The 40,800-nt window shown below is 65.9% G+C and carries 37 protein-coding genes, 2 tRNA genes and 2 pseudogenes; 24 read left to right on the forward strand and 17 right to left on the reverse strand.

The window, feature by feature from the left end; translation table 11 throughout:
• Positions 1–920 precede the first annotated feature (920 nt).
• The 4 genes from VAE54_RS02580 to VAE54_RS02595 all read left to right on the forward strand — a co-directional run bounded on the left by VAE54_RS02580 (position 921) and on the right by VAE54_RS02595 (position 4,959).
• Positions 921–1,601, forward strand: coding sequence for a hypothetical protein (locus VAE54_RS02580; RefSeq protein ID WP_322800370.1), 681 nt, complete (start codon positions 921–923; stop codon positions 1,599–1,601).
• A 296-nt stretch (positions 1,602–1,897) separates the two neighbouring features.
• Entirely contained in the window at positions 1,898–2,443 is a 546-nt protein-coding gene (locus VAE54_RS02585) for a hypothetical protein (protein WP_322800371.1), read from the forward strand.
• Positions 2,436–3,158 carry a hypothetical protein gene (locus tag VAE54_RS02590; RefSeq protein ID WP_322800372.1) on the forward strand — a complete coding sequence of 241 codons (723 nt, stop codon included), beginning with the start codon at positions 2,436–2,438 and terminating at the stop codon, positions 3,156–3,158. Before VAE54_RS02585 ends, VAE54_RS02590 begins: the two co-directional genes overlap by 8 nt.
• A 145-nt stretch (positions 3,159–3,303) precedes the next feature.
• The gene (locus VAE54_RS02595; RefSeq protein WP_322800373.1) at positions 3,304–4,959 is read left to right on the forward strand and encodes a hypothetical protein; all 1,656 of its coding nucleotides are present in this window, start codon (positions 3,304–3,306) and stop codon (positions 4,957–4,959) included.
• A gap of 173 nt (positions 4,960–5,132) precedes the next feature.
• Here VAE54_RS02595 and mfd read toward each other — a convergent pair whose 3' ends face one another.
• Positions 5,133–8,528: a transcription-repair coupling factor gene (mfd, locus tag VAE54_RS02600; protein WP_322800374.1), complete on the reverse strand. Its 3,396-nt coding sequence runs from the start codon at positions 8,526–8,528 to the stop codon at positions 5,133–5,135.
• Between the two features lie 397 nt (positions 8,529–8,925).
• Between mfd and VAE54_RS02605 the strand changes: the two genes are divergently transcribed.
• A tRNA-Arg gene (locus tag VAE54_RS02605) sits at positions 8,926–8,999 on the forward strand.
• A 175-nt stretch (positions 9,000–9,174) separates the two neighbouring features.
• On the opposite strand, the gene VAE54_RS02610 is transcribed toward VAE54_RS02605, so the two are convergent.
• Complete coding sequence (locus tag VAE54_RS02610; RefSeq protein ID WP_322800375.1) at positions 9,175–9,759, reverse strand: class I SAM-dependent methyltransferase; 585 nt, start codon at positions 9,757–9,759, stop codon at positions 9,175–9,177.
• A 263-nt stretch (positions 9,760–10,022) separates the two neighbouring features.
• On the opposite strand from VAE54_RS02610, the gene VAE54_RS02615 reads away from it, so the two are divergent.
• The 4 genes from VAE54_RS02615 (at position 10,023) to VAE54_RS02630 (ending at position 13,243) form a co-directional block, all read left to right on the forward strand.
• Entirely contained in the window at positions 10,023–10,865 is an 843-nt protein-coding gene (locus tag VAE54_RS02615; protein WP_322800376.1) for a hypothetical protein, read from the forward strand.
• A 224-nt stretch (positions 10,866–11,089) separates the two neighbouring features.
• Positions 11,090–11,242, forward strand: a complete 153-nt coding sequence (locus tag VAE54_RS02620) for a hypothetical protein (protein WP_322800377.1) — start codon at positions 11,090–11,092, stop codon at positions 11,240–11,242.
• Between the two features lie 411 nt (positions 11,243–11,653).
• Complete coding sequence (locus VAE54_RS02625) at positions 11,654–12,523, forward strand: DUF5666 domain-containing protein (RefSeq protein ID WP_322800378.1); 870 nt, start codon at positions 11,654–11,656, stop codon at positions 12,521–12,523.
• A gap of 276 nt (positions 12,524–12,799) precedes the next feature.
• Positions 12,800–13,243, forward strand: coding sequence for a DUF5666 domain-containing protein (locus tag VAE54_RS02630; protein ID WP_322800379.1), 444 nt, complete (start codon positions 12,800–12,802; stop codon positions 13,241–13,243).
• Between the two features lie 103 nt (positions 13,244–13,346).
• On the opposite strand, the gene VAE54_RS02635 is transcribed toward VAE54_RS02630, so the two are convergent.
• On the reverse strand, positions 13,347–14,003 hold the full coding sequence (locus VAE54_RS02635) for an MBL fold metallo-hydrolase (RefSeq protein ID WP_322800380.1): 657 nt from the start codon (positions 14,001–14,003) through the stop codon (positions 13,347–13,349).
• 34 nt (positions 14,004–14,037) lie between these two features.
• A complete protein-coding gene (locus VAE54_RS02640; RefSeq protein WP_322800381.1) occupies positions 14,038–14,835 on the reverse strand; it encodes a DUF2085 domain-containing protein in 798 nt (265 codons plus the stop codon).
• Positions 14,836–14,967: 132 nt separating this feature from the next.
• Between VAE54_RS02640 and VAE54_RS02645 the strand changes: the two genes are divergently transcribed.
• Positions 14,968–16,353, forward strand: coding sequence for a PLP-dependent cysteine synthase family protein (locus VAE54_RS02645; protein WP_322800382.1), 1,386 nt, complete (start codon positions 14,968–14,970; stop codon positions 16,351–16,353).
• A 62-nt stretch (positions 16,354–16,415) separates the two neighbouring features.
• Positions 16,416–17,075 (forward strand): HAD family hydrolase, encoded by a 660-nt coding sequence (locus tag VAE54_RS02650; RefSeq protein ID WP_322800383.1) that lies wholly within the window; start codon positions 16,416–16,418, stop codon positions 17,073–17,075.
• Positions 17,076–17,145: 70 nt separating this feature from the next.
• Here the strand turns inward: VAE54_RS02650 and VAE54_RS02655 are convergent, their stop codons facing one another.
• The 3 genes from VAE54_RS02655 to VAE54_RS02665 form a co-directional block, all read right to left on the reverse strand.
• Entirely contained in the window at positions 17,146–17,496 is a 351-nt protein-coding gene (locus VAE54_RS02655; RefSeq protein ID WP_322800384.1) for a zinc ribbon domain-containing protein, read from the reverse strand.
• Between the two features lie 71 nt (positions 17,497–17,567).
• Complete coding sequence (locus VAE54_RS02660) at positions 17,568–18,473, reverse strand: CoA transferase subunit A (protein WP_322800385.1); 906 nt, start codon at positions 18,471–18,473, stop codon at positions 17,568–17,570.
• Positions 18,474–18,487: 14 nt separating this feature from the next.
• Positions 18,488–19,054: a phosphoribosyltransferase family protein gene (locus VAE54_RS02665; protein ID WP_322800386.1), complete on the reverse strand. Its 567-nt coding sequence runs from the start codon at positions 19,052–19,054 to the stop codon at positions 18,488–18,490.
• Positions 19,055–19,286: 232 nt separating this feature from the next.
• Here VAE54_RS02665 and VAE54_RS02670 point away from each other — a divergent pair, with 232 nt between their 5' ends.
• Positions 19,287–20,273 carry a sugar phosphate nucleotidyltransferase gene (locus tag VAE54_RS02670; RefSeq protein WP_322800387.1) on the forward strand — a complete coding sequence of 329 codons (987 nt, stop codon included), beginning with the start codon at positions 19,287–19,289 and terminating at the stop codon, positions 20,271–20,273.
• Between the two features lie 60 nt (positions 20,274–20,333).
• Here VAE54_RS02670 and hpt read toward each other — a convergent pair whose 3' ends face one another.
• The 9 genes and pseudogenes from hpt to VAE54_RS02715 all read right to left on the reverse strand — a co-directional run bounded on the left by hpt (position 20,334) and on the right by VAE54_RS02715 (position 24,732).
• Entirely contained in the window at positions 20,334–20,960 is a 627-nt protein-coding gene (gene hpt, locus VAE54_RS02675) for a hypoxanthine phosphoribosyltransferase (RefSeq protein ID WP_322800388.1), read from the reverse strand.
• A 33-nt stretch (positions 20,961–20,993) separates the two neighbouring features.
• Positions 20,994–21,584: a thymidine kinase gene (locus VAE54_RS02680; RefSeq protein WP_322800389.1), complete on the reverse strand. Its 591-nt coding sequence runs from the start codon at positions 21,582–21,584 to the stop codon at positions 20,994–20,996.
• A gap of 259 nt (positions 21,585–21,843) precedes the next feature.
• Positions 21,844–22,050: pseudogene (rpmE, locus tag VAE54_RS14515) on the reverse strand (50S ribosomal protein L31); the annotation flags it as partial.
• On the reverse strand, positions 22,047–22,343 hold the full coding sequence (gene rpmA, locus VAE54_RS02690) for a 50S ribosomal protein L27 (protein ID WP_322800391.1): 297 nt from the start codon (positions 22,341–22,343) through the stop codon (positions 22,047–22,049). The pseudogene rpmE and the gene rpmA, both read right to left, overlap by 4 nt.
• A gap of 12 nt (positions 22,344–22,355) precedes the next feature.
• Positions 22,356–22,688 (reverse strand): 50S ribosomal protein L21, encoded by a 333-nt coding sequence (gene rplU, locus VAE54_RS02695; protein WP_322800392.1) that lies wholly within the window; start codon positions 22,686–22,688, stop codon positions 22,356–22,358.
• A gap of 141 nt (positions 22,689–22,829) precedes the next feature.
• Positions 22,830–22,904, reverse strand: a tRNA-Gln gene (locus VAE54_RS02700).
• A gap of 171 nt (positions 22,905–23,075) precedes the next feature.
• Positions 23,076–23,231, reverse strand: coding sequence for a hypothetical protein (locus tag VAE54_RS02705; RefSeq protein WP_322800393.1), 156 nt, complete (start codon positions 23,229–23,231; stop codon positions 23,076–23,078).
• 88 nt (positions 23,232–23,319) lie between these two features.
• Positions 23,320–23,667 carry a hypothetical protein gene (locus tag VAE54_RS02710; RefSeq protein WP_322800394.1) on the reverse strand — a complete coding sequence of 116 codons (348 nt, stop codon included), beginning with the start codon at positions 23,665–23,667 and terminating at the stop codon, positions 23,320–23,322.
• An 81-nt stretch (positions 23,668–23,748) separates the two neighbouring features.
• Positions 23,749–24,732 carry a P1 family peptidase gene (locus tag VAE54_RS02715; protein ID WP_322800395.1) on the reverse strand — a complete coding sequence of 328 codons (984 nt, stop codon included), beginning with the start codon at positions 24,730–24,732 and terminating at the stop codon, positions 23,749–23,751.
• 267 nt (positions 24,733–24,999) lie between these two features.
• On the opposite strand from VAE54_RS02715, the gene VAE54_RS02720 reads away from it, so the two are divergent.
• The 12 genes and pseudogenes from VAE54_RS02720 (at position 25,000) to VAE54_RS02775 (ending at position 40,540) form a co-directional block, all read left to right on the forward strand.
• Positions 25,000–26,484, forward strand: a complete 1,485-nt coding sequence (locus VAE54_RS02720; RefSeq protein ID WP_322800396.1) for a LysM peptidoglycan-binding domain-containing protein — start codon at positions 25,000–25,002, stop codon at positions 26,482–26,484.
• A 423-nt stretch (positions 26,485–26,907) separates the two neighbouring features.
• Positions 26,908–28,263, forward strand: a complete 1,356-nt coding sequence (locus tag VAE54_RS02725; protein ID WP_322800397.1) for an ATP-binding protein — start codon at positions 26,908–26,910, stop codon at positions 28,261–28,263.
• Positions 28,264–28,351: 88 nt separating this feature from the next.
• Positions 28,352–30,652 (forward strand): GAF domain-containing sensor histidine kinase, encoded by a 2,301-nt coding sequence (locus VAE54_RS02730; RefSeq protein ID WP_322800398.1) that lies wholly within the window; start codon positions 28,352–28,354, stop codon positions 30,650–30,652.
• 176 nt (positions 30,653–30,828) lie between these two features.
• The gene (locus VAE54_RS02735; protein ID WP_322800399.1) at positions 30,829–31,785 is read left to right on the forward strand and encodes a sugar-binding transcriptional regulator; all 957 of its coding nucleotides are present in this window, start codon (positions 30,829–30,831) and stop codon (positions 31,783–31,785) included.
• Positions 31,778–33,835 (forward strand): pyruvate dehydrogenase (acetyl-transferring) E1 component subunit alpha, encoded by a 2,058-nt coding sequence (pdhA, locus tag VAE54_RS02740; protein WP_322800400.1) that lies wholly within the window; start codon positions 31,778–31,780, stop codon positions 33,833–33,835. Before VAE54_RS02735 ends, pdhA begins: the two co-directional genes overlap by 8 nt.
• Positions 33,835–35,157 carry a dihydrolipoamide acetyltransferase family protein gene (locus tag VAE54_RS02745; RefSeq protein ID WP_322800401.1) on the forward strand — a complete coding sequence of 441 codons (1,323 nt, stop codon included), beginning with the start codon at positions 33,835–33,837 and terminating at the stop codon, positions 35,155–35,157. Before pdhA ends, VAE54_RS02745 begins: the two co-directional genes overlap by 1 nt.
• 11 nt (positions 35,158–35,168) lie before the next feature.
• On the forward strand, positions 35,169–35,663 hold the full coding sequence (locus VAE54_RS02750) for a PTS sugar transporter subunit IIA (RefSeq protein WP_322800402.1): 495 nt from the start codon (positions 35,169–35,171) through the stop codon (positions 35,661–35,663).
• Positions 35,664–35,678: 15 nt separating this feature from the next.
• Complete coding sequence (locus VAE54_RS02755; protein WP_322800403.1) at positions 35,679–35,972, forward strand: PTS sugar transporter subunit IIB; 294 nt, start codon at positions 35,679–35,681, stop codon at positions 35,970–35,972.
• A gap of 187 nt (positions 35,973–36,159) precedes the next feature.
• Positions 36,160–37,551, forward strand: a complete 1,392-nt coding sequence (locus tag VAE54_RS02760; protein WP_322800404.1) for a PTS galactitol transporter subunit IIC — start codon at positions 36,160–36,162, stop codon at positions 37,549–37,551.
• 203 nt (positions 37,552–37,754) lie between these two features.
• Positions 37,755–39,101 (forward strand): annotated as a pseudogene (locus VAE54_RS02765) (PTS galactitol transporter subunit IIC).
• Positions 39,102–39,125: 24 nt separating this feature from the next.
• The gene (locus tag VAE54_RS02770) at positions 39,126–39,524 is read left to right on the forward strand and encodes a cupin domain-containing protein (protein ID WP_322800405.1); all 399 of its coding nucleotides are present in this window, start codon (positions 39,126–39,128) and stop codon (positions 39,522–39,524) included.
• Positions 39,521–40,540 carry an alcohol dehydrogenase catalytic domain-containing protein gene (locus VAE54_RS02775; protein WP_322800406.1) on the forward strand — a complete coding sequence of 340 codons (1,020 nt, stop codon included), beginning with the start codon at positions 39,521–39,523 and terminating at the stop codon, positions 40,538–40,540. The genes VAE54_RS02770 and VAE54_RS02775 overlap by 4 nt, the downstream gene beginning before the upstream one ends.
• Positions 40,541–40,600: 60 nt before the next feature.
• Here the strand turns inward: VAE54_RS02775 and VAE54_RS02780 are convergent.
• Positions 40,601–40,800, reverse strand: a 200-nt coding sequence (locus VAE54_RS02780; RefSeq protein WP_322800407.1) for a hypothetical protein, incomplete at its 5' end; no start/stop codon positions are given.

A 40,800-nucleotide genomic window follows, 5' to 3' on the forward strand; every position in this document is an offset into this window, starting at 1 on the left:
TTTGGAAAGGCGGCGAGCGTCCCCTTTCCGCCCTCACAAGGGGAGACGAGCTGATGATCCGTCTCCACATTCCTTCAGGAACGGCCCTCCGACTATGGGCCAATCTGACCCGGGTGCAGGGGTGGTGACACGAGTGATCCCGGGAGGCTATGAGCTGCGGACGGGCGGTCTGCACAACGCACCGAGGACTCTCCGATTAGAACTTGGGGAAGAGGTGTCGGTGGCCGATTGGCTTACTGAACGCCCGCGGGATGCATCTCCCCTTCGACTGGAGGAAGGGGATTTCGTGGATGTCATTGGAGAGCGGATCCCGGAGGGGATCCGGGGCACCCGCATCTGGGTGCATCCAGCCCGCCAAGTCGAGAGGAGCCCTTCCCCCACCGATTCCCCACCTGCGGCAGATCGTATCGAGGTCGGCCCGAATGGCTTGTGCTGGTATATCGATACGGGGTATGCAGGCTGGTTTGATTGCCCGACCGGCGCAGGCCGCTGCGGGACATGCAACCTCGCTCGCAGTGATCAGGCTGCCTGGCCTGCGATGGATACCTGTGGCTGTTGCACCTGGAACTGCTGCGATTGCTCTCGGAACTGTAAAAACCAGATTTACCTCGCTTGCGGCAAGGATGTGGTGGTCTATGACCAATGCAGCACTAAGGTGAGGACCGTCTATATCGCCAGCTGCGGACCTTGCCAGCGGGCGAATTGTATTTCAGATTGTGTTCCCAATCATCCAGACACGGATTTGTGTAATCGGTCCTGCGCAGACTGCCGAGGGGGTCGGGCGGCCATCATCGACCTGACCAAGCCCACCTTCGCCTACTTTTACGATCCTGTCCAGCGAGGGTGCTTCTCCTGCGAGGTGCGGGTGCTGGCGCAATGCTCATCGTGAGATCGTAAGATCTTAAGATATGGAGGAGACGATGATAGGAGGGATTCATCGACTTCGAGGGATGATGCGGGCGTGGGCCATCGGCCTGGCGATCCTCGGCGCAGGATGCGGGGAAGCCCACCCGACCCCCTCCTCTCTGGGGTCCCTTTCGTCTTCCCCGCTCCCCACGCCCATCCCGTCCGCTTCGCCTTCGCCCTCCCCTTCCCCCACCTCCGCTGCCACCCCCGGGCCGACCTTGCCCCCTGAGATCTATCCCTCTCCCCTCCCCCTGCGGCCCGGGGTGATCGTCTCCGGTGTCCAGGGATGCCCAAACCCCCAGGGCCTGGAAATCACCCCTCTCTCCAAGGAGGAAGCCCTGGCCGTGCTCCGGGCTGCCACCTCCGGCGACCCGGAGACGGTGCGGCAGGCCCACGATCCCTCCCATTGGGCACAGATCGACTGGGCCCGGCTGGCAACCCCGGCCACGCCTGCCCTGCCGGCGGAGGCACGGATCCCCCCGGAACGGGTGACCGATCCCCGGCCGGCGGGGGAGTCTCCGTATGGGGAATTGATCGCCAATATGTGCGGGCGGGAGGTGCTGGCCCGTTCATGGTGGGTGGTAGTATGCGCAGGGCCGTGTGCGGAGGCGCTGCAGGCGGCCCCCGCCCTGAATGCCCATTTCTTCCTGATCCGGCGGCAGGGTCGCTGGTTGATCTGGTGGGTTTATCCGTGAGGGGGAGCGGGAGGCTTTCGCCATTTGGGCGGCGGGCAGCTGGGGGTGCGATCGCTACGGGACTCCGAGGTCCAGGCGATGCGGAACCAGGCGAAGCCGGGCTGGCACTAAGAGCCGATGCTCCTGGAGATCGAAGGGGAACGGGCGCGGGTCTTCACGGGCCTGGCGATGCGGGCGCGCCGGCCTGCCGCCTGGAGGGGATTGAGGATCCGGAGCATCCCTCTCCGGCGGAGCAGGCCCGGTTCCCAGACCCGGGCCGCTGGCGCTGGAGCCCGCTGACCCTCGCCGGCCGGCCTATGCGGGGGATCCAGGGGCTGGGCCTTCCGGTTCTCCCCTGGCAGGTGCGCGCGGATGGGACCTCCCTGGAGGGAATCGTGTTGCTGAACCCGGAGAACGGGATGAGCCTTCAGGTCCTTATTGACCTGAGGGACGACGCCCACCGTCGGGCCCATCCGGATCAGACCCGGGATTTCCGGCTGCCCCCCGAGCTGATCCTCCGTCCCCACGTGGAAACAGCAGCCCTGGCGATCTGGGCCCCCTGCAGCGCGGCCCGGCTGCAGGAGCGACAGAAGGCGTTCCCCACGGACCACATCGACGGCTACCGGTTGCAGGTGGGCGCCGATGGACGGGTGCGACTGGAGGATGCCGAGCGCGGAAGACTGGATCTTCCAGAGTTGGACATGGGATCGGTCGGAATGGATCGGGCTGGCCATTGGGAGTGTCCTCGGGCAGCCGGCCCACCTCCCTTCCTGGCGGATCCTGGCCCGTCCGGGAACCCCCCTTCAGTCCTTCCCGCCCCTCCCCATCGCCCGTATTCCGGGGGACGGGGAAGCGGTGTGTGAGCTCTTCCCCTGGGGGACCAGCTCCCGATGGGTGCTGTGGTGCCCGGTGGAGATCCAGACGCCGGGGAGCAAACCGCTGTGGCAGTTCGGCGCCCTGATCGATGGAACTTCCGGACAGGTGATGAGCCTGGTGGAGCTGGGATTCCAGGATCCGCCCGCGGAATCCGCTGCGGTGCGGTTCGGACCGAGTCTCTCGCTTTCCCCGGACAGGCAGTGGCTGGCCGTAGGATTTCGGGACCTGGGGCCGGACGGCACGCTCCGGGAGGGCCGCAGCCTATATCTGCTGGATGGGGAGCGGCCGGGGTGGATGCGCCGCTGGGAGGGCCGACGCTGGATCGCATGGGAACCATCGGGAGGCGGCCTCGTGCTTTATCATGTGCAGCGGGGCCAGCTGGAATGGCTGCGGCTCCCACCGGATCCCTCCGCGGAGCCGGTGGCCCTGATGGATGCCGCCCCCACTGGTCCCATCGCCTTCCTCGCCCACGGCCTGGTGGCCGTGTCCCGCGCGAATCCGGCGGCGTTGTCGCTGTGGGATCGAGCGGGGCGCAAGCAAGGGGAGTGGGACCTCTCCGCGGTGGTGGAGCGGATCTACGGCCTGCTGGGGGAGGGGGAACGGGTGTGGATCGGGGCCTTCGAGCGGATGGCATCGGGGACGCCCTGTCGCTTCGCGCTTCTGGAGTTGCCGCTTGCAGGATCCCTCACCGATACCCCGTGAGGGGCTCGCTGGGCCTTTCGGCATTTGAGGTCGGGATGGGGAGGCGATGGATCGAGGCCGGAGCGGGGGATCCTGTCATCGCGCAGCGTGCTCCCCATCCGGTCCTTCCGGCGCTCGATCGAACCCACTGAGTCGGGAGATGGCGATGCGACGGATAGGGCGTTGGATCATCGGGATCGGATGGATGCTGATCCTGGGGTGTCGGGCGGGAACACCCGCGCCGATCCCATCGGGTCCCCCCACCCTTCGTGCTCCCCTCCCGCCTTCCCCGACGTGGACTCTCTGGCCCTCCCCGACGCCGGCCTGTCCGAGCGGGGCCGAGGTGTCCGCCGCGCCCTCATTCCCTGACCCGGCTGGCTGGTCCTGGCAGGCCGAGAGGCGGGCCGGAGGGGTCCTGCGCCGGCTGACGCCGGGGGCCCCGGCGCCTCTTTACCTGCTTCCCTTTGACCGCTCCCCGGACGGCCGCTTCCTGGACGTCTGGGTTGTCCGCTGGATCGGCCAGGGGTGCACCTCGATGCGGATGATCCTGGATCGGAAGGGAGATGCCCATCGGCGCAGCCCCGCGGTTTTCCCCTTCTGCTTCATCCCGGACGTCCGGTGGATCGGGCCGCGGGATCGGCCCACGCGGGCTCCGGATGGGCGGTGGGTGGCAGCGACGGCGGAGGGATCGGTGGTGACGTGGCGCGCAGGAGAGGACCTGAGGAACCTGAACGCGCCGGCGTCGATGGTCTGGGCCGGCTACGCCGGTGGCGGGATGGTGGTGGCCCTGGATGCCGATGGCGGGGTATGGCGGGGATCGCTGGGAGGAGAGCGATGGGAGCCGGTGAGGGACCCGCAGGGGACGCCTCTCCGGGCGGGGTGGCTGGCGGTGGGGACGGAGAGCCCGTGGGCGGTAGCCCTGCAAGCGGAGACGGTGGTGCGGCTTCCCACCCCCACGCCCCGACCGCCCCGGGCCGAGCCCTCGCCGCCTCCCCGGAGGCGGCCTCCCACCCCGGTTCCCGAGGTGCCGGAGGCTTTTGACGAGGTGAGGATCTGGCGGATCCCCCTGGAATGGGGGACGCCGGCGGCAGGGCCGGTTCACTACCGACGGGTGGTGGTCGGGACGGACGCGTTGCTGCCGTATGGCGCGATCGTGGTGGGGCAAGGACGCTGGGTGCTGGAGGGCGCGCCGGTCATTTTAGAGCAGGGGCCGGACGGCAGCATCCGGCTGGCCTCCCTGGGGCAGGTGGTGGAGATCCGCAGCGGGCGGGTTCTGGATGGGACGGCCCTGGGGTGGGGGCCGGAGGAGGTCCCGGTGAATTGGGAGGTGTCCTGGGATGGACGGTGGATCGGGGCGGCGATCTTCGACCGGACCGCGGGGCGGATCACCGGGGTGTGGGTGGCCCCGGCCGCGGAGTTGGATTTAGGGAAAGGATGGCGGTTCCCGGGCTGGACCGAACTCTGGCGGCCAGGCTGGGCGCCGGGGGGAAGCGGGTTTGTGGTGGCGCGGGAAGGGCCGGCCGGCTGGGAGGTGGGCTGGCTGCCGCTGCCGCCGGATGCCGAAGGAGTGCGACCCCTGTCCGGCCTGATCCCTGGCTCGATTGGGATCCGAGGAGCGGAGGTGTGGGGGGCCAGGGAGGTCAACCCGGCGCAGGTGATGGCGGTGGATCGGACGGGACGGGCGCGCGAAGTGGTGACGCTTTCTGGATCCGCCCGCGTGTGGGGAGGCTGGGATGCGGGGGAGGCGATGGTCCTCGTGGTGGAGGAGCGAGGAGGGGAGGGTTGTCGTAACACCCTGATGGAATGGCTTCCTACCCCCTGATCGGAAGGGGGAGCCCTCCGCCTCCGCTCCCTGCAACGGATGGCGGCGCTCCCGCCCGGTTGGGCCTCGATGGCCGCACCGGCGGGGCCGGATCTTCGACCTCCGCTCGGCGATCCGGTTCCCGGCCGAGATCGGGATGAACGAAAGCGGGAGGATCCGAGTCCGCGGCTTCTTCAACGGCTTCCGGCGGCTTCGGGCAGCCCGGCCCAGCGTCGGAGGACGCGTTCCAGATCCTGGGGCCAGGATGGGCGACGGGGGAGGCGCACCGCGCCGTCGGCGACCCAGCCCCCCAGTTCCCGGATGAGCCCATCGGCCCCCGCCGGGGCCGGCCGCAGGACCAGGGTCCGCCCCTCCCCATGGATCCGTTCGATCCCCGCCCGGGCGGCCAGGATCTTGAGGCGCAGTTGCTGAAGGAGGTTGCGGGCTTCCTCCGGGAGGGGGCCGAATCGATCCTCCAGCTCCCGGGCCATCTCGGCCACCCCCTCCAGGGTCTGGATCCCGGCCATCCGGCGGTAGAGCTGCAGCCGCAGGGCGGGATCGGGGACGTAATCCTCCGGCAGGCCGATGGGCCATGGGAGGTTGAGGGTCACCCCCTCCGAGGTCGGCGGTGGCGGCGCTCCTTCCCGCTCCGCCCGAAGCTCGGCGATGGCCCGGTTCAGCATCTTCATGTAGAGGTCGAAGCCTACCGCCGCGATGTGTCCGTGCTGACGGGTGCCCAGGATCTCCCCTGCGCCCCGCACCTCCAGATCCCGCATCGCCAGCTGGAAGCCGCCCCCCAGCCCGGGGATCTCGTAGAGGGCTGCCAGCCGTTCCCGGGCTTCCGCGGCGAGCGGGATCTTCGGATCATAGAGGAAATAGGCGTAGCCCTGCAGCACGCTGCGGCCCACCCGCCCCCGCAGCTGGTAGAGCTGGGCCAGCCCGAAGAGGTCCGCCCGGATTACGATCATCGTGTTGGCGTTGGGGATGTCCAGGCCGCTGCTGATGATGTCGGTGGCCACCAGCACGTCGATCTCCCCCCGCGTGAAGGCCATCATGGTCTTCTCCAGCTGCCGGGGCGGCATCTGGCCGTGGGCCATGCCGAAGCGGGCCCCCGGCACCAGGGCCTCCAGCCGCTCCTTCCAGGCCTCCAGGCCGTGCACCCGGTTGTAGACCACGAAGACCTGCCCCCCGCGATCCAGCTCCCGCATGATCGCCGAGCGCACCAGGCGATCATCGTAGGGCCCCACATAGACCTGCACCGGCAGCCGTTCCTCCGGCGGCGTCTGGATCAGGCTGATGTCCCGCAGCCCGCTCAGGGCCAGATAGAGGGTGCGGGGGATCGGCGTCGCCGTGAGGGTGAGCACATCCACCTCCGCCCGGAGGCGCTTGAAGTGCTCCTTGTGCATCACGCCGAAGCGCTGCTCCTCATCGATGATCACCAACCCCAGGTCCTTGAACACCACGTCCGGCTGGAGCAGACGATGGGTGCCGATGAGGATGTCGATCTCCCCCTCCCGGAGCCGGCGCAGGATCTCCGCCTGCTCCTTCGGCGAGCGGAGCCGGGTGAGGACCTCCACCACCACCGGGAAGGGGGCCAGGCGGGCGCGGAAGGTCTCGTAGTGCTGGTGGGCCAGGATGGTCGTGGGGGCCAGCATGGCCACCTGCTTGCCGTCCATCACCGCCTTGAAGGCCGCCCGCAGGGCCACCTCGGTTTTCCCGAACCCCGCGTCCCCGCACAGCAATCGATCCATGGGCCGCGGCCGCTCCATATCCGCCTTGACCTCCTCAATGGCCCGGAGCTGATCCTCCGTCTCGATGAAGGGGAAGGAAGCCTCCAACTCCCGCTGCCATGGCGTGTCCGGCGAGAAGGCGTGGCCCCGGGCCACCTCGCGTCGGGCGTAAAGCTCCAGCAATTCGCGGGCCACCTCGGCCGCCGCCTGTCGTGCCCGCGCCCGCGCCTGAGCCCAGTCCCCGCTCCCCAGAGGGTGGATCTCCGGGGGCTGATCCGTCGGGCCCACATACCGGCTGACCCGATCCGCCTGATCCACCGGCACATACAGCCGATCGTTGCCGGCATAGCGCACCACCAGATACTCCCGCTCCACGCCGTCCAGGTTCAGGCGGACCAGGCCCTCGAAGATGCCGATGCCGAAATCCTCGTGGACGACATAATCGCCTTCCCGGAGCTCCCGGATCCATTCGGGGGGCGGGCCTCGCCGGGCGCGCCGGCGCCAGGGGAGGGGACGAAACACCCCGAAGAGCTCGGCGTCGGTGAGCAGGGCGAAGCGCCGCCCATCCCGGGATCGGAACAGCAAGCCTCCGCTCAGCGCCCCGTTGAGGAAGTAGATCCGCCGGGGGAGGGGCGGGGCTTCCAGGGCCGGGATGCTGCAGGCCGCTTCTTCCATTCCATGGGCGTGATCGGACCAGACCTGCGCCAGCCGGGCGGCCTGGCGGCTGACCACCACCACGGCCTCGCCCAGATGCAGGCGCCGGCTCAGGTCCTCCAGGATGCGCTGGAGCTGCCCGCCGAAGCGGGGCGGAGCTTCCATGGGCAGAGAGGGGAACCCGCCCCCTTCCGGGATCGCCGTGATCTGAAGCTGCGGGCGCCGATTCCGATGAGCCTCCCAGCTCCTCCGGTCGACAAAAGGATCGGGATAATCCGGGGGGAGGAACCCCGCGCTCTCCGCGCGGGCCCGCAGCGCTGTGGCTTCCTCCATCAGCTCGTTCCACGCCGCCTGGATGTCTGCCTCGTCCAGGAGAAGCACCCATCCGTCCTCGGGAAGATATGCGAGGGGAGTGGTGGAATCGGCATAAAAATAGGGGAGGTAAAACTCCAGCATCGGGAAAGGAACGCCGCGGGCCAGGGCCTGACGTTCCCGCTCGAGGGCTTCCGCCTCCGCGGGGGCCTCCACGGATGGCTGCCAGGCGGCCAGCCGCTCCGCGATCGCCGGGCCGTAGGACGGCAGCGCCTCCCGGGCCGGCAGGATGCGAACCTGCTCGATCGGCCGGAGCGTCCGCTGCGTGACGGGATCGAAGGCGCGCATGGTGGCGATGCGGTCCGCTTCCCACTCGATCCGGATCGGCTCCGAAACCGTCGAGGGGAAGAGATCCACGATCCCCCCGCGGCGGGCGAACTGCCCGGGCTGGGTGACGACGGTGACCGGCTCATACCCGGCCTCCAGGAGATACCGGAGGAAGCCCTCCATCGGAAGCTCCTGGCCGGCCCGCAGGATCCGGCGCAGGCGGTGGAAAAGCCGTGGCGGCAGCGTGCGGAGGAGCAGGGCGCGGATGGAGGCCACCACCACCGGCGCAGGATCCCCGTTCAGACCCGCCAGGGCGGCCAGGGCGGCCAGGCGCTCCGCGCGGATCTCCGGAGGCCACGGCGCCCGCTCGTAAGGGAGCGCCGGGGGCTCCGGCAACCGGTGGATCCGCTCCACCCCCAGCCAGAGGGCCAGGTCCTGGGCCATCCGCTGGGCCCCTTCTGCGGTCCCCGCTACAATCAACATCGGCCGCAAAGCCCGCCGGGCCAGCCCGGCGATCCAGAACGACCACGCCCACCGGGGAAGCGCCATCTGGATGCGCCTTCCCATGGCTAAGGCTTCAACGGTCTGGGAAAGGAGAGGCTCTGCTTCCAGAAATTCCAGCAAACCGCTCAGCGGTCCCATGGTCCCGTGTCGGATCTCTTTCCCTTGACAGGTTTGTTCCATTGTGTTATTGTAGGGCCGGTCCCTGATTCACTTCCTGGCTCATTTTACGACGGGCTGATCCTATGGCAGGTGAGGGGCATTCCTTCTCCATCCCGCCTCAGGAGCGCTCGAGCTCCGGCTGGAGTTCGAGCATATCCTTCCCTCTGCTCTCCACGGTCTCTCTTCTGAGAGCGCTCTGATTTCGATCGAGGCTCCATGAGCGGGCCCGTCCTTTCCCCTGTGACCTTTTTCCTAAATTTGGCGCTTGCCTCTTTCCTTATCATAGGGCATGAGGAAGCTTGCCCCCTTAGCTCAAAGGGAAAGAGCGGCCGCCTTCTAAGCGGCGGGATCCGGGTTCGAATCCCGGAGGGGGCGCTCCGAGGGCCGGCGCGATCGCGCCGGCCCTGTTTGTTTCGGCGTAGGGATCCATCCCCCGTATATATGGTGGTGGGGCATTCACCGGTCGAGGCGGAAACCCAACTGACCGGGTTGTCCGGCCGGGCTGTCGCTTGTAGGTGGGTCTTCAGAAGACTACGCGCCGGGGAGTCCCTTACCGGGCGTTCTCCTCCTTATGCCCGACCACCCAGAGGCGAAAGGATCGCCGATCCACCGATTCCTGCGCTGACAGTCCAGCCGTTTCCATCAGCTCCCGAATGCGCTCCCCGCTCAGGAACCGGCTGCGCAGGCCGATCAGCCGTTCAAGCAGCGCGATTCCCTTAACCGGCCAGCGTCGGATATCCGGCTCTTCGATCACCAGCCGGCCTCCCGGCCGGAGCACCCGGGCGGCCTCCTGGATGGCGGCCGCTGCATCAATAAAATGATGTAGGGCGTCGACGATGACGATCCGGTCGAAGGCTCCATCTGCGAACGGAAGGCGCTCGGCGAGGGCCTGAACCGGGATCAGTTTCGGGCGCTGTCGAGCTACCTGGAGCATTCCCCAGGCTGCGTCGGCCACGATCGTCAAGCCGGCCATCTCCCGAAAGGCGAAGGCCACCCGCCCGGTCCCTCCGCCGAGATCCAGCAGTCGTCCTCCGGTCGGAGGATCCAGATAATCTCGAAGTGGTGCGGGATCCAGGAACCGGGTGGCCGCATCATAGAACGGCGCGATATGCTCGAAAAGCCAGTTGGAGCCCATCGCGATTCCATGCCTCCCCTGTATAGGATAAGGCTTGCGCAGCCGGGCTTTCTACATAGGAGCCCCCGGAAGGAAACCGGCTGCATCACTCCCGCCGGAGTTTCGCTGTGGATTTTCCTCCTGGAGGCTCTGGAAGTCGAGCGGATCGCTGCAGGCGACCCGCTCGACGCCGGGGGCGGGCGACCTTGCCGTCTGCCCTGTCATCCCATCGGTGGCCTTCCTCGGCCGGGCAACGCCCGATCCGTTTTCGAAAGGAGGCTTTTGTGGAGCGCTTCGACTGGGAGGAGGCGTTGAAGGCCTATCAAGAGGATCGGACATCCGGGGCGATGGCGCTGGCAGTTCGGGCGGCTCGGATTGTGGAGGAATGGGCCCGGATCGCTCCGGTGGATCGGGTAGAGGATTTCCGCTCAGCGCTGGAGGGATTGCTACATACCCTCATTCAGGCACATCCTGACATGGCACCTCCCCGGCATCTGGCGGAAGCCGCCCGTCAGGCCATCCGGGAGGCTTCCCGTTTACCAGCGGCTCGAGCGGATCTGATCTCTGCGCTGCAGAAGTTCCGACGCCGGCTGGAAGTCCATGAGCGGGCTGCTGCCCGGCACGCCGCTGCATTGCTTCGCTCCGCCCGGACGATCCTGACCCATTCCCGGAGCGGCCTGGTGGCTCGGGCGCTGGCGTTCACAGCGGAGAAGGGCCGCTATCTTCAGGTGATTTGTCCGGTGGCCGAGCCCGGAGGGGAAGGGCGGCGGATGTCCGAGGAGGTGGCGGCGATGGGCCACACGGCGATCCTCCTTCCGGATCTCGCCGCGATGGGCTGGCTTCCGCACGTGGATCTGGTCATGGTCGGGGCGGATGCATGGGACGAGGATGGGATCGTGAACAAAGTGGGGACCCTGGCTTTGGCGGTCCTGGCCCGGGCGTTCCGACGCCCCTTTTTCGTCGTGGCGATTTCGGAGAAACGATGGCCGGCCGGGATCGGCCCCCATCCTGCCCGGGCCCAGCGCTTTCCTCCGCTCACCGGTGAGGAGACCCCATGGTTCGAATTCGTTCCGCGATCGTATCTCACCGGCTTGATCCTGGAGGACGGATTGTCTCTGACGGCGTAGCTTCCTGGTTGCCGGGGTCTGGGAAGGCTCGCAAGGCCCCTCCGACGATCTCCCCCCATGACCAAAGTCCCAGGGGCGAGCCTGCGCCCCTTCCTTAGCATGGAAGCGACATCCTTCATCTTCTCTGTCCATTTGGTTCACGGCCATCCAGGTTGTATAAGCGGTCCCCTCATCTATGAGAGGATAAAGGAAGGCCCCTCACCTCGGATCGATCGGGAGACCAGATGTCGCGCTTCCGACGTGAAGCGGGTCAAGGACTGGTCGAATACGCATTGCTGGCCTTACTGATTGCGCTGGCCGTCCTCGTTGCCCTCACCGTGTTCGGGCAAGCCGTATCGGGCCTTTATTCGCAGGTCCTTTCCCGCTGGCCATCGTGATTCGCTGGGGAAACCCGGGGCTTCTCGATCCGGGGGATCCCCTGGGAGTGCGGTGCCTAGGCACCGCACTCCTCCTTGTTTTGCAATCCGTTGTTCCCGCTTTCGCCCCGATGGGTGAACCCCTCGGAACCGGTAGGAGCCGCTTTCGCCAAGCCCCAGTCAGAAGAACCCCGCATCTCCCCGCGCTTCTGGGAAAGGTCGAAGGCCCATAACCGAAGAGCGTCCCGCCCGTTATTCATGATGGGATGAGCGCCCTATGGGGATCCTCCTATTCGGGATTCCCTCGAGGTCGATCCAGGGAAGCGATGCGCTTGGATTGCGCAACCCGAGATCGGAGCGGTCTTCCAGAGGAGCATCGCCGCCGGCGGCGCCCATCCTCCTGATGGAAAATACTTCCAGAGGAGGTGGAACATGCGTCGAATAGGACTCTGGCTCCTGATCCTGGGGTGGATGTTGCTTCCGGTGGGAACGGTGTGGGCCCAGGGACCATCCCCTACAGCGACCCCCGCTCTGGGTCGCCCCGTTCTGGTCAGGGGAAGCATCACCGCGGTCGGCGATCATTCTATTACATTGAACACCGAGCGGTGGGGCACCCTGGAGGTTCAGATCCGGGAGGCGACTCGTTTCCACGTCCCCGGCTTTGTGCGGGCGGACCTGAGTGAGGTGCGGGTGGGGGATCGGGCGACTGTCCACGGGCGCTGGCTGGAAGAGGGCCGATCCCTGGAGGCCCATTGGGTGATCATCCGGGGCCCGGTTCAGGTGCGTCATGGGCACGTGGTGCGAATCGACGTCGCGGCACGACGGTTGGAAATGAAGACCCGAGCGGGCGAGACGATCCCGGTGGAGTGGACCGCGCATACGCGCCTGCACGTCACGGGGGTGATCTCGCCGACATGGTCGGATATCGGCGTCGGCTATCCCGTCACGGTCATCGGGCATTTTGTGGAGGGAACGTTCTTGGCGGGCCGGGTGATCGCTCGGCGCCCTCATCGCCTGTTCCACGGCACCCTGCAGGGCGTGGAGGGGAACACTCTGGTGATCCAAACCCGGGAGGGTGAGCAGGTCCGGTTGGTGACCGATGCCCACACTCGGATCCGGATCCCAGGTCATCCCCATGCCACCCTGGCGGATCTTCAGGTGGGGGATATCCTGACCGCCCGGGCAGTGGGCAATCCGGATGGAACCTGGCTGGCCCGCACGGTGATCGCGCGCTCGCCGAAGCTTCCGAAGCCTGGCGCTCAAGGCCCTAAACCCGGTGCCCCGCCCACTCGGCGGCCGTAGGATAATGCATCCGCTTACCCCTTCGGCCGATCGGTTCTAATCCCAATGTGTGGGGCGGCGCGTCTTCCGCGCGTCGCCCCACACGCCATGGGTCGTTGATCATAAGCCCGGATAAGGAGCAACATGCGTCTCCGGCGAATCCTTCTCGGTTTCCTGATCATCGGGATGGCCATCCTCGGGTGCGTCCAGAGGGCTCCGGGTGGGAGGTTGCCTGGACCTTTCCGGACAGCGCCTGCGATCCCATCCCCGGGCATGAGGGGACCCCAGTCCCCATCCATGCCATCTGGATCCCCTCCGGCGGAGGGGAGCGCCTCGTCGGCAGATGAGGTCCTTTCGCTGGAGGGCCCCGTTGAGGCCATCATCCCGGGCGGTTATCAGGTGGCCGGCCATCGGGTTCGGGTTTCCCCTGACCTCGATGCGGAGGGCCCGCTGCCTCCCGGGGTCTACGTGACGGTGATCGGCTCCCGCGCCCCCGATGGGGGGCTGATCGCGGAGTCTTTCGAGGTGCTGCGGCGTCCGGAGGCGGAAGGAGAATGGGAAGGGGTGGTCGAGGAGGCGCTTCCCCATGGCTATCGAGTGGATGGGCGTCAGGTGCTCGTGCTCCCCACCACGGCCCTCATCGGGACTCCTCAGGTGGGCCAGTATGTTTACCTTTCCGGCTTCGAGCAGCCGGACCACACCATCCTTGCGGATAGCCTGATCGTGCTGGAATCTCCGTAATGGGGGATCCAACCCATGACCGGAAGGTTGTGGGGATGAGGAAAGATCGTTCAGAGGTTGGGGGCGTCGGGCGCCCCCAACCCCCTTCCTGGAGTCCTGTCCTTCAGTCCCTCATCAGGAAAGGGTTGGCCACCCGTTCCTCCCCGATGGTCGTCCACGATCCGTGTCCGGGATAGACCCGTGTTGCATCGGGAAGGCGGAGCAATTTCTCCCGGATGCTGCGCATCAGGGTCTCGTAATCCCCTCCCGGCAGGTCGGTGCGGCCGATGCCTCGCGCGAAGAGGACGTCGCCGTCGAACACCACGCCGGCTTCCGGCTCATAAAGCGAGATGTGTCCTGGCGTGTGCCCCGGGGTAAACAGCACATGAAACCGCAACGTTCCCACTTCCAGGACATCCCCATCCTGCAGCTCCAGATCGGGAAGGGGGCTGGGAGGCATCGGGATCGCCCACCAGTCCGCCCCCCCTTTGGCTTGCAGGAGCGGGAGATCGGCGGGGTGCAGGGCCAGCGGAGCGCCAGTGGCTGAAACCACGGCCCCGTTGGCGCCGATGTGATCCCAGTGCGCGTGGGTGTTGATCACATAGCGCACCTTCAGCTCCAGCGCTCGGACCACCGCCAGGATCTGGTCGGGATCCCAACCCGGATCGATGATCACCGCTTCCCGGGTCTCCGGGCAGGCGGCGATATAGCAATTGGTGGCGAGCGGGCCGACGGTCAGGATCCGCAAGTGCATGCGAGCGGAGGAAGGAGGGCGGGACATCCACAGCCTCCCGGAAGTGAGATCTCGAGGGATGTCAGATCCAGGGGCCGCCTTCCCGCTCCTCCAGGGCGGCCCGGACAGCGGCCTCGATGTGAGGCAACGCGAGGCCCCCCAGCCCGGCCCCGAAGAGCACGCCGGTGATCCATCGCATCCACGAGTTAAAGGAGCCCAGGGCATCTCCAACATAAAACCACGAGGGCAGGCGCCCCCCGGTCAGCATCACGAGCCAGGCATTGTCATAGCGAAAGCCGCGCTCCCCGATCCCATAGAGGAGGTCATTGATGAAATGCGTGGTGCCATCCACCGCCATGGGAAGGGCCAGCAGGAAGAAAACCCCTATGGAAAGCGGCCGCCAGCGCCGGCCGCTTAAAGCATAAAGAAGCGCTGCAACCCAGAGGCTGGTATACATGGAGATCATGCGGTCCGACCAGGCGACCTTATACCCGAAGGCCGGATTGCCGGTGAACTCCCGCAGCAAGAGGGGATCCTCATAGGGCCAGACCTGACGGATCTCGCTCAGCGAATACATCGGCTTGGGCCCGAACAGGAAAAGAGATCGCTGGGGCAGCTGATGGCAGAAGAGGCTGTAGAGCGCGTAAAGCCCGCGGGCCGGCATTTCCCAGCCCAAGCGCATGAACACGGGCGCAAGCCACGGAAGGCCAACGAAAAGGCCGTATCCGATCAGGAAGACCCAGATCCATTCGCGCAGAAGCCATCGGCTGAGGCGCTCTGGGATCGAACGGTGGGCTCCCTGTTCTATACCCCGCCAACTGCCGCCCCAGGGCAGGGCTTCGACATTTCCCTGCCTTTCATCAGCCGTCGAAGAGCGCATTTCGGAGATTCCCCCTCATGGATTCACGGATCTATTATATTATACGATTTGTCGGCGGAGCGTCTCTTCCGCCTGGGGAGATGTTAGCGGGCCAGGCGATCCACAAGACCCTGTGTATGCCGGAGGCTCCTGATGCGTCTGCCGTTCTTCGGACCCACTTTTGAGGAGATGCGGGATCCATCGTGTCAGCCGACGGAGATTCGCGCGCGCGCCCTCGAGGCCCGGGCGCGCAATCCCCTGGATCCTTACAACCTGTTTCACATCACCTGGCGCGATCCCGCCGGCCGGATTTATTACGAGGTCCTGCCCTCCGCCCTCACCGGCGTGGAGGCGCCCATCGTGGTCCTGTATTCCAAGGATTTCCCCACCGGCTCCCACAAGGTGGGGGCTGCCTACTCCATCCTGATGGAGAAGGTGCTTCTGGAAGGCCTGCGGCCGGGGCACCACATCCTGGTCTGGCCCTCGACCGGGAACTATGGCATCGGCGGGGCCTGGGTCGGCGGCCGGATGGGGTTTGAGGGGATCGTCATCCTCCCCGAGGGGATGAGCCGGGAGCGGTTCGAGCGCATCGCCGCCTACGGTGCCCGGGTGATCAAAACCCCTGGCTCCGAGAGCAATGTGAAAGAGATCTACGACAAATGCAAGGAGCTGGCGGGGGCGGATCCGCGGGTGCGTATCCTGAACCAGTTCAGCGAGCTCGGGAACTATCGCTTCCATTATTACGTCACCGGGAACACTATCGTCGAGCTGGCGGCTCAGCTTCACCAGCAGGGGATTGGGAACGGCCGCGTGGCCGCTTTCGTCTCGGCCATGGGCTCGGCGGGGACCATTGGTGCGGGCGATCGCCTGAAGCAGGTGTGGCCGGCGTGCCGGATCGTCGGCCTGGAGCCGATCCAGTGCCCCACGCTCTATATGAACGGCTATGGCGTCCACGACATCCAGGGCATCGGCGACAAGCATGTCACCTGGATCCATCACGTGATGAACATGGACGCCCTGATGTGCATCGATGATCTCTCCTGCAAGAAGGGCCTGCAGCTTCTGACAGAGGAGCCGGGCTGGAGGGTGCTCGCCCGCTGGGGGATCCCCGAGGAGCAGATCCAGCGCCTCTCCCAGATCTTCGGCATCAGCGGGGTCGCCAATGTGCTGGGGGCCATCAAGACAGCGAAATTCTATCGTTTCGGCCCGAAGGATCTCATCGTCACCGTCGCCACGGATAACATCGAGCGCTATCGATCGGTGATGGCGGAGCTCACTCGGCAGTGCGGGCCGATGGATGAAACGGAAGCTACCGTGCGTCTGGTTCACATCTTCCACGGCCAGGGGCTGGACTGGATCCAGGAGGGGACGCAGGAGAACCGGCGCCGGTGGCACAATCTCAAATACTTCACCTGGGTGGAGCAGCAGGGAAAGACGGTGGAGGAGCTGGACGCCCAGCTGGATCCGGAGTGGTGGGAGCGGGAGCAGGCCCGCATCCCGGAGCTGGACCGCATGTGGCGCGAGGCGAGGGGGTTTTAATCGGAAATTCCCCACCGGCTTCTCGAATAAGGGCTTCCCAGAGGGGTGGGGGCAGATCCGGAATGGAAGAGGCGGTCGCGGCCTTCTTCGATGTGGACTACACGGTGCTTTCGGTGAGCTCGGGGCGGCAGTGGGTGCGCTATCTGCGCCGAAGCGGCCGGATGACCTGGGCGATGTGGGGGATGTTCCTCTGGCTGGCCCTGCGCTACTACCTGGGGCTGCTGGAATTCCCCCGGGCGAGCGCCAGACTGACCGCGATGATCGCCGGGGCCGATGAGGCGGCTTTCCGGGAGGAAACCCGCCGCTGGTTTGAGGAGTGGGTGCGGCCTTACATCGCCCCGCGAGCCGTAGAGCGGATCGCCTGGCATCGCGCCCGGGGGCATCGGGTCGCCCTGGTCTCCGGGGCCACCGAATATGTGGTGCGTCCCCTGGCCGAGGTCCTCGGGATCCCGGATTACCTGTGCACCCGCCTGGAGGTTATCGATGGGCGCCTCACCGGTCGGGTGGTGGAGCCCCCGTGTTATGGCCCGGGCAAAGTCTACTGGGTGGAACGCTATGCCATGGAGAAGGGGATCGCGCTCGATCAAAGCTATTTTTATTCCGATAGCTACACCGATCGCTATCTGCTGCTGCGCGTGGGCCATCCGGTCGCCGTGAACCCCGATCCCCGCCTGCGCCGGCTGGCGCACCGGCGCGGGTGGCCGGTCGAGCGCTTTTACTGAGCCGGAGGCGGGCATCGCCCGGCGATCGGCTCGCGGCTGGGTCCTGGGCACCCCATGGATCCGCGGCGGCTCACTCCGGATAGGTCGGCCCTGCCGTGAGGGGCCCCACCATGTTTCGGAACTCCGTCCGGCTCCAATCGCAACGGGTGCAGGCGACCCGGACTTCCTCTATGTAAGGGTCATGCTCGTCGGGCTGAAGGATGGACCAGCGGAGCCGGCCGCCGCATTGCGGGCAGGTCGGGGTGATCAGCCAGGAGTAAACCCCGGGAGGGTTAATCCACGCCAGGGCCGTCATCACTAGGGCCAGGACGATGCCGATCAGAGCGGGCCCCTGGGGCCGCGCCCCGATCCCGATCCCGGCCCAGATCAGCATGAGCAGGGCGATGAACCAGCGCACGTAGGGATACCGGATGAACAGCATAGTTTCCTCCGCTCTCATGTCAGATCCGGTGACCGCGAGGGGAGCCCGCGTGGCTCCGATCCGCGCGTCCCCTAATCAAGCACCTCTCCATAATTCACCGGCGCGCTCCACGCCGGGCGGATCGCCACCCGCTGATGGACCTGCGGCCCCAGCTTCTCCCAGTAGGCCGCCCGGTCGGGAACCCCATAGACCCATTCCTCCAGCCATGCGTTCAGGCGCTCCGGATCCCGGGAGATGGCATCCCATTCCACATAAAAGGCATTATCCCGATCATAATAGCCCTGGGCGTAGGAGGGATGCGCGCCGTAGGGCCCATGACAGACGGCCGTCACCAGAAAGCCCGGGATCACCGTCCGGTTCGGATCCTGACGGATCACCTCGGGGGGGACGATCTCCTCAGCGGTGACGATCACCCGTCGGGCGGCGAGGGCAGCTTCCTTCTGTTCCCCGATGATGCCCCAGATCTGGGCGTTTCCCTCCTCATCCGCCCGCTGGACATGCACGATGGCCACATCGGGCTGGAGGGCCGGGACGGCCATCAGGCGCTCGCCGGTGAACGGGCAGGTGATCTCCCGGTAATGGGGGTTGACCCGGGGCAGATCGTGGCCAGAGGGCCGCATCGGCATGAAGGGCAACCCTGCCGCCCCTGCCGTCAATCGCGCCACCATCGCGAAATGGGTGTATTCCTCAATCTCGATCTCCCCGGCCTCCACCGCCCGGCGGATGGCATGGAGCATCCCCACGCCGGGGTTACCGGCCCACGAGAAGATCAGCCGCCGCGCGCATCCGGCCGCCACCATCTGGTCGTAGATCAAATCCGGGGTGGCGCGGGCCAGGATCAGCCCTCGCTTCCGCTGGCGGATGATCTCATGCCCGGCCGCAAAGGGGATCAGATGAGTGAACCCGGCCAGGTAAACCAGATCCCCATCATGGACATAACGGTCGATCGCCTCGGCCAAGGACATGCGCTTGGGCATCGCGTGCGCCCCAGTCATTCCTTCCTGGTGTTGTTCGTGAAAATGGGGAGATGTCCCAGCGAGATAATATGGCGCCACCGGGCCCGCTCGCCTTCCGTGAACACGGCCGCCTCCGCGATCACGATGGCACCGGCCTTGTTCATGAGCAGGCGCATCGCCTGCAGGGTCGATCCGGTGGAGATCACGTCATCCACCAGCACCACCTTCCGACCCCGAACCAGTTCGATATCTTTCTCGTCCAGATACAGCGTCTGGGGCTGCCCTGTCGTAATCGAGAGGGTCTCCGCGCTCAGCGCCTCGCCCATATAGGGTTTATAGCTCTTGCGCAGGATCACATAGGGCAGGCCGGTCTCAATCGAAAGCTGATAAGCCAAGGGGATCGCCTTGGCCTCTGGGGTGACGATGACCTCCGCCTCCTTGGGGATCCGTTTGGCCAGCTCTTTGGCCGCTGCCAGGACCACCTCCGTGTCTCCCAGCATATTGAAGATCGCGATACGCACGCCAGGGGCGATCTCGAATAGCGGAAGATGCCGGACCAGCCCCGCGATCTCCACCGTATAGGTCTCGCGCTTCGGGCGCATGGGGTTCACCTCCCGCCGGGATGCCGGAGCTATTATAACTCAACTCGCCGCCCTGTCTTTCCGATAGCCCGGGAAGGGGAGGCCTGCTTTCCCGGCATCCACCACCCTGGGATTGTCCGCGAGTTACGCGGTGGGTTTCCCTGTGGGGCTTCGGGGATCAAAGGGGGATCCAGGTTATAATGCTACCGGAGATCCTCGTGGGAACGGAATCTCACAGCGGGGAGGCGGCACGATGAAAGCGGTGATCCCGGTGGCCGGGTTTGGAACCCGGCTGCGTCCGCACACCTACAGCAAGCCCAAGCCGCTGATCAATGTCGCCGGCAAACCCTTCCTGGGCTACATCCTGGAGAAGCTGGCGGCCCTGAACCCGGAGGAATACATCTTCATTGTGGGCTATCTGGGCGAGCAGATCCAGCACTATGTGGACAGCACTTACCGGTTGCCGGCCCGCTATGTGGAGCAGAAGGAGCTCCTCGGGCAGGCCCATGCCCTCTGGCTGGCCCGCGACTACATCGATGGCCCCATCGTGATCATCTTCGCAGATACCCTGTTTGAGGCCGATCTTCAGGATCTGGATGCCCTGGATGCGGACGGGATCGCCTTCGTGAAAGAGGTCGAGGACCCCCGTCGTTTCGGGGTGGTGGAGCTGGACGCGCGGGGCTATGTCACCCGGTTTGTGGAGAAGCCGACCAGTCTGGAGAACCGTCTGGCGGTGATTGGGATGTATTACATCCGCAATGGCCCCCTGCTGGTCAGGGCCTGTGAGGAGCTGATGGCCCGCGGCATCCGCACGCGGGGCGAGTATTTCCTCACCGATGCGCTGAACATCTTCCTGGAGTATGGCCAGCGGCTGCGGGTTCGAGAGGTGAACGTATGGGTGGATTGCGGGACGCCGGAGGCCGTGCTGGAGACGAACCGATATCTCCTTTCCCATGGCCACGACAATTCCCGGGAGGCCCAGCGGGAGGGCGTGGTGATCATCCCCCCCGTCTTTATCTCCCCCAGCGCCCATGTGCGACATGCCGTGATCGGCCCTTACGCGACCATCGCGGATGGATGCTTCATCGAGAACGCGATCATCCGGGACTCCATTGTGGATAGCGGGGCGCGGATTGTGAACGCCGTCCTGGAGCAATCCCTGATCGGGCGGGACGCTTATGTGGGGGGGCGGTTCCGGCGGTTCAATGTGGGGGATTCCTCCAGCATCGATTTCACATAATAGAGGAAGACCCGCTCGTCCCGGACAGGTTCGCCCGGCCGCAGGAGCGCTCTAGGATGCTCAGCGCTCATCGGAGGTCTCGAGGGGAGCGTCCCCTATGTCTTCGATCGCCCCCAACCCCTCGGTCCGGAGCACGGCAACGAAGGGGAGATTGCGGAACTTCTCATCCAGATCCAGCCCGTAGCCGAAGACAAAAACATTGGGGATCTCGAAACCCACGTAATCCAGGGGGACGTGGATCTCTCGTCGGGCTTTCTTATCCAGCAATGCGCAGACCCGCAGCGTAGCGGGGTTACGCGTCCAGAGGAGCCGCAGGATATGGTCCAGCGTTCGGCCGCTGTCGACGATGTCCTCCACGATCAGCACATGGCGCCCCTCGATGTTCGTCTGGAGATCCATCAGGATGCGCACGACTCCGGTGGACTGGCGGACGCCGATCCCATAGCTGGTGATCGCCATGAAATCGATTTCATGGGGAATCGTGATATGGCGCATGAGATCGGTCAGAAACATCACCCCACCCTTCAGCACGCAAACCAGCACCAGGTCTTTGCCTGCGTAATCCCGGGAGATCTGGGCTCCCAGTTCGGCGATCCGGCGCTGCAACACCTCTGCAGGGATCAGGATGCGCTCGATGAGATCCTCACATCCCCAGCGGGATGGGGTTTCCACCCGCGTCTCCTTCATTCCGGCCTCCATTCCAGCCCGGTGGCCCTGTCTCTAACGGGGATCGGGTGAATCGCGGGGAACCACGTGACAGCGGCGGCAGCGCGCCTCATACGTTTCACTTCCCCCCACCAGGATCACCGGATCATCGTAGCGGGCGGGCCGCCCGTTGATGAGCCGTTGGGTCCGGGTGGCCGGCGCCCCACATACCACACAGATCGCGTGGAGTTTGTCCACCTGCTCGGCCTGGGCCATTAAAAGCGGCATCGGCCCGAACGGCTCGCCCCGGAAATCCATATCCAGACCAGCCACGATGACCCGGATCCCCCGCTCCGCCAGCTCCTGGACCACGTCGGCGATCTCCCAGTCGAAGAACTGGGCCTCATCGATCCCCACCACCGTGGTCCCGGGGTGAAGGTGCTCCAGGATCGCTCGGGCATGGGGAACCGGGACAGCCTCGATGTCCAGGCCGTTGTGGGAGCGGACTCTTTCGGTTCCATAGCGGGTGTCGAGGAGGGGTTTGAACACCTGAACCTGCTGACGGGCGATCTGGGCGCGGCGGAGCCGGCGGATCAGCTCCTCGGTTTTGCCGCTGAACATGCAACCGCAGATCACTTCCACCCAGCCTGTCCGCATCGAGTCCATGCCGCCTTCCTCCCGGATCATGGCGCTGGATCTTCGAAGGGCTCCGAGGGCAATGGGCACCTGGATTCGAGCCCGGGGGCATGCGTCCGGGGGAAAACAATGCGAGCGGGCCCTTCCAGAACCCGCCCGCACGGTTTTATTCGCCCTCGCTTTCTCCTTCCATGGTCTCGAGGATCTCCTCCGGCTCCTCGACGACCTCCACCACGGTCTGCTTCCGCTTACGGCGCTGCGCCCGCTCCGCTCGCGCTTTCAGGTAAGCCTCATCCCGGGCGCTCAGACGCCGCATGAAGCGATCCACCTGGCCTTCTTTATCGACGATCCGCTGCTCGCCGGTGAAGAACGGATGGCATTTCGAACATACATCCGTCCGGATCACCGGCACCGTCGCGCCGGTGGTCCAGGTGTTGCCGCAGGCGCAGATCACCTGGGCGTTGGGATACCATGAGGGGTGAATTCCCGGCTTCATGCATCACCTCCGTTTGGGGACGCGTCGTTCGGGCGGACCGGCTCCGGATACACGCTCACCCGTTTCCGGCCGCCGCGCGTGAACTCGAAGCGCACATATCCATCGATCAGGGCGAAGAGGGTGTAATCCCGGCCCATCCCTACGTTCTTGCCGGGGTAAATCCGGGTGCCGCACTGGCGGACCAGGATATTGCCGGCCCGCACGAACTGGCCGTCGAACCGCTTTACGCCACGGCGTTTGGATTCGCTATCTCGCCCATTGCGGCTGGCGCCGCCACCCTTCTTGTGGGCCATGGTTGCCTCCCCTTATGCGGATGCCGGGACGCCAGCTTCAATCGCGTCGATGCGCAGGACCGTGTAGGTCTGGCGGTGGCCCTGCTTGCGCCGGTAACGCTTGGCGCCCGGCCGGTATTTGAAGACGATGATCTTTTCTCCCTTCACATGCCCCAGCACGGTCGCCCGAACCCGGGCCTCCGGGATGACCGGCTGGCCGATCCGAACCTGTTCCCCTTCCCCAACCATCAGAACCCGGTCGATCTCCAGCGAGGCGCCGGCCTGCAGGGGAAGTTTTTCGACCTGGATCTGATCGCCTGCCTTCACGCGATATTGATGCCCGCCGATTTCGACCACAGCGAACACGATAGGACCTCCTGTGCATCGCAGGGCTTTGGGGATAGGCGTGTTCGAGATGCCCGCCTCCTGCCTGCCCCAGGCCGGGGAGCTCACAGATCGAAGAGGCCGGGTGATGAAGAAAGGGCCGCCCCGGGCGGCCCCTTCCGCTGGCTGCGGGGGGAGGACTCGAACCTCCATACCCGGATCCAGAGTCCGGTGTGTTGCCCCTTACACCACCCCGCAGGGCCGTTCTTCATTTTACACGGGGCCCGCTTCCCCGGTCAAGCGGGGCTCCCCCGTGCTCACCGGTTGGCGAGCGTGGGAATTTGGGGCGCCTGCAAGAGACGGGCATTAACCGTTCCGGTTCCAGGAGGCTCCAGAGGAAGATATGTGTGTCGAGCAGGAGCTTCATTCCTACAGGATCTCCCATGCGGTCTCATCCGTTGCGGGCTCGACGATGTCGCCCACAATGCGGCCGGAGTTCCGGAAGGCGCCCAGCCATGCGCCGGGCTTTTCCGGTGGCGGGGGCAGAATTTGCGCAATGGGCTCCCCACGGTCAGTCACGATCACCGGATTGCCCGTCCTGCGAACCCATTCCAGGGTGCGGGGCCACCCCCTCTCCCCTGTTCCGGATCCGCCTGCCCGCCTGCCGGATTCTCTACAGAAGGCCCAGCCCCAGGCCGAGGGCCAGGCACAGGAGGGCGGCCAGCCCGAAGCGCCATGTCACCGCCATCCAGGGCGCGTAGCGCGCCCGGTGATCGTGGAGCACCTCCACCAGCGGCCGCTGCTCTCGCAGGGCCTGCCATGGCGCCGCCATGTTGCCTCCCATCTCCGCCACTGCGGGGAACGCGGCGATGAGGAAGTAAATCAGACCGATCCAGAACAGGCCGTCGGAGATCCGGTGGAAGGTGAGGCCGCCCTGAAGCCCGCTGAAGAGCACCGCGATCCCCAGCGCAAGCCCGGTTAGCCCGAGGATCTGCATCCCACCCCGATAAAAGCGAGACATCTGGACGCTCCTTTCCCCGGATTCGTCGTCCGGGGCCACGCCCACCGATTGGCCTCCTGCAGGCAGCCGCCCGAGTTGCCCCTACTGAAAATCCCGCCATGCGGGGATCCCGGGGACGCCTTCGGCAGCTCGGATCGCGCGGATCACGGCCTCCGCCACCGCCTCAGCGGCGAAGGCGCCGATGATGCTGACATCGGCCTCCTTTTCGCCGGTCGCCAGCGCGAACATCGTATCGCCGTCCAGCATGGTGTGCGCCGGGCGGATGGTGCGGGCGAGGCCGTTATGGGCCATCTGGGCGACTTTGTTCACTTCCTCCTTCGATAGCCGGGCGTTCGTCGCGACCACGCCGATCACGGTGTTTTCAGGGATCCGCCGGCGGAAGCTCAGGGAAACCTGGCCGGCCAGGACGCGCAGGACGGCCATCGTGTCGGCGAATCCCTGGCCATCCGGGCGACGGGCGCCCGCCAAGATGGCGCCGGTGTGGGGGTCCACGACATCGCCGAGGGCGTTGACCGCGACCAGCGCGCCGACCCGAATCCCATCTCCGATCTCCAGGCAGGCGGTGCCGATCCCTCCTTTCATGGCATATTGCATGCCCAGGATCTTGCCCACCGTTGCGCCGGTTCCTGCCCCCACGTTGCCTTCGGGCACCGGCCCATCGGTCGCGGCCTGACACGCCGCGTAACCCATCGCCGCGTCCGGGCGAACCCGGGGATCGCCGATCCCCAGATCATACAGAATCGCGGCCGGGACGATGGGCACCCGTCCGCCCGGGGTCTCAAACCCCACCCCCTGCTCTTCCAGATAGCGCATCACGCCGGAGGCGGCGTCCAGGCCGAAGGCGCTGCCGCCCGCCAGCACCACCGCGTGCACCTCCTGAACCAGATGCATAGGACGCAGGGCGTCCGTCTCCCGCGTCCCCGGCGCGCCCCCGCGCTGATCCATACCGGCAACGGCGCCCTTCTCGCAGAGCACGACCGTAACTCCGGTGAGCGCCTTCAGATCGTGGGCGTGGCCCACGCGAATGCCCGGCACATCGGTGATCGCATGGTAGCGTAACGCCATTTCCCTCCTCCCATCCCGGAGAGGGCGGGGATCGCCCAGGAAGAGACATGAAGGGAATCCCCTTCCATCTTAGCAGCGTTCGTGATCCCAGGGGGAACCTCCGGCGGGGCCTGCATGGAACGGCCGGGGTTCGATCCCTTCCTTTGAATTCCCATCGGGATCATAATCGTGGGGAGGCGCTGTCCACGGATGAGGGGCGCGGATGAACCGGGGATCTGATCGGGCGGCAGGCGGGGATTTCCATCCTTCGGGTCCAGGGATGCTGGGATGGCGTGCGGTGGATTGACCTTCGGGATCCGGAAGGCGCGACGTGCGCTCATCGGATGGATCTGTCTGGTCGGGATCGCCTGTCAGGCCCGGGCGGCTCCGGAGGCGCCTTTCCCTCTCGGGACCCCGGAGCGTCTTCCCGCGATGTCCCCACCTGCGGTGAGGACGCCCACGCCGGATCCTCCGCGCGCCGGGGTGGATCCGGATCGGGAGCTGTATCTGGTGCAGGCGGGAGATACCCTGGCGGCTCTGGCCCCGCAGTTCCAGACGACCGTGGAGGCGATCCTGACGCTGAACCCCGGGCTCGATCCCCAGCGTCTTCAGGTCGGGCAACCGTTGTGGATCCCGGTGGGGGTGAAGGCCCAGGGGCCGGCGCTCAAGCTGATCCCGGATTCCGAGCTGGTGTATGGGCCCGCATATCGGGATTTCTCCACCGCAGAGGCGATTCGCCGGTTGGGCGGTTATCTGAGCCGCTATCAGGAGATCGTAGGGGGAAGGGTCTGGACGGGGATCGAGATGGTGGAAGAGGTGGCGCGCAACCATAGTGTGGGCCCGCGGGTGTTGCTGACCCTGCTGGAGATGCAAAGCGGCTGGGTGCGCGGGGAACCGGCGGATGACCGGGCCCGGCTTTACCCGATGGGCTGGCAGCAGCCGGGTTACGAGGGCCTCTACCGGCAGTTGAACTGGGCGGCGGATCGGTTGAACGATGGCTATTACGGCTTTAAGGGGCGCCACATGTGGACCATACGGTTCGCCGATGGGCGGCGGGTGCGGGTGGCCGATGGTTTGAACGCCGGGACGGTAGCGGTGCAGGCCTTCTTAGCCGCAGTGCTCCCTCCCGAAGCCTGGGCCCGGGCGGTGGGTCCCTCGGGGTTCCCAGCGGTCTATCGTGCGCTCTTTGGGGAACCGTTCCGCCCGGGGCCAGCGCCGTCGATGCCTCCGGAACCCGCTTGGCAGCTGCCATGGGGGGATGGAGAGCTTTGGTATTTCACGGGCGGGCCGCACGGGGGCTGGGGGAATGGAGCGGCGTGGGGCGCGCTGGATTTCGCGCCGCCGGATGTGGAGGGATGCGCCATCTCCCGCTACTGGGCGCGGGCGGTCGCGGATGGCGTGGTGGTGCGCACAGGGGAAGGCATCGTGGTTCTGGATACGGATGGGGATGGGCGGGAGGAGACCGGCTGGGTGATGGTGTATCTTCACATCGCCGCGGAGGGCCGTGTCCCGCCGGGCACTCGCGTTCGGGCGGGGGATCCCCTCGGGCATCCCTCCTGTGAGGGTGGGTTTGCGGACGCGGCTCATGTCCATCTGGCCCGCCGCCTGAACGGGGAGTGGGTGCCGATCGAACCCGGGCGCCCCTTCCGTCTCGGGGGCTGGGAGGCCCTTCCCAGCTTCGCGCTCTATGAGGGGACGATGGTTCGAGGCGATGAGCAGAAGATCGCGTGTGCGTGTAAAGATGAACTCCGCAACGGGATCCGGGCGCCATGATCCATCCGCAACCGGGCGCATCCTCGCTCCCTTAATACTGCCTTCTGAAGTGGATTTCCCCAATCCCTTTCGCCTCGGCAATCCAAAAATAGCGCCCGCAGCCGTGACACCGAGTTATGGTAGGCGGCATGGGCAGCATCGGCGCGATCATTTTGCCGTCCGTCCACCAGCGCGCTCCGAACGTATTGCCCGATAGGAGCGTAGGAACGCGCATGAGGGTCTTGCACGGAGCACATTCAATAACCCGATCCGGACCCGGCACCATCGCATGACCTCCAGCAGGGAAGTGGAGGGGCCAGGCGAAGCGAAGAGGCGAGGGAACAGCTAGCCTTTCTCCTTCCTGATCTCCGCCTGACTGCATTAGTCTGCCTGCAACCCGTAATATAATCATAGACGCTCGTTCAGGCCATAGGGGTGCCCTCCATGCGGGACGGTTTCCGCAAGCCCGGGGTGTTGCAGGCGTTTTTGAGCGATCCGGATCCTCAGGAGATCGCCGAAACGCTCGTGGCCTTCGCCAACACGGACGGCGGTGTCCTGGTGATCGGGGTGGATGCGGAGGGCAAAGCGATCGGAGCGGATCCAGAGGAAGTGGAGGACGCCCTCCGGCAGGCCATGCTCCGCTGCCGCCCCCCCATCCAGATCCGATGGGAACTGAACGAGGCGGATGGAAGAACCATCATCCTCCTTCACGTCCCCCGCAGCCCGGAGCTCCACAGTCTGGACGACGGTCGGGTCCTGATCCGACGGGGAGCGGAGAACCGACCCCTGGAAGGGCGGGAGATCCAGCAGCTGGCGGCGATGAAATCCGTCGGCGACTATGAGGCGGAGGTGGTCCCGGGTGCCACCCGGGAGGATCTGGATGAAGCGATGATCGCGGAATACCTCGCCAAGCGGGAAGCCCGTCAGCGCCGGCCCATCGCCGGAGGTGTGGAGGAGCTGCTGGTGGAGATCGGGGCCCTGACCCCCTCGGGGCAGCCCACGGTGGCGGGGATCCTGTTGTTCGGCAAGCAGCCTCAGCGGTTCCTCCCCCAGAGCGGCGTGGTGTTCGTCAAATATCCGGGGACGACCCCGCATGGCGAGGAGGGGTTGCCGGGATATGCGCGTCGGGAGGAGATCGGGGGTCCGCTGGCTCGGGTCGTCGAGCAGGCGTGGAAGATCGTGTGGGATGAGATGCAGGTGGGGGCCGTGGTGCGAGGCCTGGAGCGCGAGGAGCGGCCCGAGTATCCCCCCTTTGCGGTGCGAGAGGCGATCGTCAACGCGGTGTGCCATCGGGATTACCGGCTGCGGGGCCGTCGGATCGAGATCCGGAAGTTCGCCGATCGCCTGGAGGTCAGCAGCCCGGGAGGGTTACCCGGGCATATCACGCTGGATAACATTGTGGACGAGCATTATTCCCGGAACCCGCGGATCGTCTCGGGGTTGTTCTATTGGGGATATATCGAGGAGCTGGGCCTCGGGATCGATCGGATGATCGAGGAGATGGTGCGGGCCGGCCATCCCCAGCCGAAGTTCATCGCCCAACCCTATTCCTTTACAGTGATTCTCTATAATCGACAGGAGCGCCCGCCGGTTCCCGTGGGGGAGCTCCCCATGAACGAGCGCCAGCTGAAGGCGCTGCAATACATCCGGGAGCACGGGCGCATCACCAACCGGGAATACCAGCAGCTGTGCCCCGGGGTCTCCCCTGAGACGCTTCGGCTGGATCTGGCGGATCTGGTCCGGCGCGGGATCCTCCTGAAGATCGGGGAGAAGCGCGGGACCTACTATATCCTCAAGTGAAGGGATCTTTGCGAAGCGCGGAACGCCCCGGGAGCCCTCTCCGCCGCTTTATCCCAAAGATTTCCCAAATCGGGTTGGGGATAACAACATGGTTAACTGGTCGCCGCCGTTTCCGATCGTTGGTGGGATTCCGCTGGGTGGGATCCTGGCCCTGGGGCTGCTCGGGGTTTACGGGTTGCTGGTCGGGGGGAGGTTGAGCGGGCAAAGCATCGGCCCGGGGATGGGGATCGCGCTGTATGAAGGCCTGGGCCTGCTGTGGCAGGGAAGTTGGGCGATCGCGGTCTGGGAAGGAGCCCCTCCCCTGATGCGGTTCACGGCCTGGAACCTCGCGGGCTTTCTCCTCTCTTTTCTCCCCTTTGCCGCCTGGCTCTGGATCTGGCCGTTCCTGGGTTGTTCCCTCCCCCGTTATGGGCGGGTGGGGATCGGCCTGGCGGGGGGGATGGCGCTGATCGCCGCGGTGCTTCCCTATCGCCCCGAGACGGGGCGGCCCCTGCTGACCTGGTGGCTGGCCGCCCGATGGCCGGGTGATCCGACGCTGGCCTCCTGGGGGGTCCGGGAGGTCCTGTGGGGGATCGGGACAGCGGTCGGCCTCGGAAAGCTCGGGTGGACGTATCGGCGCACCGCCCGGCCGTTGCATCGGAACCGGCTGGCTTACGGGCTTCTGGGCGCCCTGCTGATCACGCTGGGGGAGGGTCTGGCGTGGACCCCCCGGGCGGACTGGATCATGCTGGGGTGGGGGATCCGGGCCGCAGGGATGGGTCTCATCGGGGTGCTCTCCCGGCTTTCCGAGTTGCCCTCTCTGCAACGCATCGGACGGGCGCTTGTCGTTTTCATGTTCGGCTGGATCCTGCAGGGCAGTCTGATCGGAGGCGTCCTGGCCGGGCTCCGATGGATCCGCGATGGCCATCTGGCGCTCATCCCCGCTGGGATCGAGATCGCCCTGGCTGCGCTGGTGGTGGCCCTGATGACCATGCTCCTCGGCTGGCCGCTGCAGCAATGGCTCCGACGCCAGCTCCTGCCCTCTGTGGAGGATCCCGCCGCCCTGGTCCGCGGGTATGCCCAATCCATCAGCAACCTGCTGGACATGCAACAGGTCGCGCGGGCCGCTTTTGCCGTGTTGCAGGGGGCTTTCGGGCTTCGGCAGGGGTGGCTGATTTTGTTCGAAGATCAACCCAGCGGTGGGGTGGAAGCCCGGGCGATCGCGGGCCTGGGGGAGGCCCCCTCGGAACCGGGCCGCCTCGCTCCAGACAGCCCGATCCTGCAGGCGTGGCAGGAGGGTCGGCCCCTCACGCAATATCAGATCGACTTCGGGGCGGCTTTCCGGGGGGCGAGCGAGGAGGAGCGACGCTGGTTACAGAGCCTGGGGGTGGAGCTCTTCGTTCCCATCCGATCCCAGGCCGTGCTGCTGGGCTGCCTCGCCCTGGGGGCGCGGGGCGGCGTGGCCGCCTACACCTCGGCGGAGGTGGATCTGCTGGCCTCGATCGCGGAGCAGACGGCGGCGGTGTTGCAGAACATCCGCCTGGTGGAGGACCTGCGGCGCTTGAATCTTCGCCTGGCGGAGCTGAATGAAGATCTGGCGCGGACAGCGCGACGCCTGGAGAAGCTGGACCGGGCCAAGACCCATTTCATTGAGATCGCTTCCCACGAATTGCGCACCCCTCTGACCCATATCCGCGGGTATGCGGATCTGCTAACGGAGGCCCTGGGGGAGCAGGGGGAAGCGGATGAAACCCTGGGGCGGATCCTTCAGGGGCTTCGCCGCTCGGCCCTCCGTCTGGAAGAGATCGTCAACGCTATGCTGGATATCTCCCAGATCGACGCGGAGGCCCTCTCGATCTATCCGATCTCCATCCAGATCCCCACCCTGATCCGCATGGCGGTGGAGCCTCTGGAAAGGGCGATCGCCGAACGCCGCCAGCGGCTGATCCTCGAGCCCATGGAGGATCTCCCCGTAATCTACGGGGATTTGACCCGTCTGGTGCAGGCCCTGCGTCACATCGTGCAGAACGCCATCAAGTTCACACCCGATGGGGGGACGATCACCATCCGCGCTCGATCTGTTCCCCCGGAAGAGGGGGAGGGATCGGCGGCGTATGTGGAGATCGCCGTGCAGGACACGGGGATCGGGATCGATCCGGAGGATCAGGCGCTGATCTTTGAGAAGTTCTATCGGGTGGGGCCGATTGAGCTCCACTCCACCGGATCGGTGAAGTTTAAGGGCGCGGGACCGGGTCTGGGGTTGCCCATCGCCCGAGGGATCATCGAGGCCCACGGCGGGCGGATCTGGGTGGAAAGCCCGGGCTACGATGAAACCCGATGCCCGGGAAGCACATTTTATATCTGGCTCCCCGTGGCCCCTCGCGCAGGAGAAACACCGAGCAGGGAATAGAGGGCGGGAGCTCCAGGCAGGACCAGGGTGCGGACAGCCTCGCTGTCCGCACCCTGGTTGTTTCCATAAGAAGTGCAGCGTGTTCGTATACCCCCTGTTCGTGCCTTGACAGCAGGCTTTCTTATGCATACAATGTTTCTGAAAAGTTGATCTCATTTTCACATTTGTGAGCCCCCATGGACGACGAGCGGCTGGCGGAGATTGCGTCCTGGTATTACGAGGAGGGGCTGGATCAGGCGGCGATCGCCCGGCGGCTGGGCTGCTCGCGTTCGATGGTTTCGCGTTACCTCAAGGAAGCCCGGGCCCGGGGCCTGGTGGAGATCCGGGTTCGACATCCCCTCAAGACCGATCCCCTTCTCGCGAAAGCCCTTCAGGGCGCTTTCCCGCTTCGCGAAGCCCTGGTTCTGGCGGATCCCCCTTCCGATCCCCGTTCGCTCCTGCGCCGCCTGGGGGAGCTGGGGGCCCGGGCGTTGCAACAGCGGCTGCGCCCCGGGATCCGCATTGGGGTGAGCTGGGGGACGGCGGTATACGAGGTGGTGCGGGCGATGCCGGAGCTTCCCGTGAGCCGGGCCCAGGTGGTTCAGATCATCGGCGCTCTGGGCGCCGGCGATCCCATGATCGATGGTCCGGAGCTCGCCCGCTGGCTGGCGGAGAAGCTGAACGCTCCGGTCCGCCATCTCCACGCGCCGCTGCTGGTGGAGGGCGAAGCGGTGGCCCAGGCCCTGCGAAGCGAGCGGGCGATCGCCGAGACCCTGGATCTGGCCCGCAGGGTCCATGTGGCCCTGATCGGGATCGGCTCGGTGGATCCCCGGCTCTCCAGCCTGCGGCGGGCCGGCTATCTGACGGAATCCGATCTGGAGGCGCTTCGGGCCGCCGGGGCCGTAGGGGATGTGCTGGCCCGGGCCCTGGACGCGGAGGGGAACCTCCTGGATCATCCCCTGAACCGTCGGGTGATCGGCCTGGAGCTCGAGGCGCTGCGTCGGATCCCCACGGTGATCGCTGTGGCCGGGGGCGTCGCGAAGGCTCCCGCGATCCGGGCCGCGTTGCGCGGCGGCTATCTCGATGTGCTGGTCACCGATGCGGAAGCTGCTGCCGCTGTCTTAACTCTGGAGGGAGCGATGGTCTATGCATGACACACCGACGGTTTCCGCTCTGGAGGTCGCCCTTGATCTCCCCCGGGAGCGCCTGATCGAATGGCTCTATCAGATGCATCTGATCCGGGCCTTTGAGGAGACGGTCGAGCAGCTCTACGCCGCGGGGAAGATGCACGGCACCATGCACCTGTCCATTGGCCAGGAGGCGGTGGCCGTGGGGGCGATCGCCGCTCTCCGTCCGGATGACTATATCACCTCCACGCATCGCGGCCATGGCCATGCCATCGCGAAGGGGCAAGATATCCGGGCGATGCTGGCGGAGCTGCTGGGGAAGGAGACAGGCGTCTGCCGGGGACGGGGCGGGTCGATGCACCTGGCGGATCTGGAGCGGGGGAACCTGGGCGCCAACGGCATCGTCGCCGGCGGGATCCCGATCGCCGTCGGCGCGGGGCTCAGCATCCGCATGCAGGGGCAGGACCGGGTGGTGCTGTGCTTCTTCGGCGACGGGGCGGCCAACCATGGCAACTTCCATGAGGGCCTGAACATGGCCGCCATCTGGCGGCTCCCTGTGGTCTTCCTTTGCGAGAACAATCAATACGCGATGTCCGTGCCGATCCGGAAGGCGATGGCAGTGCCCCGGGTGGCAGACCGCGCGGCTGCCTACGGCATCCCCGGCGAGACGGTGGACGGCATGGACGTCCTGGCGGTCTACCGGGCGGTGCGCACGGCGGTGGATCGGGCCCGGCGTGGGGAAGGCCCCACCCTCATCGAAGCGATCACCTATCGCTATAAGGGGCATTCGAAGAGCGACCGCCAGGTCTACCGCACGAAAGAGGAGGTGCAGGCCTGGATGGCCCGGGATCCGATCGCCCGCTTCCGCGCCTGGCTGATCGCTCACGGATGGCTCTCGGAGGCCGAAGCGGCGGGGATCGAGGCGCAGGCCCGACAGGTCGTTGAAGAGGCCCTGCGGATTGCAGAAGGGGACCCTGAGCCCCGGGTAGACCAGCTGACCGAAGGGGTCTATGCCGAGGATCCCCATATGCCGCCCCTCTGGATCCGCCAGACGTTTGGGCCGGGAACGGCCGTGGAGCCCCCTCCGGGGACGCGGGAGCTCTCTTACGCGGAGGCGCTGCGGGAGGCGATGGCTCAGGCCATGGCTGCCGACGAGCGGGTCTTCCTGATAGGCGAGGACATCGGGGTCTACGGTGGGGCCTTCGGGGTGACCCAGGGGCTGATCGAGCGGTTTGGGCCGGATCGGGTGCGGGATACGCCGATCTCCGAGAACACCATTGTGGGGGCCGGGGTGGGGGCCGCCCTCACCGGCATGCGCCCGATCGTGGAGATGCAGTTCATGGATTTCGTCACCCTGGCGATGGAGCAGACCGTCCTCCAGGCCGCCAAGGTCCGCTACATGTTCGGGGGGAAGGCCCGCGTTCCGCTGGTGCTGCGGCTCCCCGGAGGCTCCGGCACAGGGGCGGCGGCTCAGCACTCCGAGAGCCTGGAGGCGTGGTTTGTGCACGTGCCCGGATTGAAAGTGGTGGCGCCCGCCACGCCCTACGATGCCAAAGGGCTGCTCCTGGCCGCCCTGGCCGATGAGAACCCGGTGATCTTCGTGGAGCACAAGCTGCTCTATCGAACCCGCGGGCCGGTTCCGGAGGAGCCGTATGTGGTCCCTCTGGGACGGGCAGCGGTGCGGCGGCCCGGGCGCCACGTGACCGTTGTGGCCTATTCCGTAATGGTGCTGCGTGCTCTGGAGGCGGCAGAGCGGCTGGCGGCGGAAGGGATCGAGGCGGAGGTGATCGATCTGCGCACCCTGAAACCCTATGATGCGGAGACGGTGATCGCCTCGGCGAGGAAGACCGGCCGGCTGCTGATCGTGCACGAGGCGCCGCGGCTGGGCGGCTTCGGGGGGGAGCTGGCCGCCGCCATCGCCCAGAGTGAAGCCTTCGCGTATCTGGAGGCGCCCATTGTGCGGCTGGGCGGTGCGGATGTCCCGATCCCCTATCATCCGCGCCTGGAGCGGGCGGCGGTTCCCCAGGTGGAAGATATCGTCGAGGCGGCCCGGCGGCTGGCACGCTTGGAGATCTGATGGAGGAGGCTTGGGAACGCATGCCGGTCCCGGTGATCATGCCCAAGTTCGAGATGGCTCAGGAGAGCGGGAAGATCCTCCGCTGGCTCAAACAGGAGGGAGAGCCGGTGGCGAAGGGCGAGCCCATCCTGGAGGTGGAGACCGATAAGGTCGCCATGGAGGTGGAGGCGCCGGCCAGCGGGACCCTGGTGGGGATCCGGGCGGGGCCTGGCGAGGTGGTGCCCATCGGCCAGCCCATCGCCTACATTCTGCAGCCCGGCGAAGCTGGGGAAGCCCCTTCCCCCATGCCCTCCGCGCCGGCGGTTCCCCAGGTCCCCCGGGCGACCCCGGTGGCTGAGCGCATCGCCCGGGCCCATGGCGTGGATCTCCATGCGATCGCCGGCACCGGGCCAGGCGGACGGGTGACCAAAGCGGATGTGGAGGCTTACTTAGCCGGGCGCGCTCCGGTAGAAGCGGAAGGGAAGATCCCCGCGGTCCCCGCGGCGCGGCGGCTGGCCCGGGAGCTGGGGGTGGATCTGCACACGGTGCGGGGGACCGGGCCCGGAGGTCGGATCCAGTCGGAGGATGTGCGGCGGGCGGCGGAGGCCTTGCGCCGGGTTGCGGAGCCGGAAGCCCCCGCCCCTCCGGCGATCCGTCGGCGGGTGCCGCTGGCCGGGATGCGGCGGGCCATCGCGGAGCGGATGCTCCGAAGCGTGCGGGAAGCGCCCCAGTTCACGGTCAGCGTGGACGTGGAGATGAGCCGGGCGCTGGCCCTGGTGGAGGATCTGGCGACGTGGATGGAGCGGGAGGGCGGGCCCCGGGTGACCCTGACGGCCTTGCTGGTGAAGGCCTGCGCCTGGGCGTTACGGCGGCATCCGGCGCTCAACGCGACTCTGGAAGGGGAAGAAATCCTGGAATGGGAAGCCGTAAACATCGGCGTGGCGGTCGCTGTGCCCGAGGGCCTGGTGGTCCCGGTGATCCACGATGTCGATCGACGAGGGCTGGTGGAGATCGCGCAGGTTCTGGAGGAGAAAGCGAAGCGGGCGCGGGAGGGACATCTGCGCCCGGAGGATGTGCTGGGAGGGACCTTCACCCTGTCGAACCTGGGGATGTATGGCGTGGACCGGTTCACGGCGATCCTGAATCCGCCCCAGGCGGCCATCCTGGCCGTGGGCCGGGTGGCGAAGCGGCCGGCGGTCGGCGAGGGGGATCGCGTGGAGGTGCGCCCGATGGCCACTCTGACCCTGACGGCGGATCACCGGATCGTGGACGGCGCCCAGGCCGCCCGCTTCCTGGACGACCTGCGGATGGTTCTGGAACGCCCGGGGATCATGCTGGGATAGGAGGACGTTGGATGGCGGAGTCCTCAGCTGGGTCGTCTACCGGGACCCAGATAGTGACGTTGTCTGAGCGCCTGGTGATCATGCGAATGGAAGCCTCCTCGGCGGAGGAGGTGATCCGTCAGCTGGCTGCCCGGCTCGAGGCGGAAGGGTTTGTCCGCCCGTCTTTCGTGGAAGCCGTGCTGGAGCGGGAGCGGACTCATCCCACTGGTCTTCCTCTGGCGGGGGATCTGCATGTAGCGATCCCTCATGCCGATGTCGTGCACGTGATCTCGCCGGCCCTGGCGATCGCTACCCTGGCACGGCCGGTGATTTTCCGCAATATGGTGAACCCCGAGGAAATGGTGCCGGTCTCCATCGTGATCCTGATGGCCTTAGATGAGCCGCATTCCCAGATTGAGATGCTGCAGCGCCTGGCGGCTTTCTTCCAGGAGCCTCAGCGTGTTCGGCAGGTTTATGAGGCTCGAACTGCTGAGGAGCTGATCCAGGCGTTGGATCTTCTGAGCTGAGACGGGGAGGTGCCTATGGCTCAACCCAAGCGTGTGCTGGTGGCGTGCGGCACGGCCATCGCTACTTCCACGGTGGTAGCCAAGGCGATCGAGGAGGGGCTGGCCGCGCGGGGCATCTCGGTGATCACCCGCCAGTGCAAGGCGGCAGAGGTCCCCGCGCTGGCGAAGGATTTCGATCTGGTGGTGACCACCACCCCTGTGCCCTCGGATATAGGGGTCCCGGTGATCCAGACGCTGGCCTTCCTGACAGGCATCGGGAAGGATCAGGTGCTGGATCAGATCGCCGAGATCCTGCGCCGCTCTGGGTAGGCCAGGGTGTTATCCGGGTTTTCGCGGTCCGTGGGGGGTAGGGGCGTGGTTTTTTCCCATCAGCGTGGATTCAAGAGAAGGAGGTGATCGGGGCAAATACACAGTCTTCGAGGTTCAGCAGGGAAACGGCTGCGGATTCTCAAAATCTCGATTTATGATTTCGACCCTCACCAGAAAGGAGGTAGCCATGGAAGTCTTCCTGAGCACCCTGAAGGCCATCATCGACAATCTAGGGGCTACGGTCGCGTTGCCGATCATCATCTTTCTGTTTGCGGTCGCCCTGGGCGCGCAACCCGGGCGTGCCTTCCGGGCCGGCGTGACCATCGGCATTGCCTTCATCGGGATCAACCTGGTCATCGGCCTGATGTGGACCAACCTGTCTGAGGTCGCCCAGGCGATGGTGAAGAACACGGGCATCCAGCGGGATGTAGTGGATGTGGGGTGGCCATCGGCCGCGGCGATCGCCTTCGGCTCCGCCGTCGGCCTCTGGGTGATCCCCCTGACGCTCCTGGTGAACATCCTGATGCTGGCAGCTCGCCTCACTAAGACGCTGGACATTGACATTTGGAACTACTGGCATTTCGCTTTCATTGGATCTCTCGTTGTGGCGGCCACGGGCAGCCTGCCGCTCGGCTTGCTGGCTGCGGCGATCGCTGCGGCACTCGCCCTGTTCTTCGCGGATTGGACGGCACCGGCGGTTCAGCGTTTCTATGGGCTGCCTGGGATCTCCATTCCTCATCTCACCACAGCTCCTGGGGTGCCCATCGCCATCGTGGTCAACTGGATCATCGACCGCATCCCGGGTTTACGGGATGTGCAGGCGGATCCGGAGGCGATCCGGCGCCGGCTGGGCGTCGCGGGGGAGCCGGTGATCCTGGGCCTGATCATCGGACTGGTGCTGGGGATCCTCGGCTTCTATAACGCCGGTGACGTGCAGACAGTAGTGGTGAAAGTGCTCAAGACGGCGATGAACTTGGCAGCGGTGATGCTGCTTTTGCCGCGGATGGTCCAGATCCTGATGGAGGGCCTGATCCCGGTCTCAGAGGCAGCGCGGGACTTTATGCAACGGCGAGCGGGGGGACGGGAGATCTACATCGGTCTGGATTCGGCCATCCTCATCGGTCACCCGGCGGCCATCTCGACGGCGCTGGTGCTGGTGCCGGTGGCCATCCTGCTCAGTGCTATCCTGCCCGGCAACCGCGTGATCCTCTTTGCCGACCTCGCCGTAATCCCCTTTGTGGTGGCGATGTTTGCCCCATTGATGCGGGGGAACATCTTCCGGATGATCATCGCCGGCACCCTCACCCTCGCGGTGGGCTTTTACATCGCCACCGGGATGGCGGATCTGTTCACTGCGGCAGCGGTGGCCTCAGGCTTTAAGATGCCGGAGGGTGCGGTGCGGATCACCAGCATCGCCGATGGCTTCCTCTGGCCGCCATTCGTCTTTGTGAGCGCCGTGCGGCTGGCAGGGGTGGTGGGGCTTCTGATCCTGCTGATCCTCCTGGCAGCAGCCCTCTTCCTATACCAGCGGAATCCGAAGGCCTGGGAGGTGGCCGCCGGGGCACCGGCCGAGGCCTGAGGGGTTTCGTCTGCGAAAAAGCAGGGGAGTGGGGGCTCCATCCTCCACTCCCCTGAACGGACACGCGAGGCCGGCCGTTCGCTGTGCCTCTGGTGGAGGTTCCAGTCATCCATCTCGACGATCGGGAGGAAGTTATGGGTGGACTTGCTCAGTGGATCAATGCGCTGATGAGCTGGATCGTCCAGACCGCGGGAGTCGCGGTGATGATGCCGATCATCCTGTTCCTGCTCGGCCTCCTCTTCGGGGCTTCACCCGGGCGGAGTTTCCGAGCCGGTCTGCGCGTGGGGATCGGCTTCACCGGCCTCTTCCTGGTGCTGGGCATGCTGATCAACGGGCTTTCCCCCGCTGTTCAGGCGATGTCCAAGCGGTTTGCCCTGCCTTTAGATATCCCGGATATCGGCTGGCCTGTTCTGGCAGCGATCAGTTTTGGAACCCCTTTCGCATTCACGGTTTTTATTGTTATTTTCGTGTGGAACCTGGTGTTGATTTTGATCGGATTTACCAAAACTCTGGATGTTGATCTCTGGAATTATTGGTCCATGGCTTATGTGTTCTCGATGATTTGGGCGGTGAGTCAGAATGTGTTGCTGGGCTTGCTGGGAGCGATGATCTAGGCCGCTTTTCTTTTCAAGCTGGCTGACTGGACGGCTCCGGTTTTAAGTGGTTATTTCAAAATGCCGGGTATTTCGTTGCCCCACGGCGATACGGTGATCTGGGCTCCGATCGGATTCGCGCTGGACGCGCTCTGGGAACGCATCCCCCGCCTCCAGGAGATCTCGATCGATCCGGAGACCATCCAGCGTCGGTTAGGGATATTCGGGGAGTCGGCCATTGTGGGGTTGATCATTGGGTTGTTGATCGGTATCCTGGCTTATTTGAAGCCTGGGATGACAGCAGAAGATGCGGCTGCGATCCTCAAATTGGGGATTACCACCGCTGCCTTCATGGAGCTGATGCCCCGGATGATCGCTTTGCTGATGGAAGGGCTGATTCCCATCTCGGATAGCGTGCGAGCCTTCATGACCCGTCGATTCCCCGGGCGCGAGCTGTATATTGGGCTCGACGCCGCCATCGTGACCGGTTTCCCCGCCATCGTGGCGACCGCACTGATCCTGATCCCGCTGGCGCTTCCCATCGCCGCGTTGCTTCCAGGGAATCGGGTGCTCCCCTTTGCGGATCTCTCAGTATTCGTCTTCCTGCTCATCTGGGCTGTGGCGCCGTCCCGGGGCAACATCTTCCGTGGGGTTCTGAATGGAGTGCTGGTTTTCATCCCCTTGATGTTGCTGGTGGCCACTGATACAGCCCCCGTGGTGACTCAGATCGCACATCCGGTCGGAGCGCAGGTGCCGGCCGGTCAGACAGTGACCGCGATGGCGGCTGGCTTCAAGACACTCTCCTGGCCGATCCTGGAGATCTTCTGGTTCCTGAGCGGCTATCGCACCGATCTTCCACGCTTGATCCTGGCGCTGGCGTATCTGGCCGTCTATTTCGGCTTGTGGGCGCTGGTTTGGCGCCGGCCTCAAGCTTTTCTGGAGGCACCGCAAAAATAGGTGAAGACAGGAGGCGGCCTCCCCATGGGGATCGTGCATCGGCGGAAGCCCGAGGGATGGGACTGGGAGGGCGTGCCCGTGGTCCCTTACACCGGACCAGGAGGAGTGTGTGGATCCCGGCGGGTGCTGATCGGCCCCCGGGAGCACGCTCGCTATTTCGTCCTCCGCTATTTTGAGCTTCCTCCCGGATGCCGTTCCAGCCTCGACGTCCATCCTCACGACCACGGCGTGGTGGTCCTGCGGGGGCACGCTCGCGCCCGCCTGGGTTCGGAGATCGTGGAGGTTCAGGCGGGCGATGTGCTCTATATCCCGCCCATGGAGCTCCATCAGTTTGAGAACATCGGCGAGGAGCCTTTCGGGTTCCTGTGTGTGATCCCGAATAAGGCGCTGCTTCAGAGGAAGCCATCGGAGGAGGAAGGATGATCGCTTATACCCGGGCGGTGATCTATCACGGCCGGGAGGATCTCCGCATCGCGGATGTGCCTCTGCGGCCCCTCGCCGAAGGGGAAGTGCTGGTGCGGATCCGGGTCTGCGGCCTGTGCCCGGGGGAGATCATGGACTGGTATATGGCCCGGAAGGCGCCCCTCACCCCCGGCCACGAGCTGGTTGGAGAGGTGGTGGAAGTAGGGCCGGGGGTGACCTCCTTCCAGGGTGGGGAGCGGGTGGTGGTGCACCACCATGCGCCATGCGGGGCCTGCCGATTCTGCCAGCGGGGCGATTACGTGCACTGCCCGACCTGGCGGTCCACCCGCCTGATCCCGGGCGGGCTGAGCATGTATGCGATCGTCCCGCCTCCGATCGTGGAACGGGATCTCCTCCCGATCCCGCCGCATGTTTCCGATGAGGTCGCGGCGTTCACGGAGCCCCTGGCGACGGTGGTGAAGGCCCTGCGGCGGGCCGGATTGCGCGCCGGGGATCGAGTGGCGGTGATCGGGCTAGGGGTGATGGGGTTGCTGCACGGGATAGTGGCGCTCCGCTGGGGCGCGGAGCGGGTCTGGGGGATCGATCGCATCCCCGCCCGCCTGGAGATCGGGGCGCAGCTCGGGCTCGCCCCGGTCTCCGCTTCCGGGGCGGCCGAGCGGATCCGCGCGGAGAGCGAGAGGCTGGGGGCCGATCTGGTCGTGGTCGGCCCCGGATCCGTGGAAGCGATCGACCTGGGGTGGTCCCTTGTCGCCTCTGGAGGAACCCTGTTGCTGTTCACGCCGACGCCCCCGGAGGCCCGCTGGCCGGTGGACGTCCACACGCTGTATTTTCGGGAGATCCGGGTGATCCCCAGTTACTCCGCCGGCCCGCCGGATATGCAAGAGGCGCTGCGCCTGCTCGCGGAAGGCCTGCCCGTGGAGCGCCTGATCACCCACCGGCTGCCGCTGGAGGAAACCCCGCGGGGCTATCAGGCCATGCGGGCCTATGAGGCATTAAAGGTGCTCGTTTATCCATAGCCGGGTGAGGTTTACGAAGGCATTCCGAATGGAATGGCGCTTCATCGCCAACCCTCCGGCTCACCGGGTTACGGCGCCCTGGCCTTCCCGCACGGCCAGGGGGAGATACAGCCAGGGGATGTTCCCCCGCACGATCACCCCCGTCCGCCAGGTCCGGCCCTCCCCATCCCGGATCAGCGCCCCATCCGGATGCAGATAGGGCCACGGACGGTTAAAGGGCGGCGCGTTCAGGATCAGGATCCCGTCCCGCTCCTCCGTCT

This window comes from Thermoflexus sp., from assembly GCF_034432235.1.
GTDB lineage: Bacteria > Chloroflexota > Anaerolineae > Thermoflexales > Thermoflexaceae > Thermoflexus.

Bases quoted from the DNA above. Each gene is read 5' to 3' on its own strand.
- VAE54_RS02710 (WP_322800394.1), bottom strand. From the start codon at position 23,667: ATGTCTCGCTTTTATCGGGGTGGGATGCAGATCCTCGGGCTAACCGGG.
- VAE54_RS02595 (WP_322800373.1), top strand. From the start codon at position 3,304: ATGCGACGGATAGGGCGTTGGATCATCGGGATCGGATGGATGCTGATC.
- VAE54_RS02670 (WP_322800387.1), top strand. From the start codon at position 19,287: ATGAAAGCGGTGATCCCGGTGGCCGGGTTTGGAACCCGGCTGCGTCCG.
- VAE54_RS02635 (WP_322800380.1), bottom strand. From the start codon at position 14,003: ATGTCCCGCCCTCCTTCCTCCGCTCGCATGCACTTGCGGATCCTGACC.
- pdhA (WP_322800400.1), top strand. From the start codon at position 31,778: ATGCATGACACACCGACGGTTTCCGCTCTGGAGGTCGCCCTTGATCTC.
- mfd (WP_322800374.1), bottom strand. From the start codon at position 8,528: ATGGGAAGGCGCATCCAGATGGCGCTTCCCCGGTGGGCGTGGTCGTTC.
- VAE54_RS02640 (WP_322800381.1), bottom strand. From the start codon at position 14,835: ATGCGCTCTTCGACGGCTGATGAAAGGCAGGGAAATGTCGAAGCCCTG.
- VAE54_RS02735 (WP_322800399.1), top strand. From the start codon at position 30,829: ATGGACGACGAGCGGCTGGCGGAGATTGCGTCCTGGTATTACGAGGAG.
- VAE54_RS02665 (WP_322800386.1), bottom strand. From the start codon at position 19,054: ATGCGCCCGAAGCGCGAGACCTATACGGTGGAGATCGCGGGGCTGGTC.
- VAE54_RS02625 (WP_322800378.1), top strand. From the start codon at position 11,654: ATGCGTCGAATAGGACTCTGGCTCCTGATCCTGGGGTGGATGTTGCTT.
- VAE54_RS02620 (WP_322800377.1), top strand. From the start codon at position 11,090: ATGTCGCGCTTCCGACGTGAAGCGGGTCAAGGACTGGTCGAATACGCA.
- VAE54_RS02580 (WP_322800370.1), top strand. From the start codon at position 921: ATGATAGGAGGGATTCATCGACTTCGAGGGATGATGCGGGCGTGGGCC.
- VAE54_RS02770 (WP_322800405.1), top strand. From the start codon at position 39,126: ATGGGGATCGTGCATCGGCGGAAGCCCGAGGGATGGGACTGGGAGGGC.
- VAE54_RS02750 (WP_322800402.1), top strand. From the start codon at position 35,169: ATGGCGGAGTCCTCAGCTGGGTCGTCTACCGGGACCCAGATAGTGACG.
- VAE54_RS02680 (WP_322800389.1), bottom strand. From the start codon at position 21,584: ATGGACTCGATGCGGACAGGCTGGGTGGAAGTGATCTGCGGTTGCATG.
- VAE54_RS02725 (WP_322800397.1), top strand. From the start codon at position 26,908: ATGCGGGACGGTTTCCGCAAGCCCGGGGTGTTGCAGGCGTTTTTGAGC.
- VAE54_RS02745 (WP_322800401.1), top strand. From the start codon at position 33,835: ATGGAGGAGGCTTGGGAACGCATGCCGGTCCCGGTGATCATGCCCAAG.
- rpmA (WP_322800391.1), bottom strand. From the start codon at position 22,343: ATGGCCCACAAGAAGGGTGGCGGCGCCAGCCGCAATGGGCGAGATAGC.
- VAE54_RS02650 (WP_322800383.1), top strand. From the start codon at position 16,416: ATGGAAGAGGCGGTCGCGGCCTTCTTCGATGTGGACTACACGGTGCTT.
- VAE54_RS02585 (WP_322800371.1), top strand. From the start codon at position 1,898: ATGCGGGGGATCCAGGGGCTGGGCCTTCCGGTTCTCCCCTGGCAGGTG.
- VAE54_RS02775 (WP_322800406.1), top strand. From the start codon at position 39,521: ATGATCGCTTATACCCGGGCGGTGATCTATCACGGCCGGGAGGATCTC.
- VAE54_RS02755 (WP_322800403.1), top strand. From the start codon at position 35,679: ATGGCTCAACCCAAGCGTGTGCTGGTGGCGTGCGGCACGGCCATCGCT.
- VAE54_RS02630 (WP_322800379.1), top strand. From the start codon at position 12,800: ATGCCATCTGGATCCCCTCCGGCGGAGGGGAGCGCCTCGTCGGCAGAT.
- VAE54_RS02645 (WP_322800382.1), top strand. From the start codon at position 14,968: ATGCGTCTGCCGTTCTTCGGACCCACTTTTGAGGAGATGCGGGATCCA.
- VAE54_RS02720 (WP_322800396.1), top strand. From the start codon at position 25,000: ATGGCGTGCGGTGGATTGACCTTCGGGATCCGGAAGGCGCGACGTGCG.
- VAE54_RS02655 (WP_322800384.1), bottom strand. From the start codon at position 17,496: ATGCTGTTCATCCGGTATCCCTACGTGCGCTGGTTCATCGCCCTGCTC.
- VAE54_RS02760 (WP_322800404.1), top strand. From the start codon at position 36,160: ATGGAAGTCTTCCTGAGCACCCTGAAGGCCATCATCGACAATCTAGGG.
- VAE54_RS02715 (WP_322800395.1), bottom strand. From the start codon at position 24,732: ATGGCGTTACGCTACCATGCGATCACCGATGTGCCGGGCATTCGCGTG.
- hpt (WP_322800388.1), bottom strand. From the start codon at position 20,960: ATGAAGGAGACGCGGGTGGAAACCCCATCCCGCTGGGGATGTGAGGAT.
- VAE54_RS02610 (WP_322800375.1), bottom strand. From the start codon at position 9,759: ATGGGCTCCAACTGGCTTTTCGAGCATATCGCGCCGTTCTATGATGCG.
- VAE54_RS02730 (WP_322800398.1), top strand. From the start codon at position 28,352: ATGGTTAACTGGTCGCCGCCGTTTCCGATCGTTGGTGGGATTCCGCTG.
- VAE54_RS02660 (WP_322800385.1), bottom strand. From the start codon at position 18,473: ATGCCCAAGCGCATGTCCTTGGCCGAGGCGATCGACCGTTATGTCCAT.